At 39.0% G+C, this 41,380-nt stretch carries 39 protein-coding genes, 1 tRNA gene and 4 pseudogenes; 16 read left to right on the forward strand and 28 right to left on the reverse strand.

The window, feature by feature from the left end; translation table 11 throughout:
- A pseudogene (locus B4U84_RS31105) lies at positions 1-197 on the forward strand (hypothetical protein); the annotation flags it as partial.
- On the opposite strand, the gene B4U84_RS04435 reads toward B4U84_RS31105, so the two are convergent.
- Positions 151-996 (reverse strand): prephenate/arogenate dehydrogenase, encoded by an 846-nt coding sequence (locus tag B4U84_RS04435; RefSeq protein ID WP_131115759.1) that lies wholly within the window; start codon positions 994-996, stop codon positions 151-153. The pseudogene B4U84_RS31105 and the gene B4U84_RS04435 overlap by 47 nt on opposite strands.
- 237 nt (positions 997-1,233) lie before the next feature.
- On the opposite strand from B4U84_RS04435, the gene B4U84_RS04440 reads away from it, so the two are divergent.
- The 4 genes and pseudogenes from B4U84_RS04440 to B4U84_RS30335 all read left to right on the forward strand — a co-directional run bounded on the left by B4U84_RS04440 (position 1,234) and on the right by B4U84_RS30335 (position 4,264).
- A complete protein-coding gene (locus B4U84_RS04440) occupies positions 1,234-1,827 on the forward strand; it encodes a DUF1517 domain-containing protein (RefSeq protein ID WP_017309573.1) in 594 nt (197 codons plus the stop codon).
- Between the two features lie 106 nt (positions 1,828-1,933).
- Positions 1,934-2,773: a DUF1190 domain-containing protein gene (locus tag B4U84_RS04445; RefSeq protein WP_131115761.1), complete on the forward strand. Its 840-nt coding sequence runs from the start codon at positions 1,934-1,936 to the stop codon at positions 2,771-2,773.
- Positions 2,774-3,169: 396 nt separating this feature from the next.
- A pseudogene (locus B4U84_RS04450) lies at positions 3,170-3,751 on the forward strand (DUF1517 domain-containing protein); the annotation flags it as partial.
- Between the two features lie 75 nt (positions 3,752-3,826).
- Entirely contained in the window at positions 3,827-4,264 is a 438-nt protein-coding gene (locus B4U84_RS30335) for a toll/interleukin-1 receptor domain-containing protein (protein WP_165490286.1), read from the forward strand.
- A 59-nt stretch (positions 4,265-4,323) separates the two neighbouring features.
- Here B4U84_RS30335 and aroF read toward each other — a convergent pair whose 3' ends face one another.
- The 11 genes from aroF to B4U84_RS04505 form a co-directional block, all read right to left on the reverse strand.
- Positions 4,324-5,382: a 3-deoxy-7-phosphoheptulonate synthase gene (gene aroF / locus B4U84_RS04455; RefSeq protein WP_131115764.1), complete on the reverse strand. Its 1,059-nt coding sequence runs from the start codon at positions 5,380-5,382 to the stop codon at positions 4,324-4,326.
- 543 nt (positions 5,383-5,925) lie between these two features.
- Complete coding sequence (locus B4U84_RS04460; RefSeq protein WP_131115766.1) at positions 5,926-6,390, reverse strand: PAM68 family protein; 465 nt, start codon at positions 6,388-6,390, stop codon at positions 5,926-5,928.
- 12 nt (positions 6,391-6,402) lie between these two features.
- Complete coding sequence (rpsO, locus tag B4U84_RS04465; protein WP_017309568.1) at positions 6,403-6,672, reverse strand: 30S ribosomal protein S15; 270 nt, start codon at positions 6,670-6,672, stop codon at positions 6,403-6,405.
- Between the two features lie 517 nt (positions 6,673-7,189).
- Positions 7,190-8,377, reverse strand: coding sequence for an esterase-like activity of phytase family protein (locus B4U84_RS04470; protein WP_131115768.1), 1,188 nt, complete (start codon positions 8,375-8,377; stop codon positions 7,190-7,192).
- Positions 8,378-8,423: 46 nt separating this feature from the next.
- A complete protein-coding gene (locus B4U84_RS04475) occupies positions 8,424-10,118 on the reverse strand; it encodes a TM0106 family RecB-like putative nuclease (RefSeq protein ID WP_131115770.1) in 1,695 nt (564 codons plus the stop codon).
- 417 nt (positions 10,119-10,535) lie between these two features.
- Complete coding sequence (locus B4U84_RS04480; RefSeq protein ID WP_131115772.1) at positions 10,536-11,912, reverse strand: O-antigen ligase family protein; 1,377 nt, start codon at positions 11,910-11,912, stop codon at positions 10,536-10,538.
- Positions 11,913-12,170: 258 nt separating this feature from the next.
- Positions 12,171-13,013, reverse strand: coding sequence for a YaaW family protein (locus B4U84_RS04485; protein WP_017309564.1), 843 nt, complete (start codon positions 13,011-13,013; stop codon positions 12,171-12,173).
- A 307-nt stretch (positions 13,014-13,320) separates the two neighbouring features.
- A complete protein-coding gene (locus B4U84_RS04490) occupies positions 13,321-13,662 on the reverse strand; it encodes a DUF3140 domain-containing protein (RefSeq protein WP_044446420.1) in 342 nt (113 codons plus the stop codon).
- A gap of 9 nt (positions 13,663-13,671) precedes the next feature.
- Complete coding sequence (locus B4U84_RS04495; protein ID WP_017309562.1) at positions 13,672-13,887, reverse strand: hypervirulence associated TUDOR domain-containing protein; 216 nt, start codon at positions 13,885-13,887, stop codon at positions 13,672-13,674.
- A 57-nt stretch (positions 13,888-13,944) separates the two neighbouring features.
- On the reverse strand, positions 13,945-14,511 hold the full coding sequence (locus B4U84_RS04500; RefSeq protein ID WP_165490244.1) for an IS630 family transposase: 567 nt from the start codon (positions 14,509-14,511) through the stop codon (positions 13,945-13,947).
- Positions 14,496-15,017 carry a helix-turn-helix domain-containing protein gene (locus B4U84_RS04505; protein ID WP_131115777.1) on the reverse strand — a complete coding sequence of 174 codons (522 nt, stop codon included), beginning with the start codon at positions 15,015-15,017 and terminating at the stop codon, positions 14,496-14,498. Before B4U84_RS04505 ends, B4U84_RS04500 begins: the two co-directional genes overlap by 16 nt.
- 392 nt (positions 15,018-15,409) lie before the next feature.
- Here B4U84_RS04505 and B4U84_RS04510 point away from each other — a divergent pair, with 392 nt between their 5' ends.
- The 4 genes and pseudogenes from B4U84_RS04510 (at position 15,410) to B4U84_RS04530 (ending at position 19,180) form a co-directional block, all read left to right on the forward strand.
- On the forward strand, positions 15,410-15,949 hold the full coding sequence (locus B4U84_RS04510; protein WP_131115779.1) for a COP23 domain-containing protein: 540 nt from the start codon (positions 15,410-15,412) through the stop codon (positions 15,947-15,949).
- A gap of 433 nt (positions 15,950-16,382) precedes the next feature.
- Positions 16,383-16,919 carry a COP23 domain-containing protein gene (locus B4U84_RS04515; protein WP_131115781.1) on the forward strand — a complete coding sequence of 179 codons (537 nt, stop codon included), beginning with the start codon at positions 16,383-16,385 and terminating at the stop codon, positions 16,917-16,919.
- 3 nt (positions 16,920-16,922) lie between these two features.
- Positions 16,923-18,855, forward strand: a pseudogene (locus B4U84_RS04520) (tetratricopeptide repeat protein); the annotation flags it as partial.
- Between the two features lie 22 nt (positions 18,856-18,877).
- On the forward strand, positions 18,878-19,180 hold the full coding sequence (locus B4U84_RS04530; RefSeq protein ID WP_131115787.1) for a tetratricopeptide repeat protein: 303 nt from the start codon (positions 18,878-18,880) through the stop codon (positions 19,178-19,180).
- Positions 19,181-19,469: 289 nt separating this feature from the next.
- Here B4U84_RS04530 and B4U84_RS04535 read toward each other — a convergent pair whose 3' ends face one another.
- Both B4U84_RS04535 and B4U84_RS04540 read right to left on the reverse strand, forming a co-directional pair.
- Positions 19,470-19,694 carry a hypothetical protein gene (locus B4U84_RS04535; protein ID WP_242677530.1) on the reverse strand — a complete coding sequence of 75 codons (225 nt, stop codon included), beginning with the start codon at positions 19,692-19,694 and terminating at the stop codon, positions 19,470-19,472.
- 254 nt (positions 19,695-19,948) lie between these two features.
- On the reverse strand, positions 19,949-20,653 hold the full coding sequence (locus B4U84_RS04540; protein WP_131115791.1) for a diacylglycerol/polyprenol kinase family protein: 705 nt from the start codon (positions 20,651-20,653) through the stop codon (positions 19,949-19,951).
- Between the two features lie 149 nt (positions 20,654-20,802).
- Between B4U84_RS04540 and B4U84_RS04545 the strand changes: the two genes are divergently transcribed.
- Positions 20,803-22,167: a lipid-A-disaccharide synthase-related protein gene (locus B4U84_RS04545; RefSeq protein WP_131115793.1), complete on the forward strand. Its 1,365-nt coding sequence runs from the start codon at positions 20,803-20,805 to the stop codon at positions 22,165-22,167.
- A 164-nt stretch (positions 22,168-22,331) separates the two neighbouring features.
- On the opposite strand, the gene B4U84_RS31460 is transcribed toward B4U84_RS04545, so the two are convergent.
- A complete protein-coding gene (locus B4U84_RS31460; protein WP_242677531.1) occupies positions 22,332-22,838 on the reverse strand; it encodes a hypothetical protein in 507 nt (168 codons plus the stop codon).
- Between the two features lie 251 nt (positions 22,839-23,089).
- On the opposite strand from B4U84_RS31460, the gene B4U84_RS04555 reads away from it, so the two are divergent.
- The gene (locus B4U84_RS04555; protein WP_017309553.1) at positions 23,090-23,626 is read left to right on the forward strand and encodes a PadR family transcriptional regulator; all 537 of its coding nucleotides are present in this window, start codon (positions 23,090-23,092) and stop codon (positions 23,624-23,626) included.
- A 253-nt stretch (positions 23,627-23,879) separates the two neighbouring features.
- On the opposite strand, the pseudogene B4U84_RS04560 reads toward B4U84_RS04555, so the two are convergent.
- The 5 genes and pseudogenes from B4U84_RS04560 to B4U84_RS04580 form a co-directional block, all read right to left on the reverse strand.
- Positions 23,880-24,077, reverse strand: a pseudogene (locus B4U84_RS04560) (RNA 2'-phosphotransferase); the annotation flags it as partial.
- A complete protein-coding gene (locus B4U84_RS04565) occupies positions 24,074-25,039 on the reverse strand; it encodes a threo-3-hydroxy-L-aspartate ammonia-lyase (protein ID WP_131118716.1) in 966 nt (321 codons plus the stop codon). The gene B4U84_RS04565 and the pseudogene B4U84_RS04560, both read right to left, overlap by 4 nt.
- Positions 25,040-25,112: 73 nt before the next feature.
- Entirely contained in the window at positions 25,113-26,336 is a 1,224-nt protein-coding gene (locus B4U84_RS04570) for an AAA family ATPase (RefSeq protein ID WP_017309550.1), read from the reverse strand.
- 204 nt (positions 26,337-26,540) lie between these two features.
- Positions 26,541-26,963 carry a bis(5'-nucleosyl)-tetraphosphatase gene (locus tag B4U84_RS04575; RefSeq protein ID WP_017309549.1) on the reverse strand — a complete coding sequence of 141 codons (423 nt, stop codon included), beginning with the start codon at positions 26,961-26,963 and terminating at the stop codon, positions 26,541-26,543.
- Positions 26,964-26,972: 9 nt separating this feature from the next.
- The gene (locus B4U84_RS04580; RefSeq protein ID WP_131115795.1) at positions 26,973-28,175 is read right to left on the reverse strand and encodes an AAA family ATPase; all 1,203 of its coding nucleotides are present in this window, start codon (positions 28,173-28,175) and stop codon (positions 26,973-26,975) included.
- 853 nt (positions 28,176-29,028) lie between these two features.
- Here B4U84_RS04580 and minD point away from each other — a divergent pair.
- Together minD and B4U84_RS04595 are read left to right on the forward strand one after the other, a co-directional pair.
- A complete protein-coding gene (gene minD, locus B4U84_RS04585) occupies positions 29,029-29,859 on the forward strand; it encodes a septum site-determining protein MinD (protein ID WP_017309547.1) in 831 nt (276 codons plus the stop codon).
- Between the two features lie 258 nt (positions 29,860-30,117).
- Positions 30,118-31,053 carry a hypothetical protein gene (locus B4U84_RS04595; protein WP_044451563.1) on the forward strand — a complete coding sequence of 312 codons (936 nt, stop codon included), beginning with the start codon at positions 30,118-30,120 and terminating at the stop codon, positions 31,051-31,053.
- Here the strand turns inward: B4U84_RS04595 and B4U84_RS04600 are convergent.
- Complete coding sequence (locus B4U84_RS04600) at positions 31,031-31,858, reverse strand: vWA domain-containing protein (RefSeq protein ID WP_017309545.1); 828 nt, start codon at positions 31,856-31,858, stop codon at positions 31,031-31,033. The two genes, B4U84_RS04595 and B4U84_RS04600, sit on opposite strands and share 23 nt — an antisense overlap.
- Positions 31,859-32,017: 159 nt before the next feature.
- On the opposite strand from B4U84_RS04600, the gene rbp reads away from it, so the two are divergent.
- Positions 32,018-32,335, forward strand: a complete 318-nt coding sequence (rbp, locus tag B4U84_RS04605; protein WP_016859921.1) for an RNA-binding regulator — start codon at positions 32,018-32,020, stop codon at positions 32,333-32,335.
- Between the two features lie 238 nt (positions 32,336-32,573).
- Positions 32,574-32,768 carry a 30S ribosomal protein S21 gene (gene rpsU, locus B4U84_RS04610; RefSeq protein ID WP_016859922.1) on the forward strand — a complete coding sequence of 65 codons (195 nt, stop codon included), beginning with the start codon at positions 32,574-32,576 and terminating at the stop codon, positions 32,766-32,768.
- 55 nt (positions 32,769-32,823) lie between these two features.
- On the opposite strand, the gene B4U84_RS04615 is transcribed toward rpsU, so the two are convergent.
- The 3 genes from B4U84_RS04615 to B4U84_RS04630 form a co-directional block, all read right to left on the reverse strand.
- Complete coding sequence (locus tag B4U84_RS04615; RefSeq protein WP_131115799.1) at positions 32,824-34,257, reverse strand: vWA domain-containing protein; 1,434 nt, start codon at positions 34,255-34,257, stop codon at positions 32,824-32,826.
- 138 nt (positions 34,258-34,395) lie between these two features.
- Positions 34,396-34,464: transfer RNA gene (locus B4U84_RS04620), tRNA-Asn, on the reverse strand.
- Positions 34,465-35,138: 674 nt separating this feature from the next.
- A complete protein-coding gene (locus B4U84_RS04630; RefSeq protein WP_017309543.1) occupies positions 35,139-35,339 on the reverse strand; it encodes a hypothetical protein in 201 nt (66 codons plus the stop codon).
- 634 nt (positions 35,340-35,973) lie between these two features.
- Between B4U84_RS04630 and B4U84_RS04635 the strand changes: the two genes are divergently transcribed.
- Positions 35,974-36,450 (forward strand): response regulator, encoded by a 477-nt coding sequence (locus tag B4U84_RS04635; protein WP_017309542.1) that lies wholly within the window; start codon positions 35,974-35,976, stop codon positions 36,448-36,450.
- A gap of 39 nt (positions 36,451-36,489) precedes the next feature.
- On the opposite strand, the gene B4U84_RS04640 is transcribed toward B4U84_RS04635, so the two are convergent.
- The 4 genes from B4U84_RS04640 to B4U84_RS04655 form a co-directional block, all read right to left on the reverse strand.
- Positions 36,490-36,894, reverse strand: a complete 405-nt coding sequence (locus tag B4U84_RS04640; RefSeq protein ID WP_017309541.1) for a Na-translocating system protein MpsC family protein — start codon at positions 36,892-36,894, stop codon at positions 36,490-36,492.
- 597 nt (positions 36,895-37,491) lie between these two features.
- Positions 37,492-38,613 carry a sensor histidine kinase gene (locus B4U84_RS04645; RefSeq protein ID WP_131115801.1) on the reverse strand — a complete coding sequence of 374 codons (1,122 nt, stop codon included), beginning with the start codon at positions 38,611-38,613 and terminating at the stop codon, positions 37,492-37,494.
- Between the two features lie 168 nt (positions 38,614-38,781).
- Positions 38,782-40,134, reverse strand: coding sequence for an ATP-binding response regulator (locus B4U84_RS04650; RefSeq protein ID WP_131115803.1), 1,353 nt, complete (start codon positions 40,132-40,134; stop codon positions 38,782-38,784).
- Positions 40,135-40,305: 171 nt separating this feature from the next.
- Positions 40,306-40,737, reverse strand: a complete 432-nt coding sequence (locus B4U84_RS04655) for a response regulator (protein ID WP_131118718.1) — start codon at positions 40,735-40,737, stop codon at positions 40,306-40,308.
- Positions 40,738-41,380 lie beyond the last annotated feature (643 nt).

A 41,380-nucleotide genomic window follows, 5' to 3' on the forward strand; every position in this document is an offset into this window, starting at 1 on the left:
AAAGACTCGATGACGAGTATCAAAGACTCGTTAATGAGTATAAAAGACTCGATGACGAGTATCAAAGACTCGTTAATGAGTATAAAAGACTCGATGACGGAGATCAAAGTTTTTTTCCTGTTCCCTGTTCCCTGTCTCTACTCATAACCACTAACAATCTTCAACAAATTCAGGACGGTTTGATTGAGTTAACTTGAGCTTTGCTTCTAAATCTGTCCAATTTTCTTGCTCAATCAGGTGAATTAATTCGTCAAGATGATGGCGATATTGTTGGAGCGATCGCAATACCTCTTGTTGATTATACTGTGCCATCATCATTCCTAACTCTGGATTTCCGCCGCCGACGCGACTAGTATCTCTAAAGCCAGAACTAGCTAAGTTTTTTGCTAATTGCAACACTTGGGGATCACTTTCACCCAGACAAGCGGTAATTAAAGCAGCGCTCACCATGACTGGTAAATGAGAAATCCAACTCACTGCTCGGTCATGATCTTCGGGAGGACAATAATAAAGTTTAGATCCCAGTTGTTTGACTATTTTTTCTACAGTAGATATTGCTTCTGGGGGTGTTGTAGGAGTTGGTGTCAACACATAAGGTCTATCCACAAATAGATGTCTTTGTGCAGCTTCAATACCACTTTCGGCTGTACCCGCCATGGGGTGTCCACCGATAAAATTTGTCCACAGGGGAGAAATTGTCTTAACTATCGGTGTTTTGACTGAACCAACATCGGTGATCACAACATTAGCAGGTAAATGAGTGATTAATTGCTCAATTGTGGGAATAATCAGTCCAATCGGTGTACAAATGAATACAACCTCTACGGCAGTGAGCAAACCCATGTTAACAGATGCTTCATCTACACTACCAAGAGCGATCGCCTTGGTACAGGTAGATTCCTGACGACTAACTCCAAATACATAATGTCCATGCGATCGCAAATCTAAACCCAAAGAACCACCAATTAGTCCAAGTCCTAAAATACCAATATTCATTGTGATTGTGACCGAAATTCAATTACCAGTTAAGATATCCAACTTTACCCACTATTCAAATTGACATCCGGTGAGGTAAACCAATGACTTTTACTCGACCTCCAGATTTGGTTTAAAAACCGAGGGTATGATTTGTGAATAGGTTGATTTTAGTCGTAATGGCGATCGCTCTATCATCCAACATTGATTTAGTAGTCAGAAACCCTACCTAACCATTGACCAAATATAGGAGTAAAAATGCGCGATTCCTTTAATCGAATGATGGGTAAAACTCGCTATGTAGTTTGTCGATTCTTTCTTCATCTACAAGGACAAGAAGTAGCACCGCTTTTGGGACTTTACAATCGTAATGCTCGCCAAGCCATAGACGCTGATGGCGACCTGGAAATTTTAGGAGAAGGACTGCTTGAAATCTGCCAGACCCTTTTGCAATACGAAGAATATTGGCGATCGTCCCACTATGAAGGGGGCTTCTTTTGGGACGAGGGTGAAGCTGGTGACTATTACAATGATTTATTTACTGACTCTGCTGAACGCTATCTGAGCGAACTGGATCTCAACAATCCCTACTCTGAAGATGAACCTTTGACTTTACCAGTGACACGTAATGTGGTTTTCATGATTACTGTAGCCTTTGAAGGTGAAGCACCAGACTTGGAAACTGACCTTTATGATATCAATTCAATTAAAGCTGGTCTCAAAGCTCTAATTGATTTGCATAATCAAGGGAAATTGCGAGACGTTCAGATACATTGCTCCCCAGCGCGATTAGGTGATGAGCTTACCAGCGATCAACTATTGCAATTCTACCCAGAGTTGGTACCTTTATAACTTGTAGGAAAATAAGTGATCGGTTTTCACTAATCAGAAATTACCAATTACCAATTACCAGTTCGATCAATCAATTGTTAAGCTCAAAAAATGAGAAAACAGTATAATGCTGATGAAACTTTTGCGTAAACTTACAGTAACTTTTTTAATTTTCAGCTTATGTTTAACCACAGTTGCCTGTGGTAGTGGAGCAAATCAAAATCAGCCGCAAGCAAACAATGCTAGCCAAACAACAAACATAAGTAAATTGAAAGATGGTCAGTATCCAGTCCAGCAAGCTACTTATAACGACGCTGATGGGGAATATACTCTATTTTTGCTCAATGCTACGCCCCCAACGGTTAGAACGGAAAATTTGCAAATGGCACGGCTGACCGATGATGACATTAAACAGGGTAAAAAAACTTACCTGAAAGTAGAGAATGGACAGCCAGCGATGTACTTAACAGAAGATTTTAAAATCGAGTACGTCCACAATGTCACCCAAGCTCAGACAAATCCTCAAACCGGACAGCAGGAGACAGTAGTCGTTCGTCAAGAAAGTAGTTTTTGGACACCTTTTGCTGGTGCTTTAGCTGGTCAAGCCCTTGGTAGTCTGTTGTTTAGACCTCAGTACTACGTACCACCTGTGTATCAGCCAGGAGTACCCTTAAGTGGTTACGGCGGTTATGGCAGAAGCTACAATGATGCAGTTTCCAGCTATCAGAGTCGTTATAATCAGCCACCAGCAGCAGTCAGAAATCGCACTGTTTTCCGCACAACAGGAAATCTTCGCAGAAATACCTCTACTGTACGCACAACACCACCTACCGCAACTGGTAATCGTGCTACTGGTTCTGGCTATGGCTCTAGAAATCTGCGTCAATCTGGTAAGGGTTCTGGTACAATCAGACGTCCACCGCCATCCAGAAGTTTTGGTGGTAGAACCTCACCCAGACGCCGCTAAAAAGTTTTGAATTCTGATTTTATATTAAAGGCAAAAGGAACAACCTTTTGCCTTTTTCTATTATGTACTGAAAGTTAAAATTGCTTTAAATAATATCAAGTTCGGATAATTGTTATACCACAGTCATTGCATCCCACCCCTTATACCATTTCACGTTAATAGCGATACATATGAATCTTGTAGAGACGTAGCATTGCTACGTCTCTACACACCTGTATTTGTATCAAGATTTTTGTGAAATGGTATTAATCCCCTCCCCTCACGCGGGCAGGGGCGGTTTTGGCGTTAGACAAAACCGGGGTGGGGTTCAGAGGGAATCATAAGTAATCAAGCGAACCTGATAATAAGTCGGCGCAAATCAATAAAAATTTTCTACAAAAATAACGGAATCAACAAATGCGTGATACTTTTTATAAAATGATGGGCCGTACTCGCTATGTCGTCTGTCGCTTATTTCTCCATTTGAGCGGGCGAGAGTTAGCACCACTTTTAAAATTTTTAAATCGCACTGTCCAAGAAGCTATTGATTCTGAAGGCGACATGCAAATCTTAGGGGAAGGATTAGTAGAAATTTGCCAAACTCTACTACAATACGATGAATACTGGCTTTCTGCTGCTAATGAAGGTGATGTATTTTGGAATGAAGGCGAAGCGGGAGATTATGTGAATGAATTATTTACAGACTCAGCCGCACGTTATTTAAGTGGATCAGATTTTAGTTCTACATCTGAATTTGTTTCTGAAGCTTTAACGCCCAACTTAATTGTGATGATTACAGTAGCTTATGAAGGGGAAGTAGCAGATTTAGAAACTGACCTTTCTAATATTTCTGCACTGCGAGCAGGCTTTAAAACTTTAATAAATTTATATTACAAACATACTTTAAGGGCAATTCAGGTGCATTTCTCACCAGCCAAGTTAGGCGATAAACTGACTAACGAGCAGGTATTGAAATATTATCCAGAATTAATTCCTTTACTGCCAAATTCAAATCAACCTGTAGAAATATCGCAGCCTTCTACATTTACTCCAGCAGCCACTGACAATATCACTCTGACAAGCGATACTCAACCAAAATATGATGTTTTTCTCGCGCACAATAGTCTAGATAAGCCTCTAGTTAGGGAAATTGCCAAACAACTCAAGCAACGCGGCTTGAAACCGTGGTTAGATGAGGAAGCAATTTTAGCAGGACAAATTATTCAAGAAGAGATTCAAAAAATAATTCCGCAAATCAAAGCTGCTGCTTTCTTCATTGGTCAACATGGATTAGGAAAATGGCAGAAAGTAGAATTAAGAAGTTTGTATACTCAATGTGTTGAAAAAGGTATTACAGTAATTCCTGTTTTGCTACCAGATGTTCGTGAATTTCCTCCAGAATTGGTTTTTCTGAAAGAACACAAATGGGTAAGTTTTTCTGAGGAAATTATTTATAATCCTTTGGATTCGTTATACTGGGGCATTATACAAAGTAAGCCTGAAGACAAGTAAACCAGATAAAACCCCTGTTAAAGATTACTTAAACAGAGGTACTCATAATTACTAAATTTTCATGTGAATACAGGAGCTGGTTGTGGCCAACGTCCTACAGCCTTACCAATGACTGCTAGTTCTTGCATTAACTGGTCGAAAGCTTCTGGTGTCAGAGATTGAGGCCCATCTGACAAAGCTTTCTTCGGGTTGGGGTGAACCTCAATCATTAAAGAATCACACCCAGCAGCAATAGAGGCCATTGCCATCGAAGGTACATAAGCAGCCCAACCAGTACCATGACTAGGATCAATCATAATTGGTAGATGAGTCAGGTTTCGCAACACTGGTATAGCTGATATATCCAAAGCATTGCGCGTATATTGGCGGTCAAAGGTACGAATTCCTCGCTCGCACAAAATCACATTTGGATTTCCCGCTGCCAAAATATATTCAGCAGCCATCAACCATTCTTCAATAGTTGCTGACATTCCCCGCTTCAGTAAAACTGGCTTTGGTTGCGCCCCTACTTTTTTAAGTAGAGAGAAATTTTGCATGTTTCTTGCTCCTACTTGGACAACATCAGCAATTTCTGCAATTTTGTCCAAGTCAGCAGCGTCCATAACTTCTGTAATAATACCCAGCCCGCTAGCTGACCGCGCTGCTGCTAGTAATTCTAAAGCGCTTTCACCATGACCTTGGAAGGCGTAAGGCGAAGTTCGGGGTTTGTAAGCACCACCACGGAGAAATCTAGCTCCCGCAGCTTTGACACGTTGCGCTGTCTCAATAATCATTTCTTTATTTTCGACAGAGCAGGGTCCAGCCACAACAACTAAGGGATGGTGTTCGCCAAAGGTAACAGGCCCATCAGGAGTATTGACAACTACTTCAGACGCTTCTCCATGGCGGTATTCACGGCTAGTGCGTTTGTAAGGCTTTTCTACCCGCAATACTTCCTCAATCCAAGGACTAACTTCCTGAATTTGCAGGGGATCTAAGTCGGCTGTTTCACCAACTAGACCGATTACGACTTTGTGTTTACCAACAATTTTTTCTGGTGTCAGCCCCCAAGTGGTGAGTTCCTCGCTAATGCGGTTAACTTCCGCTTCAGGGGAACCAATTTTCATGACTACAATCATGTTCAGTTGCTAATTGCTAGTTGCTATTAATTATTATCTAATATCTAATATCTAAATATCTAAGAAATTCAGTTAGAAGTCATTTATAAAGTAAAAATAAAATCACGGTAGGGTGTGTTAGGCGCAGACTTAAATATGATTTGTAATAAAAAATACTTGAAAAGCGCCTAACGCACCGCTATCTAAATGGTGCGTTAGCCTACGGCATAACACACCCTACTGGCGTGGCAAGCTTAAGATTTACTTTATAAATGATCTCTTAGGGTTTGTGGTTTCTAGTTTTTTCTTTAGGTTTTAGTACAAATCTCTTTTAATTTTTACGAATCTATAGTAATTATTTAATAAATTACTTTGAGAAAACAAATAAAAAATAGAGCGCTCAGAAGTTTTGCTACTTGTATTGGGTTAAAAAAATATTAATTTTTGCTGAGTTTAGCAATATTGAAGTTTAAGAACTTCAACACTTTTCTCAAATCTACCCAATACTCTGAAAAAATCTTTATTTCCAGATCAGCAATTATCTGAGTCTCTGAGCGCTAGCAATTATGTATTCTTTTTTTGCCGAGATTCACGCCAAGCTGACACCATCCGTCCAAAGTTGGTAATAAAGTCATTCCAACCCAACAGAGTTCCGGTTCTATCTTCATCCCAAGAGGCAGAAAGAACACCGTAAGATATTCCTAATACACCTAAACCAAAAAATCCCATATTCACTAATAAAACAGCGACGGGAGGTAGTTTGATGTCAGTGTTGGTGAGAAGGAAATAGCTAACAACCAAGGTCATAATTCCCAAAGAAGTTGGCACTCCAGCAAAACCAGCCACACGACGCATCATTCGTTGGCTGACTACTTGGGGAATAGCAACTTCTTCTTTGCTATAACGTGGTTTTTTCTTTTCCTTTTTTACAGGCTCTTGTTTAACAGTTGGGGGTTTACTTTCTGCCTTGGCAGGTTTTTGACGCTTTTTATTCGGTTCAAATGGCAAGCGATCAGATTCAGCAGGCATAACAAAGAGTTCCTATCCACGAATGCCGAGACGAGCAATCAAAGCTTGATAATGTTCTCGACTATCTTTCTGTATATAGGATAAAAGACGTTTACGCTGACCGATCAACTTTAACAATCCCCGACGGGATGAAAAGTCTTTCTTGTTGGCTTGCAGATGTTCACTAAGACGGTTAATACGTTCCGTCAGCATGGCAATTTGAACATCGGCAGAGCCTGTGTCGGTTTCGTGTACTTGGTATTGGGAGATGATCTCCAGTTTGCGCTGTTGCGTCAGAGCCATGATTGAGTTAGTTGTCTATTTCTATAATTTATGCAGCAGTCTCCCATATTATCACAAACCTCTATGAATCTTTGAGGATAGTGATTACCGAAACTGCAACATTGTTTGGCTCATCTCATCCGTAAAGCGATCGCTCTGATCGAAGCTGTAGATGTAGATTAGGAAACAAGGGATTTGGGAGTGAAGTAGGTTGGCACAAATGTACCAGACTTGCCTTAGCGAAGCCATGCGCGATAGCGCTATTGGCACGTCTGGTACTCGTTGGGATCGTCATTTGTCATTAGTAAGCGTTTGGGCAATTTTATATTTCTTAACATAGTTATGTTTATTTTCGCCTACTGGCGTGTCTAGACTAGAATAGTGCATTAATAAACCGCAGAGGCGCAGAGAACGCAGAGAAGGAAGAAAAGATTTATTGCATCATTTTAGGCTTGACACGCCACTACTTACTTATTTGCGCTGTTTTACTTTAGTCATTGGTAGTAGTTCATTTTTATTTTATGATTTGGGTATTTTCCTAGCGCTGAAAATTAATATTTCTCAGGCGACGTAATAACCTAATCAAAGGTGATTCGATCTTGAATTCAAAAGCTAAAAATTGGGTACGTTGCAGAGAATTAAAATTGTTATCGCTGACAAGAATTAATGAACGCTGTCCGTTTGGTAATTTGGGACCAAGAGTTATACCTTCAATATTGTCTAAATATACGTCAAGTTTTCTTAAATCTAATAGTAGTTTTTTCTGGACTGGTTTAATATTTGGGGAGCTAGATGCTAAAAGATTGTTAATATTATGAATATCTGTCGCTCCTTCTAGAGAAACTTGAAACAGCGCAATATCAAATCCTAAGCCAGTAAAACTCCGTTCTAGACTCAGAAAATGTCCTTGATTATCAAGAGCAATTAAATCAGGTATCCCACTAGCAAATTTGCGAGAAATATTAAAAAATGGTGCGATCGCTTCAGTCTGATAAAGATATTCTTTTTCGGGTTGATTTGTCAATAAATTATATTGCAATATCCGACATGGACTACTAGTATTTGGCTTGGCTTCCGAACCATCTTGAATGAGAGCATTTTCCGTGGCTGTGAATAAATTATTTTCATTAGGTGTAATTGTGAGACTTTCAAAAGCTAAATTGTTGCGGATACCTGTTTTTCCACTTTTATCTGGCAAAAATTTGTTTGGTATGGGTAGTGTTATTAATTCTTTGCCAGAAAATAGAGAAAACTCTTTAATAAAAGGATTGATTACTTGATTAGCATCACCTTCAGAAGAAATAAATACTGTTGATTTGCTGGTTAAGGCGATTCCTTCTGTATCTATACTACCTGCGCCAAAATTTTTATCGGCTTCGTTAATTAGTGGAGTAACGCCAACAATAGTCACGTCACTATCTTTAAGGGAACCTTGGCTCAGGTTGATTTTGAGAGTATAAAAACGAGCCGCAGCTTTGTTACTACGGTCATCAGATATGGCATAGTACAGGTCATTTTTAGTATCATAGGTAATTCCTGATAAACCTCCGACTTCAGTTTTTTGAAAGAATAAACCTTTGGGTAAGGTAGCAGAACCAATAAATTTTATATCTGCAATTTCAACAGCTGATGTTCTGAAATTACTTAATAAAATACTGATAATGAAAATGGCAATAAAAAATAAAATAAATTTGGGAAATTTGAAGATTTTTTTGATGAAGTGCATAGGGAAGTGTTGCTAATCATAAAATTCAACAACACGATATCATAACTCAGTTGGCAAAAAAGTTAACGAGCCAGTCTTTCACACTGCGTGTAGCACGACAATCATCTTCATTATAGGATTGAATTTTTTTTAATATAGTGCGATCGCCTGTTTTTAACCACTGGTCATACCAGTATATACACTTAGCACCGCTAGCTTCAGGATGACGCCACTCAAAACCTAACCAACGTGCGATCGCTTTTAAAGCGTAACTTTCCACAGGCAATGCTACACTTTGGGTTAGTTTTTCATACACATCTACAAACCGATTCAGTATGGGCTGTACAACAGCATGGGGAGTATGGTAAAGTTTAGCTAGTCGCTTCACTGTGTCAGATTCGTAGACGCAAAAATGATAAATTGGTGCGTTAGGATATTGCCAGACTAAATTCAAAAATTGTTGCCATATTAGTCCTTCGTCTTCTAAGTTTTCTGCTAATAGAGAATAAAATTGTTCTGTGTTGGTTTGTCTATCAACAACCAAAACACCCAATAAATAATCTAAATTTAAGTCTGGTTGAGCTTCAATATCAAAGTAAAGCTCAATTGGTGCTGTAGATATATCTGGAGACAAATTAGTAAAACTTAGGGGATTAATTTGCTGTGCAGAATTTAGCAGTAAATCCTGCTGTTGACCAATACCATTGGCTAGAGTAGATCCATTTGTCGCGACGTTATCCTCAGCAAGAGTTAAAATTTTGTCACAAACAGGTAGGATAAGTGGGCGATTTTCGATGACAGATTGAGCTTGGACTATAACTTTACAAGCAACTTGGCTATCAAAACCAGGTAGATTTTCTAGTAAAGTTGGACTTGTTTGAGCTAAAGATTCTAATGTGGTGATCTCTAGTGCTTGTAGTTGAGTGTAGCGAACGGGTGTGATCCCTGGGAGTAGAGACAGGTGTTTTTGAGATTGAGCGATCGCATAACAACTACTATACCAATGACAAAGATTGCATTTTTGACGACTAATAAATATCTCTGGTGCTTTATTTGTTTCTAAAGTTTGAATCAATTCCCACAAAATACGATGCATTTGTGGCATTGCTTTGATTAAATCTACTGGATATCTAGTCTCTTTACCACGTAAAATTAGCCATGGCACTTCTGGTTCTGCTTGCTGCACCATTGCCAAAACTTGGGTATGAAATGCTGCTACAGTTTGATACTCTTGCTTAGGACGTTTTCCTAGTTCGATATTCACCGGAACATACATCCAATCTCCAAAGCAAGATTGTCCTGGCTTTTTAACCAGTAAATCTGGACGACTTAATAGGGTATATCTTTCTAAATCAGGGTAAACAGGTGAAGCTGAAGAAGACACAGGGAAACCCAAACTAGGGGACACCGAGAAATCTTCAGTTTCTGTGTCTGTTACTTCCTGTGTATCTATTAAATTAGATGAGTGTAAGTTTATATCAGAGTACTGAGTTAATAGCACACCATGATAAATACACTCTACGCCCTGCTGCATTAACTCAATAGTCGCAGTTTGACCTCTGTACCAGTCACCTTGGGGATAACTGGGTCGGTAAGAATTCCATTCTCTGAGGACTGATTTTTGATATACAATTTTGTCTCGCTGCAACTTAATCAGCAAATCATTTGCACTATCTATTTCCCTGAAGTCACCGTGGATATCTAAATAGGGTCGGCGCTTACAGCGATGGTATTGCAGCAGTAGTTCAGCACTAATTAGCATTTAATATATTATAACTCCCAAAGGCTGATTACCCTGGGGTTTAGGGTTTGAAGCTACCAGTTTCGGTTTTCCTACTCCTGGTATTACACTTTTGTATTGTTTGACTTTGGTAGATTACCAAAGAGCGTGAATTTTTGTATAGTCTATTTTATTTTAAGATACTTTTTAGTTGGTGGATATCGAATATAGAAAAGGACATCTTTTTACAGATGCCCATTTTTGCAAGATAACACCCGTAAAGAGTGTACCTACTACCTTCCCAACAATCAGCAACAGTGACTAATGTGTGATTAGCCACACTCACAGTCAAAGACGTGATACTAGTAATTTTATTAACTTTATATTTAAGTACCAACTGTGTATACACTTAAGTCAAGGTAGATAATTTTGAAAATAGCTTTTTAGCTTTTTACTATACTAAGTATGCTTGGCGATGAATTTATCATAATGAGTATAGCGATAAACGACACCAGAAATACCAGCAATAATCAACCACGAAAGGGTATTAAGTCGCAAATCAAAGAGGGTAACATCTGCTGTGTTAAATAATACCCAAACTCCGAATACAACTTGATAACTAAAAAATATTAATCTATCTTCGGTTTTAAGAGCTTTTGAATTTAATAATAGTTGCATACCTGCAATGAATATCCAACTTAGCAAAGCGCAAAATAAAAAAGTTGCGGGTAATCCAGTTTCAGCAGAAAGCATCAAAAAAAAGTTGTGGGGATGACCTAACCAAATATGCATTTCTGCTTTGTAAAGTTGTGTAAAATTGCGTAAACCCCAACCAGTCCAAGGACGTTCTTGAGCTAATGACCAAGCAAATTCCCACTGAGTTTTGCGAAGGAGGGCGAGTGGTCTATCGGGATACATTTGGTCATTTAACCGCGCCCAAAAGTAAGCAGGTACTAATTTACGAAACAATTGAGCAATGGGTGGAGGAGCAAAAGCAGCTACAAGTATACTCGTGGTGATAGCAGTAACGCCAGCGACCAAAAAGTGCCAACCTTGATAAATTGCATAAATTAAACAAGCAAAAACAGCGATCGCCCATGCATTACGCGAATTGGTTAAAATTAACCCAACAAAATCAATCATTACGATGAAAGTCAGCCAAACAACTGACGTAGTGGGAGAAGGGAGACGCAGAAGTACGGGAATACGAAAATCCAGGGAATAATTGACTCTTAACTTCCGATATGCATCTAGCCACAAACCCAACCCAAGCACAAACACGATCACCAGATAACCAGCCAAAGTGTTAGCGTACATGAAACTAGAAGCCATGCGACCGGGTGGGTTTCCTCCGGATGCGATCGCCCAACCAAAAATACTTTTCCAAGCTGGTGGTGTAGTCCAACCCCAAAACAATTGTCCTAAACCAATGATGACTACTGGTACAGAAGTAATTACCAAAATCCAAGATATTTGACGCAGTTGTTGTGGTGTTTCAATTAAGACACTAAAAGCAGCAAAAAATAAAATAAATGGTAAGAAATTCCATAGACCGAGAATAGCCTCCTTTTGATCAAAAGCAAAAACAGTACTAATGACGAGCAATATACTTAAAACCGCAAACCCTAAATTTTGGGGTTGACGAATAATTCTGCGGTATTTTACTAACCACGTTCCTAACAACGCCACACATAGAAGCACACACCCCAATAATGGAAATAATGGTAAGACTAACAATCCTAACTGGGCGCAACACCACGAAAATTGCAGCTTTGGGTGAGGATGGCGTGAAAATGGTAATTTATACTTGGTCATTTGTTCTTTGTCATTTGTCATTTGTCATTTGTTATTTGTCACTTGTCTGTGGTTTATTGTTAGTTGTTTCTTATATTCCACTAATCAATCGACCTCTTGCAAAAATAACCAACAATCGTTCCCTTACCCTCCTCAAAACGCTGAGAGATTTATTCCACCGTTTCGGGGAGACACAGGGAGGTTAGTTCGACTTTTGCAAGAGGTCTAGTAACTAATGACCAATGACAATTGCACAGACGCGATTTATCGCGTCTCTACCAATGACCAATGATTATTCCATCAGGCTAATTCCCAGCATTCCATACGAGTGAGCCGAATTTGAGCTAGGGCGAAGATAGTGGGAATAATTCGACCATAGTTAACAGCGATCGTTCTCCATCCTAAATCTGCAAAAAACCAAGCCCACATCATCGGCCCTACAAATGCAAAGACACTCCTGACAGTACCATAACGAGCTGCATTTACAGCCATACCCCGTTTTGCCATCTGCAATGTTACGTAGTTTTGAAACTGTACTGTAGCAGCTGTCCCACCTTGAAGCGCAGCTTGTTTGGTGACTTGATAGGTAGCAAAGTGCATTGCAAATTGACGGGCTATTTGCTTAAGTAATAATGGCTGGATCACAGAAGTGACAGCCAAAGCGCTACCTCCTTTGAAAAGTAAACCCAAGGGATCACGCTGCAAAGAAAGCGGTAGTGGTTCATTCAGTTGTGATTTTGCCAACTGCTGCTGAACTTTTACAGTTAACTTTTGTTTATCTTTCTCTGGCAATTTTTTCCACACCCGTCCTAGCAGGTGTAAAAACACTTCTGCTTCTAAATCGATAGTTGATAAATCATCAGAATAAGGTATTTTTAAATACTTACAGACTTGAATTAGTGCTTGCCGATATGTTACTTGGTTTGTACGTCCTCGCAATACCGTCACACCATCGGCTGCTAAAAAGCGAAAGCGTTCCTCCAGTGCATCTAGCCAAGCTTCACGACCCTGGCTCTGTATTTCTATCGGTTCAGGTGTCTGAATATAATCTAGGGGATTGAACTTACGGCTAAACATAATTGCCGTTAAGTCTTGCAATTCATCTTCAGTAGCAAGTTCGAGTACCGCCCTCAGTTCATCCAATTTCCCTGCCTCCCTTCCATGCAGCTTTATCCTGTACCTTATTCTACTATTAGCTATTCGCAGTCATTTGTCTGTTATGGGGCAATATCGTACTTGAAAATAGCTGGAACAAAGCACAAAAGCTGATTGGTAGTGTGTTTGAACTTACTCTTTGACCCTTTACGACTTGTCAAAGTTTCTGTAGCAGTGATCTAAATCAAAAAACGTTCAGTTGCAAGGGGGACAAGAAAGACAAGGGAGACAGGGAGGACAAGGTGGAATAAATTGTGTTTAGTGCAGGGATTGGATCATTTATTTTTTGAGTTCCCTAAGAATTCGTGTCTTTTAATGGATCATGTCCCCAATTCATTAATGAGTAACGCCAGTGTGTATTTTTTATGTCTCCACTGGGTTTTTGCGCTAAGTGACGATGGATATAACTGATGACTTTTTTCATGTGGGATATTTCATCATGATTATATTCATCTTTTTTGTTTTCTAATAATTGAACAATTTGTTTTCCTGATTTATGTCCTATGGATTCTGAATCTCCATCTTTTTGACCAACAGATTGAGATTCTTCTGTTTGCAACCAAGATTGTAGTTCTTTGACTGTCATATTAACTGAGCTACGAAACTCATCAATTACTGATTTAGTGTCTTTACTCATAAAACTATTTTATTCCTCTATTTTCTCCAGAGCATCTGGTTTGTGAGCAGCTTGTTTACCTGTTTTTTCACTTTCAACTAAGTATTCTGGGTTCTCTTTAGAAGCTGCTACGTGGTGTCCTTTTATTTCTGTGGATGAGGTGAGTTTTTCTTTAATTTCACCAGTAGTTTCACCTTGAGAAGTGTTCCACTTAACTTGATCTCCCTTTTTGAATTCTTCAGTCATAATTTATGTTTTTGTTAAGGTTTTGCACTTGCTAATTATGTTCGTAATACCAATTCTCTATGAAGATGCATAGAATAAAGCTTCATGAAAGAGAGCTTCGAGGATGAAATCATAACTTGTCAAAGAGGAGATTAACTCAGAAGATATTTGAGCTAATTCGTGTTGAATTCGTTGGCGCAGTTGTTGTAGATTAGAAAAGTTTTCCCCCTTGAACTGGCGTTTAATAAACTGCCATAATCGCTCAATTGGGTTGAGTTGAGGGCTATGAGCAGGTTGAAAGATAGGGATGAGATTTTCTGGCCAAGACAGTGCCAAGGCTTGATGTGCAGATGGTTGATCCATTTGCATCAGTGCCATATCATCACCCAGTTCTTGGGATAGGATATCCAAGAATTTCTGAAAATTCTCACTGTCCAGATGAGGATATTCCTGACAAAAATGCCATCCTGTTAATGGTTCAACGACTCCATACAGCCAGAATGCCTCTCTTGGCCACTGTACGCTAGCTATGGGTTTGGTACCACGAGCAGTGATCACTCGCCCAGTTTCCGTTTTCAACCCTAGCCTGGTCTCATCCTGACACAGATAACGCAGTCGCTTTCCTTGACCTAAAAGCTTTTGCAAGGTGACAAAGGCGTGGGGAATGTTTTTTTAAACAGGCTCACAGCCTGTTCATCCTGTTGTTTACTCACAGGCCGAGGTATTTTCAGTTTCGCCTGGAGTTGATAGCGTACCAGACGATAGACTGTCTTATATTTGACTTCTACATGAAATTCCTGCTTTAACCACTCTACGATTTCCCCATAGCTGCCGAACCCCTCAGGACATTTCAGTTTCTCCTCCAGCCGCGATCGCATTTCTGGTGTGATCTTGGGAGTTGCCCCAGGTGATGTTTTCACCTCTAATAATTTCCCTAGCCCCCCTTGCCGATACTTTTGTAACCATCGTGTTACTGTTGAGCCATCTCTACCTAGTCTCTGGCTCAATTGTTGATGCTGTGTCACTTGTCCTGTTTTGATCCACCACAGAAGAAGCAATCGTTCTTTTTCCACAGATGTCCGAGCCTTGCTGAGACTTTTGGACAAATACTCAGCACTCTCTGATATTTCTAGATTGAAACCGCGTGCCATTGTTTACTTCTGGTCTTGAATCTTTGGCACTCTCTATTCTACTATTCTATGCAGCCTCACATAGAATTGGTATAACATGTAGAGCAATTAATCAGCCTATTGATAGAAAAAATATAAATGATGTGGGTGAGCATCAATAAATTTTCTCTAGTTAAAGTCTTTGATATTCACCTGAGCGATCCCATTTCACAACTAATATAATCAGTATAATTGAATACGTGTATTTTCCAAAAGGAAAATAACACACTTCTTTAACTATTACTACACTTAAATTAATGTTATTTTTACTGATATATCTAATTATGATTCCGAAATGCTACAAAATTTATTTGTAGCTGTTTATATCCCCACGACAGTGGGATTTACGCTTTTTTGTTATTCACGCACTTTTTATGAGCAGTAGTAGTTCCACATTGACAAAAGTTGCGAGAGTTTCTGGTATTGCTTTGCTGACTATATCTACGATAGCTGCAATTGCTAATCAGCCTAGTTACGCCAGTGGTACAACCTTCTTTTGCGCTAATCGCAAAGGTAATCCTACAACCTTTGCCAAAACTCACAATGGCCAAAAAATACCAATGATTACTTGGGTTCCAAATAATTACTTTGCCTCTAAGTTGTCTCCTGCACAACGTTGTCGGGAAGTATCGGATAGATTTCAAAGAAGCTACGATAACGGCACTCTGAAAACCATTATTTCTGGTACGCTCAACAAACAACCTGTTGTATGCGCTGCTGCTACCACATATGATACTTGTAACAACAATAATCTCTTATTTACTCTCAAGCGTGGTACTAATGCTAAACAGGCTGTGGAAAGGCTCTTAGACCGTCGTGGTTTGGCAGCGGGGAGAATACTTAATCAAAATAGCGATAATACGCAAATTTATGTAGATTTTGATACGTATCTCAATAGTATCAAGCCTGAATAATAAGCTAATAACTCTTTCTTACCTAGTAGTAATATGGGCTTTGCTTTCTGGATTTACTAGAAGCAAAGCTTTTTATATAAAGGGAGCATCCCAATTTTTCAATATACAGCTAAGGGTTTAAACCCTTAGCTAACAGCACAACTCGTCTGAAGACGACTCAAATAAATTAAGTAGTTTCTGTGACCGCGCATAGAAACTTGTAGAGACGTGTCATGGCACGTCTCTACATGCCCAAAATTATCTCAAACTCACTACAGAAGAAAGAAAAGTACTACCCAAATCTCTGGGCTAGGTGAAAAATGTGGGGTAGACATGGTAATTTTACTGATAAATCTCAAATATCATCTGAAATACTACAATTTACCTTTGTAGCTTGTTCTATTCCATACAAGTGTGCTTGATCCTTTTTTACTTTGCATTTATGAAACTAGACATGTCTAATCAATTGTTGACATTGGGTGTAAAAGTTTTCAGCATAGCTGCACTGACTACATTGGCTACAACAGCTATTCTCAATCAGCCAAGTTACGCTGGAGACACAAGCTTTTACTGTGATCAAAGCAACGGTGTACCGACAACATTTGTTCGTACCCAAAATGGCAAGAGACTACCAATAATTCGTTGGGTTTCCCAGCATTTTAGTGGTAAGGTGTTGACACCCCAGCAACGCTGTCAACAAGTTTCTAACAGATTTCAAAGAAGTTATGACAACGGTATGCTGAGATATATCAAGACGGGTATTCTCAACAAACAGCCTGTTGTGTGCGCCGCTATTCAAAAAAATGCTGCTTGTACAGATACGACTTTATTATTTACTCTCAAACCTGGTAGCGATCCTGACGCTACTCTACGCCAAATAATGGATCGTCGTGCTTTGGCTGCTGGAAAAGCTGTAAATCAAACTGGGGGCGACACCAGCAATGATCCAGTGAATATTGATGTCGAAGCGTATCTGTATTTCGGAAAATAAATCATGAAATTTTATGATCAACTTGCACCAGCGCTAATGGGGGTAACAATTGTCCTTGTGCAAACGCAAGTGACTATGGCGCTGTCACCAAGTGAAGTTAATAATATTGCCAAACAAATTACAGTACTGATTCAAAGTAAAAAGCCAAAGTATGGTTCTGGGGTAATTATCAAAAAAGAAGGCAATACTTACACCGTCCTCACGGCTGCTCATGTGGTAGAAGTCACAGATAATTATGAAATTGTTACTCCTGATGGAAAAAGTTATACACTCAACTACAGCAGTGTGAAACAATTACCAGGAGTAGACTTAGCTGTGGTGCAGTTTACTAGCAGTCAAAATTACACCGTGGCAAAGATAGGTAACTCTGACGCTAGCACAGAAGGTACAAACGCTTATGTGACTGGGTTCCCTGCACCAACATTTGCGATTAATCAGTCAATTTATACTTTCAGTGATGGGAAGATTACGGCGAATGCCTCAAAACCATTGCGTGATGGATATGGATTAGTCTACAGCAATAATACATCAGAGGGGATGAGCGGTGGTGCAGTCTTAAATGAAAAAGCTGAACTTATTGGAGTTCACGGTAGAGCAGACAAAGATACGAAAGAAATTAAAACAGGCTTTAATTTAGGCATTTCCATTAATACGTTTTTGCGACTGTCAGCAAAAGCTGAGGTAAATGTGGGAGTTTCTGCTCCTAACACTTCTGTAGCTATAGCACCTAAAGCAGATGACTTTTACATTCAAGGTGGAGATAAGTATGAAAAGGGAGACTATAAAGGAGCCATTGAGGATTACAACCAAGCGCTACGGATTAATCCCAAATATGCTGCTGCTTATTATCAACGAGGTCGTATCCGAATCAATGATATAAAAGATGAGACAAATGCAGCTAAAGATTTCCAGAAAGCCGCAGACCTTTATTTTGAACAAGGTAAGAAAGCTGATGGTTACAGAAGTCAGGGAATTGCTCGTGGAATCCTAAAAGATTATAAAGGAGCGATCGCAGCTCTGACCCAAAGCATCAAACTCAATCCGAAAGATTTCCAAGCCTACCTCAATCGGGGTATAACCCGCGATGATTTGGGAGACAAGCAAGGAGCGATTGCTGATTTCAATCAGGCACTCAAAATTAATCCCAACTATACCCAAGCCTACAACAACCGGGGTAATGCACGCTCGGATTTAGGAGACAAGCAAGGGGCGATTGCTGATTACAACCAGGCACTCAAAGTTAACCCCAACGATGCCAAAGCTTACAACAACCGGGGTAATGCACGCTCGGATTTAGGAGACAAGCAAGGGGCGATTGCTGATTACAATCAGGCAATCAAAATTGATTCCAACGATGCTGATGCTTACTACAACCGGGGTATAGCCCGCTCAGATTCGGGAGATAAGCAAGGGGCGATTGCTGATTACAATCAGGCAATCAAAATTGATTCCAAACATGCCTATGCTTACAACAACCGGGGTAAAACCCGCTATGAGTTGGGAGACAAGCAAGGAGCTATTGATGATTACAACCAAGCCATCAAAATTGCTCCCAAACTAACCCAAGCCTACAGCGGACGGGGTATAGTCCGCTCAGATTTGGGAGACAAGCAAGGAGCGATTGCTGATTACAACCAAGCCATCAAAATTAATCCCAACTATGCCTAAGCTTACATCGGACGGGGTACAGTTCGCTCAGAATTGGGAGACAAGCAAGGTGCGATTGCTGATTACAATCAAGCCATCAAAATTAATCCCAACTATGCTGATGCCTATGCCAGACGAGGTGCAGTTCGCTCAGAATTGGGAGACAAGCAAGGAGCAATTGCTGATTACAATCAAGCCATCAAAATTAATCCCAACTTTGCCAATGCTTACAATAACCGAGGAAATCGTCGCTTTGAGTTAGGAGACAAGCAAGGAGCGATTGCTGATTNTTAGGAGACAAGCAAGGAGCGATTGCTGATTACAACCAAGCCATCAGAATTAACCCCAACTTTGCCCAAGCCTATTTCAACCGGGGTAATCGTCGCTCAGAATTGGGAGACAAGCAAGAGGCGATTGCTGATTACAATCAGGCAATCAAAATTAATCTCAACTATGCTGAAGCTTACTTCCAGCGGGGTGTAGCACACGTTGAATTGGGAGATAGGCAAGGGGCGATTGCTGATTTGCAAAAAGCAGCCGATCTGTTTCGACAACAAGGAAATACGCAACTATACCAAAAAATTATGGAGGTGATTAAAAAGCTTCAGCAGTAGCAGAGTTTATCAGGAATTACGCAAAAATCGCCAAAAAGCTTTACTTATTGTAGGGCTTGACCGCCAAGAATTGGTAGAGTGTGCGTCAGTCCTGACTGATTGAGCATGATCCGTAGACGCATAAGAAATAAGATCCCCGACTTCTTGAAGGATGCAGCTGGCGAATCAGGGGTGACAATAGCTCTGTTGCTCATGTCGTAGATTACCTTCACCCCCTCACGGGGATTAAAATTCTTCATCTACGTGGCTTTTTAAAAGTTTATTCAACCAAGAACCGCGATAAATTTAATCATTTATTTGCGATCGCGTAGCGCCTACTTTGCATCATCGCTTTGACGTTTGTGACGAATGTCGTTTCATTCATAAAGAACGTCGCGACGTTAGCCACAAATGTCGTGATGTTCTTTATGAATGGCGCGACGTTACCCACAAACGTCGCGATGTTACCCACAAACGTCGCGATGTTACCCACAAACGTCGCGATGTTACCCACAAACGTCGCGATGTTACCCACAAACGTCGCGATGTTCTTTAGACCTCTGGTGAAAAAGAATGTAAGTAGAACAGGTTAAATAATTAAAGGCTCGTAGTGAGAACTTTAGTTCTCAAAAAAGGACTAAAGTCCTTACTACGAACTGAATCCGACTTTTTTACATTACTTAACATAGTTTGGTTTTTTCAAGTCGTTCTACTTAGTACTTCGCCACCCAAATTTTGACAGGTTGCGAGGGGATCTATTTAATACTTTTCAAACATCCTCTGAGTGAGTTAAACAAAACTACTTACTGCAATTGCTGTGATTGGAATTAAGATATTGTCTATTTCTTTGGGGCTGAATCCCTCTACAATCATCGCTGCAAGAGCAATGATTAAAATCCGGTTAATATTCAAAGTGCTGGGAATAATTAGCCATACGAAAAATATACTAGCGACAAAGGCAAAAATAAACATTGTCAAGCTGCCTTCGATTGATTTGTCGCTGAATATTTTATATTTCCATTTGCCATATCTTGAGCCAATAATTGGTGCAAAACCATCACCCCAAGCCAGACATATCATAGCGACAATTCCAGGAAAAGTTTTATAAAATAAAGTTCCACAAATAATACTGATAATCACAAAATAAAGTGGTCCTTTGAGTAATTCACGCCTGTCTCCTGTACGAGTCATGGTTTTGACTGCTTCATCATCAGGATTGGCAAAAAAACCTTTTTGAATTAAAAGAATTAGCCACACTACCATAATCAAAATATTTAGGTATTTTGACCAATGTAAATCGTTATAAAGTGGTAAAAAAACTATGATTGAACCAGCACCAATATGTGTTATTTTGCGGCTAATATCTTGGGGTAGACCGAAACTAGTGACAAAAAAATTCATGAGGGCTACTAACCCAAAGACATAAATAAAAGTCAGCACAGTGGCGAGTAAATTTCCAACCAACGGACTGACTCCTAAAAAATTAGATAGCATACTCAGCAGTTGGGATTTAGATTTGGTATGTACTTTATCTTCCCAAAAAGCCTAGTCTTGCTCAAGATACTAAGTTAATATTGTGTATTTCTTAACCTGATCAAATAACATGTAAAATAATCTAGCTTTTGCCTGCTGCTTTGTAAATTATGAGTGATGTCTCTGCTTTATCCACCAACTCTAAAAATCAGAAAATAAGTTCCCATCTGCGGCTGTTAGTTTTAAGTAATGGTCATGGAGAAGATGCGATCGCAGTCAGGATCTTAGAGGAACTCCAGCAACAATACCACCCACCAGAAATTTTTGCTCTACCTTTAGTAGGAGAAGGATACGCCTACCAAAAGTTGAATATTCCCGTCATTGGTTCAGTACGTACTATGCCTTCTGGTGGTTTTATTTACATGGACGGACGGCAATTCCTACGTGATTTGGGTGGGGGATTAATACAACTGACTTTTAACCAAATTCAAACTATCCGCAGTTGGGTCAATTCTCAACAAAAATTTGGCAAAAATCACGCCATTTTAGCTGTCGGGGACATCATACCATTATTGTTTGCTTGGATGAGTGGTACTAAATACGCTTTTGTAGGTACGGCGAAATCAGAGTACCATGTACGAGATGAAAACGGATTATTGCCACGCAGCAGTCCACTAGCACGGTTAGAGAATTTTTCTGGTTCAGTTTACCATCCTTGGGAACGTTGGTTAATGAGCCATCGTAATTGTAAGGCGGTGTTCCCCAGAGATTCGTTAACAACACAGATCTTAGAAAAATGGCCTATTCCGGCTTTTGATGTTGGTAATCCCATGATGGATGGTTTAGAACCAACTTTTCCGACGGCGCGATTTTATAGTAGTAACAGCGAAAATCCGGGATTGGCTCGACCATTAATTATCACTGTTCTACCAGGTTCCCGTCCTCCAGAAGCTTACGCTAACTGGCAAAAAATTTTGATGGCGGTGTCTGCATTAATCACCCTTCCTCAAGAACTTAGTGTACAAGCCTACACTGGAGGAAAACTGGTATTTTTAGGTGCGATCGCTCCGAGTTTACATTTTGCCAGTATGCACCAAATTCTTCAATCCCACGGTTGGCACCCTTACCCAGATTCGCCTGTGACAATTCCTGATACTGAAGCCTTGACATTTAAACAAAAAAATGCATACTTTATCTTGACACAAAAAGCTTATAATGATTGCCTGCATATGGCAGATATGGCGATCGCCATGGCGGGAACAGCAACCGAACAATTTGTGGGTTTGGGTAAACCAGCTGTTACTATTGTTGGAAAAGGGCCACAGTTTAATCCCAAATTTGCCAAAACACAGAGTCGGCTTTTGGGGCCAAGTGTAATTTTAGTAGAACAACCAAATGAAGTTCCTCAAGCAGTGCGATCGCTTTTTGCTAACCCTGATAAATTGCATGTGATAGCTGAAAATGGTTTGCGACGGATGGGGAAAGCGGGTGCAGCGAGGCGGATTGCAGAATGTCTGATCGAGAGAATGTTTTGAGGGAAGGGGGAACGGGGATCGGGGACAAGGGAAGGAGGACAAGGGAAGGAGGACAAGGGAGACAAGGGAGACAAGGGAGACAACTAATCAGTGAACAGTGAACAGTTTAATTTGATAACTGATAACTGATAACTGATAACTGATTCATCCCCGTTCCCTTTTCTTCACTTCGATGCAAGCAGTTGTGATACCTCTGCATGTGCTAGGACAACACCAGCTTCACGTTGCAAAGCTGCGTAGTATTTTCTGGCAAATGCGTTACCTTCTTCTTGTGGTGTTAGCAATATGCGAACATCAGTAATCATATTTTCGACGTCTTCTAGTGACATCGGTTGATCTGCTTGCAGCATTTCATCGATTTGCACAACTACTTCTGATATGCGATGTAACCAAGCAAATTGTTCATGTTCGATGACAAGTCGTAGTAGTTCTCCGTTCGATACTCGTCCACGCACCTGTTCGTAAGTGATGCGTTCTGTCTCCAGCAAGATTCGATGAAGGTTGAGCAATTTATTTCGCAAATCGCGTAGATATTGATGTTGATGTATTCGCTGTAAAAGTGTGTTAGAAGTCAATGGAACCCATCCTCCCGTTACAATGGTTTTAAGGTTGGAATGATTTCTGCTTAAGAGTTGGTTGAGTGGTACGCCAGCAATGAGCAACAAAGTCAATAGTTATTTCGCATGTGATAAATCGTCTTTGGCGATCGCCACTTCCTCACTTTTCAATTCAATTCGTAAATCCTCAACGGCCAAAACTGGTAGTCTGATCAATCTAAGACCAGGTAGTTAGGGTTTTGTCAAGTACGCCGTCATCAAGTTTACTGTGCTGGATGATTCTCATATATGATTAGTCTTATATTAACATCTATATCAAAAATGACATATAGAGCTTAAACTACTTTACATTCGGAAAACCGTCTATGTCGCTAGCATATGCAATTATGGGTCTGCTTCAAGAAGAACAGAGGACAGGCTACGAGTTGAAAACAAGTTGTTTCGATCAATGCATTGCTCACTTGTGGCCAGCAGACCAAGCACAGATTTACAGAACTCTTGATAAACTGCTTGAGCAGGGTTGGATTAAGTGTAGCGTTGAAATTCAGTGCGATCGCCCTAATCGTAAAATTTACAGTGTGACGGAGACGGGAAAAGCGGAATTAATTAGATGGTTACAATCTCCTCAGCCTTTACCAACATTAAGAGAACCATTGCTAATTCAATTATTTTTCGCTACACAGTTATCTAATGAAGCGATCGTTCAACTTTTAGAATATCAGTTGGCTGCACATATTGAAAAACTAACTAAGTGTGAAAAGATTAATTTACCAGTGCTTGGGGATCAATATGCAACTCGTGAGCAGATTATGCAAAGGCTTGCATTAGAGTTGGTGTTACGCAGAGAACAAACTTATATTGATTGGCTGAAGACGGCTATTGAAATTATTGATCATCAGTAGACTATAGGACTTACGCACTATACAAATTGGCTATTAAGTAGTCGCACAAAATTAAATTCATTCGTGGAGGTCAGGGAACTCTTAACGGGGAACGGAACGGAGAACAGATTGAAGAATGTGTAATTAAACCACGTCTACGTTGAGAACCGTAGTTTTTTTGTAATTAGGGTAAAGCGTATAACTCAGGCTAGAAGCAAATTATAAGCCCTTATATAAAACTCCAGCTTTCAAAGTGGACGAGGTTTAATTTTGAGCGTTTTTTGTCGTTGTTAGCGACAACTTCATTGAGTTCTACACGGGTAATAGGAAATTGATTTTTTTGACACGCTGCTAATAATTCATCAACAGCAACCCAACCACCAGGAGCAAGTTTAATACCAATGCGATCCGGTTGGTGTCGCAGATATTTGCTGAGATATTTGCTGATTTTGACAAGGCGAGAATCGTTCATGAATTCAATTGTACTAATTGTGTCAAATCCACATTTCCACCGCTAATAATCACACCAATTCTCGCGTTTGAAGCTTTCACAACACCTTCTAGTAAAGCAGAAGCAGCTAACACTCCAGTGGGTTCCACAACTATTTTTAAGCGTTCCCATAAAAAGAACATAGTGCGAACAATTGCTTCCTCAGATACCGTCACCATATCATCAACGTAGTTTAATACCAAAGGGAACGTGATTTTACCTAAACTAGGAGTCCGCGCACCGTCAGCGATGGTATCAGGATTATTAACAGTGTGAAGAGTTTTACTGTGAAAAGAACGGGTAGCATCATCGGCGCGTTCTGGTTCTACACCTATAATTTTACAGTTAGATGCAAGTGTTTTAGTGGCGATCGCACTCCCGGAAAGTAACCCACCACCACCACAACAGACTAACAGTAAATCTAGTCCACCGACTTCCTCTATGAGTTCTTTCGCTGCTGTTCCCTGTCCCGCAATTATATGAGGATGGTCGTAGGGAGGAATAATTGATAAACCCCGGTTTTCTGCCAAACTTTGGGTTAGTTCTTCCCTATTTGTTGTCTTACGGTTATATAAAATTAACTCTGCACCATAACCACGAGTTGCTAACTGTTTGACAGTGGGAGCATCATCTGGCATGACTATAGTTGTGGGGATGTTGAGCAATTTTCCAGCCAAGGCGATCGCTTGAGCGTGATTCCCTGATGAAAATGTGATTACACCTTTTTGTTTTTGGTCTGTTGATAACTGTAAGAGTGCGTTGTATGCGCCACGAAATTTAAAAGAACCTGTGCGTTGAAAGTTTTCACATTTGAAGAAAACTTGGCTATTGGTGCGTTGATTAATAGTTGTTGAAGTCATCACCGGGGTACGATGACCAACACCAGTAAGATGCTTGGCTGCTATTTCAATATCGGCAAAAGTAACAGAATTAAACTGTGACATGCTAATAAACAAATGACCATTTGCTTGGGAAATCGTCTGCACCTGTTATTCAAACCGTTGGAGTTTCATGAGATTATTCTGATTTTGTGCTATTATCAAAACTTTCCATTTGTTCTCGCAAAGCAGCAACTTGTGAAATAATGCTTTGCTCCATACCCCCAATTTTCATCTGTGTAATCCATTGCATCATGGCAGAAACAAATAGTTCTTTCAGATAAGCAAAGGAAAAACCTTCAGTTATTTCCGCAATTTGAGTAATACTTGCATCTGACAAATGCATAGCAGAATTAAATTTTTCGTTCCACAAGTTAATGTAAGCAATACGTTCTGCTAAACCTGGTAATTCAAAATAATATTTGCGATCAAACCGACTCGGACGATCTAAAATTGCTGGGTCAATTTTTTCTGGATGGTTTGTTGAGGCTAAAATCACTATCCCTGTATTAGCAGCAAAACCATCAATTTCATTCAAAAAGAAGGAGCGATTTTCACCTTCAACGAGAGAATCAAGGTCTTCTAAAACAAGAATGCAGGGGGCTGATTGTCGCGCTCGTTTGAAGACTTGCTGAATATTATGATGGGGATTATCGTACTGAGACTTGAGGCTTTTAACGTATAAGCATGGCACTTGCATTTGATTAATTAAAGCTTTAATCGTGTGAGTTTTGCCATTTCCAGGAGAACCAATAAATAAAATTCCCCGTTTCCAAGGAACACCGTAAGCTTCGTAAGTCTCTCGCGCAGCCAAAAAATGTGCTAGATCATTTTGAATGTCTTGCTTGATAGTTCCACTCAAAATTAGATTCTCAAAATTGGCGTTTTGAATAGACTCAAATAAATCGGTATCTTTTGACCAAAAACCATCTTCAAAAACTAAAATTTCACTTTGAATTTCTGAGTTCCACTCGCACACAGTTGCAAAAAAGTCTTCAGCCAGTTCTAAATTTTTGGCTAAAATCCAATAGTATCTTTCTTTACAATAACCTTGCTGCCAACTGAGCAATATTACTTCGAGTTTATCTCCTTGCCATCTGACCTCAAAGCAGGCGTTTTCTGTAAAATTATAAATCGTATTTTCCATACCATCCCAAGCAGAAATAATCTGATTATGGATTGATAGATCATATTCAATTGTGCAAAGGTCAGCGTTAGCATATTTTTCGATATCAAAGCTAGAGTCATTACCTTCTAGGATGGCTTTGCTAGGATATAGTGCTGCTAATTCCTGACTTACATGATAAGCGATCGCATTATTCGGAAGTCTCAGTGATTCTGATATTAGTTGTTGTATGTTCACTGGAATGTCAATCCCTGATATGATTTTGGATTTTAGATTTTAGATTTTGGATGGGAGATTTTTGTCAATCCATCTATCCTATGCTTTTTTAATATGGCTATCATTGTTAATATTTTTTCATCGTAAATATTAATAACATCCTTGAGAGAGACGTAATTTTATTAATCACTAATACAACACCTTTAGGTTCAATTCCCGAAAAATTTACGGCTGAAACAGATATTTTTCCAACTCTTGTAGCAAAGGGTCAATGGTTTTTTGCTGAATCGTATGTGGTGGGTTCCATTCTACCCACATAAAACCACTGTGTTCAGTGGTTTTAATCAGAACTTCATTTTTTAGCCATGCTAAAAATATGACAACTTTTTTCTGTGCTTTTTGGTTTTGAGTTCGTTTAGATTTGACTAGATAATTAACATGAAATCGGAACTGTTGATCTAACTCAATATCATTAGATCTAATTCCAGTTTCTTCAAATAATTCACGTAAAGCGCAACCGATGTCATCCTCACCTGTTTCTATATGACCTTTGGGTAAGTCATAACGATTAGGTTTTAACAAAAGTAAAAAACTCATTTGTGGTTGCGATCGCATGACAAGCACACCACAAGATTTGATTTCACGCATTGTCTAATTTTAAACAAATAAATGAGTAAATTCATACATCAAATCTACCCTACCTCGACGCAACATTGCAGGATCTAGTCTTTCTGTGGTGTTACAAGTCATCAGTACTACCAACCTTTGCTGTATTTGAATTCCAGAGTCGTCAGCAACACTTTGGTATAAAGTGCCATCTAGCAAGCTTAAAATATGCTCAGTTTTGTTACTTTGTTGTGCGATTTCACTAGCACGGTCTTGAGCTAAATTGTCTGCCTCATTAATAATAATACAAATTCGCTCTAAGTATGTAGGTGGTACAAAGTTGGCGATCGCGTCATGATCTAAAATAAAAATTACAAAGCCAAGTGACACCAAAATTTCTTTGGCAAATGCTTGTGTCCATGCAGTTTTACCTGTTCCTGGTTTACCATGTACTAAAACTGCTAATTGATTTTGATTCAAAACCGTCTGCTGAACTATGTCAGTAAAGTTTTGAATATCTTCTGGAAAACTGCGAATCTGAAATTGGCTTTGTACCTTCCCGACACGACTTTGATATCCACTCAACATGATTGCTAAATCATAAGTGGCTTTGTTAATTAATGGAGATAAGTTTTTTCCCATTAAACTATAGTGTCGTCGTCCCCGATCATAAGGATCAATTTGTAACCAGACATCATCTTTTGACCAGTATGCATAAACAGTATTAATGATATCCAGTCGTTCCCAATTCAAAAATTTTTCTACAGGATAATAAAAGTTTCTTTCTAAATAATATTGGGTGATAATATCAGGTTTTCCTAATATTTTTAAAACCCGCATCACCGTAATTTCTTGCAGTCGATTGAGAACATAATCAATGGGAATACTGTTACGATTGACAAACTGAGTAATGGGTGTGTCTGTATTTAAAACATCCTGGTAACGGTAATCAGGTGTTAGTGGATCTGGTGTGATATAGTTCCAATATTTTTCAACTTCGTAACGTGTATTTTCAGAAACAATATTTAATAAATTTGCCCACCAAGTATAATTATTTCGTCCCAATGTCTCCGCAATGCTACTCGCTAAATTCAGACTTTTTTGAGTTAACTCTTGTGTGTCATGAAACATGAGTTGACCTAAAAACTCCCAGTCAAATTCCCGTTGCAAAGGTCGCCAACCACTGGAGAGTAAACTTTGACGGTTGTTGTTTGCAGGAGAACCTTGATTGTGTCTGAAGTAATCAAATTCCATATTTTCTATAATGAGATTTTAATGGAGTTCTATTTAACAGATGCACGTCTTGAAATTATACTTTTTAATAAAATAAACTACTTGCGTGTAAGTCGCCAGAGCAAAGCGTCTATCGCATGAGAAAAACTCCACTGGTGAGTTATTACACACTCTTTTAAGGATAGCTACTTTTAAGCCAACTTCCCAGATTCTCAGTAAATTCCTTGCGTCTACGCACCCGCTGGTTTTGAATAACGGTACATTTCCTCTCGTACTATGTATGTAAGCTCTGAACTGTTGAGACACGCAAGCGGTAAATTTAAGATAATTTTTCTAAATTACTAAAAATAAATTTGAATTTAGTAGTCAGTACAGAGAGGTTTTACCAACATGAATAATGATTGAAACTGCAATTAATTATGACTCTGCCTCAAAATACAAATTCATAATGAATTACACTGTATTACAAAAATAATAATTGTGTCAAGTTACTCAATTTTGAAGTTACGATTAGAACTGATTGCGCTGGATTAATGTCAAAAATTGTAACTTTATGTGAGGATGGTAATTAATACTACAGTTGAAACATTTATAGGTATGCGATCGCTTTGGCTAAAGCCTGATGTAGAATAACTTAGAAGTTAAATTTAACTTTTAATCATTGGCAAAATTGAAATGTCGTTATTTTTACATAAAATCAGGTGCAATAATGAATTTTTCTTTATTTAACACAAGCTCATAAGTAATTACACGTCAGCAATACTTCCTTACAAAGTTTTACAAGTAACATATTTTGCTCCGGTTAGTCTTTAAGTTCTTGGTAGAGATTATAAACAGGGTGCTAGCCCTATGTCCTAAATAGAGCTTTTCTATCATGACTCGCATTATTGTCATTACATCTGGAAAAGGCGGTGTGGGTAAAACCACCATAACAGCCAACTTGGGCATAGCTTTAGCCAAGATGGGTCATCAGGTTGCATTGGTTGATGCTGATTTTGAATTGAGAAATTTGGATTTGCTGCTGGGACTAGAAAAACGAATAATATACACATTATTTGATGTTCTGGCTGGGGAATGTCGCTTAGAACAAGCCTTGGTAAAAGACAAACGCCAACCAGGTTTAACACTTTTACCAGCAGCTAAAAAACGTACCAAAGAATTAGTAACACCTGAACAGATCAAACCATTATTAAACGACTTGTCACAGAAATATGAATACGTACTAATAGATAGTCCAGCAGGTATTGATGGAGGGTTTCAAACTGCGATCGCAGCTGCAAATGAAGCGTTAGTGATCGCTACACCAGAAATTTCCTCAGTACGTGATGCTAACCGTGTAATTAGTTTACTACAAGCAGAGAAAATTAGACCCATTCAATTAATTGTTAACCGTGTTAGACCGGGAATGGTACGCGATTTAAATATGATGTCCCCAGAAGATGTCCAAGAACTTCTGGGAATTTCGCTTATAGGATCAATTTGTGAAGATGATCGTGTGATTGTTTCTACTAATAATGGTCAGCCTTTAGTATTAGGAAAAAACAAATCCCCTGCTGCAATTGCTATTGGGAAAATTGCTCATAATCTTGGAGGAAAAAAGAACAACAAATCTCTTGAATTTGATTTATCGAATGACAGAATCTTGAATAAAGGTTCTACCATCGATCCAACTACTGAATTTATAAGTTTATATCCTTATTTTTAGGGATTGGGGATTCTCCAGAGGAGACGCTTCGCGAACGGGGATTGGGGATTCTCCAGAGGAGACGCTTCGCGAACGGGGATTGGGGATTCTCCAGAGGAGACGCTTCGCGTAGACGCGTCAGCGGCTTCTCATAGAGTACGGGGATTGGGGAGACAAGGACGAAAAGCCTTTGAGGTTCTGTATTTGTATAAGGAACAAGATTCTTGATTTTAACGACTTCAAATTAAGAATACTGATGTTTATTCTTTGTCAAAAACAATGAAGTCTGCAAATCTTCGCCAAGTTACAGAACCAGACAAGGCAATACAAAAGCTATCAAAACGCCAAAAACATGCTTTAACTATGGCTTTGTGGATGGGAAACAAAAGCGATCGCACAAATCATATTTTTGTTCGCCGGATGAAACAGTTACTGTTGCGTGCATTTGTGATTTATCAGCGTCGTCAACAGTTATCTTCAGAGCAATTAAACAAATATCACCTTGATTATAAAAACCGATTAAAGCAGTGTTTAGCTATCATGCCAGAAAGCAAGATTTGTTGGCAAGGAAATAGATTCAATATTAAAATTCCGTTTTATTTGTTTTTAATTATAGAAGAAATATTTACTGTTGATACTAATCTGGAAAGGAACAAATGTTTAGAACACAACAAAAATTATCAATTATTTAAATCTGGTGTTTGCCAATCAAATCATAGAATATTTTTGTTTGATTATTACAGTGTTTGGTGTAATTTTGTCGAGTGGTTTATTGATATTTCTGGGAAAAAGTCCGCTATAGTAAAATTAAAGAAAAGTCTTGGTTATATCAGCTTAATTCCAATTACTATAGCTGGTGAAAATATCAAGGTGCGTGGTATTAGTATTGATTACCATGATTTATATCATCTGGAAGTTGCCCAACTAGATAGAATTCAGATGGGTAAAAATTGGGTAAGTGGGATACATGGAATTAATGCAGGAGTTTTCCATGATTTCCCAATTGTGGAAGAATATAATGCTTATTTAGATGAGGCTAGGATTGCAATTCATGAGGGTTTAACCAGACCTACAGCTTTTAGTGTTTTGAAGACATTCTGCTGGTTGATTTTGTTAAGTCTGCATGGTATCAATTCTTTAGCAGTTTTCATCCGTCATTTCCAAAGTTTGAAACAAAAGCAGGAAGATTTGATTAATGCGATCGCACTGGGATGAAATCATCCAAGAAACCCCGCTTACCCAATCGAGCGATCGCACCTGCAACTGGTAATCTTGGCATATCTAAAATTTCAGCAGTTTTACTGCTATCTAAATGTCCTATTTGCTGCACAGTTTGTAAGACTTTTTGATCAAATTCCAAATTAGAGAATTCATTTTGCAATACACCCACGATTTTCTCAATGACATCTTTGGCGTTGCTAACTGCTACACATTGACCACCTGTAATTTGAGCGATTGCCTTAAATGCTTGTTGTGCCAGCATATCACCACTCATACATAATCCATGAATAATAACTTGGTGATTTTCTGCCGTCGCAGTTACTGACTGGACATCCAATCCACTAGGACAAGCATCAGGCCAAGCATCACCATTATGATACCTGCGCCGATCAAACATTTTTTCTTCTAGCCATTTACCAAAACCATGAGGTGGTGCATCACCTACGAGTAAAATGAAACGACAACTATGCTGACGCCACTTCATTTTTGTACAGGCGTCGTAAACACCGCGATACACAGCTTCTGGTCCATCACCACCACCATCAGCCCTAAGTTGATTGATGACTTTCTGCATTGGCTGCAATTTAGCCGTCAGCGGATAAACACGGGTAACAAAAGAGTGATCTTGTGGGGGATGGTCGCGGTATTCTACCAAACCAATCTGCAAATCAATATTATTATTAGTTGACAGTACTTTGATAGCATTTAGTAATTGTTGCTGTGCTGAGTGAATAAAACTACTCATACTGCCAGTTGTATCTACAACAAAGCATAAGTCAACGTAATTAAGAGGTTTCATCGAATTTTAAATATTAATTAATTTGCGTGAATCTTACAAATTTGTGATAAACTATGAACGGAAGTTTAAATTCGGTTGTGCGGTTTGTTTTTATTTGTACTTATATTACAGACTTCTCCGGATCTAAAACTCTACGCCATGTGATTCTGGAGATGTTTTATGTCGATTTACGTTGGTAACCTTTCCTATGAGGTTGAACAAGATGACCTCAAGCAGGTGTTCTCAGAGTATGGAACGGTTAAAAGCGTTCAATTACCTGTAGACCGTGAAACTGGCCGTGTACGCGGATTCGCCTTTGTAGAAATGGGATCAGAGGCTGAAGAAGCTGCGGCAATTGAAGCGCTTGACACTGCTGAATGGATGGGTCGTAGTTTGAAAGTTAATAAAGCAAGACCAAAATCAGAGGGAGGCTCCTTTGGTGGTGGTGGTGGTAGACGTGGCGGAAACAATGGCGGAGGATACTCCCGTCGTTACTAAGCTTTGAAAACAAAGTTTAACTTTCAGGTCTCTTGGGCAGGCAAGGAGTCTGCCCATTTTTGTTCTCAGTTGACTGGATTGACGAAGCGAAAGTGCATTTGAGTGGCACATTTTCGGTTTTGAGGTAAACAAGGAAACATTAGTTGACTATTCCCTTACTTTTCTCCTCACCAAAAAAGCAAATTAAATGTTTATGGACTGACCGCTATCCAGTACTAATATCTAAGTAGGAGATAGAATGACCCAAATAGTAGTGGGCGAAAACGAAGCACTTGAGTCAGCTTTACGTAGATTTAAACGTCAAGTTTCCAAGGCGGGAATTATGCCTGACTTAAAGAAACATCGTCACTTTGAAACTCCTCTTGAGAAAAACAAGCGGAAAGCTAAAGCGGTTGCTAATTCTCGGCGATATAAGAAACGTTTCCGCTCCTAAATCTAGTATAAACATACTTAATTAACATCTAGCGGCTATGCCGCTAGACATTGATTTACTTGTCATCCCGTACAGGTAGTACTGTATCCAAAATCTCCATCAGCAATTCTAGTCGGGATGGACGAGACAAAAACGGTACCAAATTTGGCAAAGAGTAGTAGTCTCCCGCGAAAGTGAAGGTGTCCACAGGTATTTGCTTCTCCTTCAAATTGCGTTCAATGTAATCACACCAGCCTCCAACCCTGACAATAATCACATTCGGCATAACTCCCAAATCGCGCTGATAAGCTTGATAAGTAGCAGCAAAATATGGTTGAGTATTTTCGCCTTCGTCGGTGACGATGATAATTTGTTCTACCACCTGCTTTTTCAGGCGCATGGTTTCTAAACCTGCACCAATACTAGTTCCACCGTTGGGGAAAATATGCTGAAATGCTTTTTCCCAATCTGATAGTTGAGTACCACTGGCTTTGACTGGATAAGCAATGGTGTCAAAAGCATAAACAAACAAGTTTGCTTCCGTAATACCAGAAATCAACGCAGCTATTTGCTTACCGACTTCTAGCGCAACATCCATACTTCCAGACTTATCAACCAACAAAGCTGTTGGTTTGGCAATTTTACCGCGCTTTTTAACTTGTTCGTTGGCAACTTTTTCCAGTCGTGCAGTAGTTTCTGTGTCCAGTTGGGTAACATCAGCAGCGACTGTCGCTTTGAACGCAGATATCCTGTCACTCTTAGCCGCTTGTTCTAACTTCTCATCAATCAACGCCTTGACTTCAGGGTGATCCATCGCACCGCGTTGCTTCAGAGATTTGAGATTGTTAATTACCTCCTGCGGTGACATGGAGTTAATCAACGCCACCAAAACGGTTGGGGTAAGTTGCTTAACTGCACCAATGGCAATAGTGTAAGGGATGTTATGCTCAACAATTAAAGCTGCTTGTGCAGATGTTGTTTCTGCTTTTGCCAACTGTTTGAGAATATAAGCCAAGCTATCTTCTGGCGGTGCATCTTTGAACAACACCGCATCTGCACGCATACTTGGTTTAATATGCAAAGTTGCATATAGGTGCTTCATCGCCTTACGTCCCCGTAAAGCAGCGCGATCAAAAAAGTGGTGATTGAGTTCTCGCGATCGCAAATAACGTTGCACAGCAGTACGCGCAGAACGGGGAACTTTACCGCGTTGCTGCTTCATAAAGTCCACAATCCGCGCCACTTGATAAGGTGGAAACTCTTGCAGTAACATAAAACCAGCATCACGGTGGGCAGTTACATTACTTGTCAGCAGATGTCCCAAAAAGACTTCCTTGTGATCGCGGACATCACCGTTGCGTTGATACCATACAGCCAGATGCCCGTAAAAAATGGGGTCAAGTTCTATGATTAACTTGTGGAATTCTGCTACCTTCTCCAACTCGCGGTGAGGCGTAGTTAGCAAGCTGTTGAGAAGTTCTAAACGCAAGTCGCGTTCTGCTGTATTCATGGGTACTACCTCCATTAGGAATTTTGGATTTTAGATTTGGGATTTTTTAATTGCAACCAAAATCTAAAACCGTGGAGTGTAGTTGTCACACACTACGGGGTGAATAAAATCACCGCGCAAGTTGAAAAAGCTGTTGGTTTATACACAGGAATTGAACCTGTTACCCATCGGTTAATAGCCGACTGCTCTACCAATTGAGCTAGTATGTAAGCTTTTTCTGTGAGGGCGCGGTGACAACTACTGTTATAATTGCAAGAAACCTAGATGTCAAATTATACATTGAGATTTAGTATTTAAATTGCCGTACAAGTAGAGGAAGCATAAGCCTGAAGACGGCTTCAGACGTAGACTCTGTTTTTTTGCTTAAATAGGAGTATGTAAGCTTCCGCGATTAGGGTACGGCAACAATTACTAAAGAATGTCAAATGTGCAATATGATTCCACTGACATCGTGGTAAGCTGCTATTTTGGAATGCAGTTACAATATTTTTGATTTCATGAACTGTCTGGTATTTGCCGTTTTCATGACTCATTATTGATTACTTATAGGTCACTCCGCGCAAGTTGAAAAAGCTGTTTGTTCATACGTAGGATTTGAACCTACATTATCCTGAGCTTCAATCAAGCGCCTGTACCTATTTGGCTAGTATGTAAGCTTTTTCTGTTAGGGCGCGGAGTGAATTATTTGGTTGTTCCACATAAGTTAGCAAAGCCATTCACATGTTTTTGCCTATACCTATTCGGCTACACCTCCACTAAATGGAGGTGGTAGGGATCGTAGACGCCTTAAGCGGCTTCCCGTAGGGTACCTACAAGCTTCTTGCGAAGTTGATTGTATGTAAGCTTTACTTGTTAGGATGCAGAACAAAAATTTGTTTTTTTTATCCGTAAACTGCTTCTGGTCTTACTATTAAATCTCCGCTTGGTCTACGATCAATTACGTAAGATTCAAAGCGGTTTAGTTGTACATCAAAATGTTGAGCCAGTCGCTGCTTAATAGCTGTGTCATTCATTTTAGCTGTTAAGCCTAGTTGCGATTCGCTCACATCATAGGAATGACCTTCAAAGCGAATGTGAACCATACTACAACCTCCTTTATATATATTTGTGGGAGGTAAAACTCTTTTTGTTTGTTTAACTTGTTTGTTGTTATCTATATACTACTTACGTGCTACAAAAAATGTCAAGGGGTAAAAGAAAGTTTTTTGAGATTTGAAATTTGATGTTTTGTACTCAGCCCAAAAATCAGTAGAGACGCTATGGTTATCAAGTCTCTACAAAATTTTCTTATATGTTATGCTAATTTATCTTTGCATCTGAGCGATCGCCACATCAATAGACAGACAAAGTATTTATACTTATCTCTTTAGTTTGATTTATATAAGAAAAGTGTTGTAAATCTATTGACAATTCTTATTTTGTAAATGTGAGATCTGAGATATAACTAAGATTTGCCCAACATTAGAGAAGTTTTATTAAAAAAAACTTAAATATATTAAGTACTTATAATTTATTTGCTAAATATTTTCTTTATTTTGTTTATAATCGTAGGGTATAGCTACATTCTTTCAGCTTGATATACTTTTTCCTCTATATAGTTTGTTGCGTAGAGCAAAGAGTATCGACTTGATAAGGTTGATAAACGAGCCAGTCTTGAATGAGCGTTGTTCAACCGCTCTGGGAATGCCTCGTCAGTTCGTTCAGGAGGAACGACGAATGCACATGATATTGCCTGGAGAAAGAATGAAACTGGCAAAAGTGTTTATGGCTGACGAAAACAAACAAATCTTCCAACCACCATTGATACTGGTAGTGGAAGACAATGATGATAACATGCTGTTGATGAGCTATGCTTTGGAGTCATTCGGCTGTAGGCTTATCTGTCAGACCGATAGTTCAACAACAGTATTAGTAGCTAAAGAGTATCAGCCAGATTTGATACTACTAGATATTCTGTTACCTACAATTAATGGTATCGATGTAGTACAGAGCTTAAAACGAGAACCGTTAACGCATGATATAAATGTTGTTGCGGTAACTGCTTTAGCTAGTATGGAGGATCGAGAACGTATTCTCAGGGCTGGCTTTGACGATTACATAAGTAAGCCTTACATGATTGAAGATCTAGAAAACATGGTTTCCCATCATCTTAGAGGCAAATTAAAACAGAATTCAGCTGTAGACTTGTGTTGACACCAGAGTCTACGAAGGCTAAGTTGATTAATTTATTTTTTATGAGGCCTTCTTTTTGATTTTAGAACTAGAAACAGAACTACGAAAATCAGGTACTTCGGATAAAATCACAATAATTCCTGAACGACCAGTTTCTAGAGTAGCGTCACTGAGTATCTCTACTACAGACACATGCAAAATTTCCTCAATTAATTCTTTTAATTGGGGTTGAATAGCTTCATCTAAATCTGAACGAACTTGTTCAGCTAGTTGTTGTCTACCAGTTTGAGCCAACAACTGTTCTGGTGGTGTAATAGAATCCTCAATTACAATCACTAGATTTTGCTCTGAAAGGCGAGAGGTTACTTTGCTTGGCTGATGTCCCAGTTGTTCGCGATACACAGCCTGTATACGTTGTGCTAAAGTGCGTTCTACTTGACCACGAGTTGGAATTGATTCTGCCATATATTTTTAATCAGTTAAAGATATAGACCACTAGTAATAAGTCAACAAGTGCAGCAATTAATCAAGTGTCAAGAGTCATTAGTCATTAGTCATTAGTCATTTGTTATTTGTGAGTAATTAAAAACTAAAAAATAACAAGCAAATAACTAGTAAAAACAGACTCTTGGTGATGAATTAATACCTCATTTTTTGAGTTATCACCAGCAGTGTAACCTAAAAAAATCATTGACGTAAATTGACTTAGAGATCATTCATGAGATTGCTGTATTAAAGAATATAGGGAAATTTTTTTTAGATCACCATCCTAATGAAGTATTTTCGCTATTTGTCATTTGTCATTAGTAAGGGTTTTAGGTGTGTTTACTTTTTGTAATATAGTTAGCTTTATGCCCGTAGACTTAGTGATATTAGGACTCCGGTTTTATTTGTGAAAATCTAGATATCCTGAACCGGGTTCTTGTTGTTCACGAATGATTTAGAAATACTATAGCAACCCTATATAATTTGTGGGAATCGCAGAGCTTAGATCCCCGATTTTTTGCAAAAGTCGGGGATCTTGTATCTCACGAATGATTTAGGATTGCTATATATATCTATTTATTTTTTTGGTAAATGTACTGTAAAAACACTACCTTTACCTAATTGGGAAGCAGCTTCGATTGTTCCTCCGTGCAAATCAACAATACAACGTGATAGATGTAATCCCAAACCACTACCAGCGCGTTTGTTTTTACCTTGGCGAAATCGTTCAAATAGTGTTGGTAGATCATCCGCAGAAATTCCATATCCGGTGTCTTCTACTTCGATCTTGATTTGTCCTTTGTTGAGAGAAGATGGAGGTGTGCTGGAAATCCGAACGTTTATACTACCTGTATCTGTAAATTTAATTGCATTTCCAACTAAATTACTGATGACTCGTCGTAGTTCTAAGCGATCGCCCAAAACAATACAATCATTTTGATTCTGTTGATCTAATTGGCTAACATCTACCTGAAGGAGTACTTCTTTTTCATCTGCGAGTGGATTTAATTCTTGAACCACTTCTGTTGCGATTTCACAAACATCACATCTTTCAAATTGCATTGTCTTTTTACCTGCTTCCAGACGATGGACTTCTAGCAATGTGTTAACCATGTCCAACAAGTTTTGGTTACTGCGAATCATTGCTGTGATCGCCTGTTTCATATCTAGCGAAATCTTGCAGAATCTTTCCTGTTGAAATAAATTTAGCATTCTGTCAGCAGCAACTAAAGGAGTCCGTAAGTCATGAGTCAAACGTGAGACAAAGTCTTCCTGCTGGCTAAATAATTTTTTTTGTTCATCAAGACTATGCTTGAGTCGTAGTAGCGATCGCACTCTTGCTAATAGTTCATCTTGATCAAATGGTTTGCGGATAAAGTCGTCTGCACCTGCATCCAAACCTTCCACTACACTAACATCATGGAATGCTGTTAGTAAAAGTATGGGAATATAATCTAGAAAAGGGTGATTACGGATACGTCGTGTGACTTCGTAGCCATCTAATCCTGGCATCATCACATCTAGTAAAATCAAATCTGGAGGAGATTCTTCAACTTGCTTTAAAGCAGTTGCACCATCTGACACTAAATCAACTTCATACCCCTCAATTTCTAAGATTGTCTGTAATAAGAATAGGTTGTCAGGAGTGTCATCAACAGCAAGAATTTTTTCTACTTTCTTATCTATATTTAAATACATATTATATTTATAAATAATATATTATTGTTGTCCTTTGTCATTTGTTGTTTGTCATTCGTTGTTTGTCATTCGTCATTTGTTGTTTGAACAAAGCAAATATATACTAACTACTAACTCCTAATCAATGACCAATGACCAATGACCAATGACTAATGACCAATGACAAAATTACATTCCTCTTTCTCTTGGTAATTGTTGCACTTGATCCTGTGGCAAATGGAATAGATCTGAGTGTTTACTTAAAGTCTTTTTTGATGGTAATACCTGAGACATTTTCGATGAAGTTTTTGATGATCCATCTTGATTTTGTTGCTTAGATGATGAAACTTGACGTGGTATTGTGACCCGAAACACGGAACCTTGATTCAATTGGCTTTCGATACTGATTTTGCCCCCCATCATTTGGACTAGTGCATCTACTATTGGTAAGCCTAGACCTGTGCCAGGATATTTACGAGTTATACTCTGGTCAAGTTGTCGGAAAGCTTCAAAAATATATTTTAAATCTGAGGGAGCAATACCAATACCTGTATCCCAAACTGCAATTTCTATTTGATGATCTGGCAGTTCTTTTACATCTACGCCAATACTACCGGATTCTGTAAATTTAATCGCATTCGAGAGCAGATTCATTAAAATTTGTCGCAAACGAACAGGGTCATTAAATACCATACTATTTTGTAAGTTATTTTGAACCTGTACAGAAAGTTTTTTTCCCTCTGCTAAAGAAAACGTTTCAGCGACAGTTGTTTTAACTACCTGTGATAGGTCGAATATTTCTGGTTTGAGGCTTAATCGACCAGTTTCCAGTTTAGAAAAGTCAAGAACTTCATTTAATAACATTAACAAATGCTTGCCATTATTAAGGATGCGTTCCACCATATCCCTTTGTTGAGGTGACAAATCGCCGCACTTGGGGCGTAATAATAGTTGTGAGAAGCCAATAATAGCATTCATCGGTGTCCGTAGTTCATGGGATATGGTCGCCAAAAACTGGGATTTGAGCAGTGATGCTTCTTTTAACTTGAGATTTTGTAGTTCTATTTGTTGTTGTTGTGTTTTCAATTCTTGATTTTTACGAATTAGCAACTCATTACTTTCTCGAAGTTGCTGGTTTACCAAAGCTACTTGCATTTCTGCTCGGTAGACTCGAATAGCATTTCGTAAAACTTGCGTTAATGTTACTGGTGAGACTCTTGACTTGGAGAGATAGTCTACAGCACCAGCTTTCATCAACTCGACGGCTATTTGTTCGTCTCCTTGTGCAGTCAGGACTACCAAAGGCACTTTTATGTTACGAGAACGTATATCGTTGATCAAGGTCAAACCATCTTGATCTGGCAAGCGATAATCAAGAAAAACGCAGTCAAAAGAATTATCCTGCAAATGAGCGATCGCACTTTTAGCATTATCGGCTTCAAACAGTTGTACACTTATTCCAGCTGTTTTCAAAGCCCGCCGGACTGACATGCGGTCTACTTCATCATCATCTACGACTAATACTTTCAGCGTTTCTTCCATCGCTTTTCATTATTGCTCTTATATACAGCTTCTCGTATAACATTGAACTTTTCTAGTTATTTTGATAGTTTTTAAGTTAGTGGTTAAGCTGTTCGCCCCTACATTAGTTAGGAGTTAGTTGTTAGTTGTTAACTATTTTCAATTGACCCTTGACACTTGAGTCTTGATTAGTTAAGGCATTTCGCATATGCTCCAATATTTATTGAGTGTTGTCATGAGTTCAATAAAATTATTAAATGTTACAGGCTTAACCAGATAACCAACGACATTCAAATTATAAGCTTCTACTCTGTCCTTATCTTGATTAGAAGTCGTCATTACAATCACAGGGGTTAGTCTCAGTTGTGGATCAGAGCGTAATTTTTGGAGAAATTCAATCCCACCCATTTTTGGCATATTCAGATCTAGCAATATCAAACGTCGCTCATAAGGAACTTCAGGAGGTTCGCCATTCTGACTACGTAACATTGCTAGGGCTTCTATACCATTAGTGGCAACGTGTAAAGGATTAGTAATATTGACTTTTTTGAATGCCCGTTTGACATTCATGACATCAACCTCATCATCCTCCACTAGCAGTATGTTAATCACTCTTGGCGCCATCACTTGGTTAAAATTGAATTATTTGTATCCTAAATTCACTCTTTTGACTAGAGTAACAGAGTCAGACTGAGAGATAGTTCATAAAAATGTTAATACTTCTTAATTTTTCTCAGTCAGCGAAAAAATAAATTTCAAAATACATCTTCACCCATAGAAAAGTAAGCTGTTATGCTTTGATTTTTCACACCATTCCTAGCTACAATGCTTACTATCAATAGGTTTAGAAATTTTGAATTGCTTATCTGCCTTTACCTCCAGTTATCACTTAAAGTAGAAAAAATCTTAACCAAAACTATTAGTAAAAAAATACTCCACAGACTATTTCAACCCAATTGTAGATTGACTGATTGAATAACGTCTTCAGCCATTGGTCAGAGTTGCGATAAAATTTTGCGATGAAACAAACGGACTTCTTCAAAATCGTTATTCTTTCGCTCGCTTAGACCGAGGAATGTAGAGACGCGATATATCGCGTCTCTACAGGTTTAAATGTCAATCGATTTGTATTATCCGAGCAGTATTGCGTGTTGAGGTACTTCAAACTCGTGTTGAGGTACTTCAAACTCGTATTGAGGTACTTCAAACTCGTATTGAGGTACTTCAAACTCGTATTGAGGTACTTCAAACTCGTATTGAGGTACTT

Origin of the sequence: Westiellopsis prolifica IICB1 (assembly GCF_004323185.1) — a bacterium.
Taxonomy (GTDB): domain Bacteria; phylum Cyanobacteriota; class Cyanobacteriia; order Cyanobacteriales; family Nostocaceae; genus Pelatocladus; species Pelatocladus prolificus_A.

Excerpts from the sequence above, each read along its gene's own strand:
- B4U84_RS04435 (WP_131115759.1), bottom strand. The coding sequence starts at position 996 with ATGAATATTGGTATTTTAGGACTTGGACTAATTGGTGGTTCTTTGGGT.
- B4U84_RS04440 (WP_017309573.1), top strand. The coding sequence starts at position 1,234 with ATGCGCGATTCCTTTAATCGAATGATGGGTAAAACTCGCTATGTAGTT.
- B4U84_RS04445 (WP_131115761.1), top strand. The coding sequence starts at position 1,934 with ATGCTGATGAAACTTTTGCGTAAACTTACAGTAACTTTTTTAATTTTC.
- aroF (WP_131115764.1), bottom strand. The coding sequence starts at position 5,382 with ATGATTGTAGTCATGAAAATTGGTTCCCCTGAAGCGGAAGTTAACCGC.
- B4U84_RS04460 (WP_131115766.1), bottom strand. The coding sequence starts at position 6,390 with ATGCCTGCTGAATCTGATCGCTTGCCATTTGAACCGAATAAAAAGCGT.
- rpsO (WP_017309568.1), bottom strand. The coding sequence starts at position 6,672 with ATGGCTCTGACGCAACAGCGCAAACTGGAGATCATCTCCCAATACCAA.
- B4U84_RS04470 (WP_131115768.1), bottom strand. The coding sequence starts at position 8,377 with ATGCACTTCATCAAAAAAATCTTCAAATTTCCCAAATTTATTTTATTT.
- B4U84_RS04475 (WP_131115770.1), bottom strand. The coding sequence starts at position 10,118 with ATGCTAATTAGTGCTGAACTACTGCTGCAATACCATCGCTGTAAGCGC.
- B4U84_RS04480 (WP_131115772.1), bottom strand. The coding sequence starts at position 11,912 with ATGACAAATGACAAAGAACAAATGACCAAGTATAAATTACCATTTTCA.
- B4U84_RS04490 (WP_044446420.1), bottom strand. The coding sequence starts at position 13,662 with ATGAGTAAAGACACTAAATCAGTAATTGATGAGTTTCGTAGCTCAGTT.
- B4U84_RS04495 (WP_017309562.1), bottom strand. The coding sequence starts at position 13,887 with ATGACTGAAGAATTCAAAAAGGGAGATCAAGTTAAGTGGAACACTTCT.
- B4U84_RS04505 (WP_131115777.1), bottom strand. The coding sequence starts at position 15,017 with ATGGCACGCGGTTTCAATCTAGAAATATCAGAGAGTGCTGAGTATTTG.
- B4U84_RS04510 (WP_131115779.1), top strand. The coding sequence starts at position 15,410 with ATGAGCAGTAGTAGTTCCACATTGACAAAAGTTGCGAGAGTTTCTGGT.
- B4U84_RS04515 (WP_131115781.1), top strand. The coding sequence starts at position 16,383 with ATGTCTAATCAATTGTTGACATTGGGTGTAAAAGTTTTCAGCATAGCT.
- B4U84_RS04540 (WP_131115791.1), bottom strand. The coding sequence starts at position 20,653 with ATGCTATCTAATTTTTTAGGAGTCAGTCCGTTGGTTGGAAATTTACTC.
- B4U84_RS04545 (WP_131115793.1), top strand. The coding sequence starts at position 20,803 with ATGAGTGATGTCTCTGCTTTATCCACCAACTCTAAAAATCAGAAAATA.
- B4U84_RS04555 (WP_017309553.1), top strand. The coding sequence starts at position 23,090 with ATGTCGCTAGCATATGCAATTATGGGTCTGCTTCAAGAAGAACAGAGG.
- B4U84_RS04565 (WP_131118716.1), bottom strand. The coding sequence starts at position 25,039 with ATGTCACAGTTTAATTCTGTTACTTTTGCCGATATTGAAATAGCAGCC.
- B4U84_RS04575 (WP_017309549.1), bottom strand. The coding sequence starts at position 26,963 with ATGCGTGAAATCAAATCTTGTGGTGTGCTTGTCATGCGATCGCAACCA.
- B4U84_RS04580 (WP_131115795.1), bottom strand. The coding sequence starts at position 28,175 with ATGGAATTTGATTACTTCAGACACAATCAAGGTTCTCCTGCAAACAAC.
- minD (WP_017309547.1), top strand. The coding sequence starts at position 29,029 with ATGACTCGCATTATTGTCATTACATCTGGAAAAGGCGGTGTGGGTAAA.
- B4U84_RS04595 (WP_044451563.1), top strand. The coding sequence starts at position 30,118 with ATGAAGTCTGCAAATCTTCGCCAAGTTACAGAACCAGACAAGGCAATA.
- B4U84_RS04600 (WP_017309545.1), bottom strand. The coding sequence starts at position 31,858 with ATGAAACCTCTTAATTACGTTGACTTATGCTTTGTTGTAGATACAACT.
- rbp (WP_016859921.1), top strand. The coding sequence starts at position 32,018 with ATGTCGATTTACGTTGGTAACCTTTCCTATGAGGTTGAACAAGATGAC.
- rpsU (WP_016859922.1), top strand. The coding sequence starts at position 32,574 with ATGACCCAAATAGTAGTGGGCGAAAACGAAGCACTTGAGTCAGCTTTA.
- B4U84_RS04615 (WP_131115799.1), bottom strand. The coding sequence starts at position 34,257 with ATGAATACAGCAGAACGCGACTTGCGTTTAGAACTTCTCAACAGCTTG.
- B4U84_RS04630 (WP_017309543.1), bottom strand. The coding sequence starts at position 35,339 with ATGGTTCACATTCGCTTTGAAGGTCATTCCTATGATGTGAGCGAATCG.
- B4U84_RS04635 (WP_017309542.1), top strand. The coding sequence starts at position 35,974 with ATGCACATGATATTGCCTGGAGAAAGAATGAAACTGGCAAAAGTGTTT.
- B4U84_RS04640 (WP_017309541.1), bottom strand. The coding sequence starts at position 36,894 with ATGGCAGAATCAATTCCAACTCGTGGTCAAGTAGAACGCACTTTAGCA.
- B4U84_RS04645 (WP_131115801.1), bottom strand. The coding sequence starts at position 38,613 with ATGTATTTAAATATAGATAAGAAAGTAGAAAAAATTCTTGCTGTTGAT.
- B4U84_RS04650 (WP_131115803.1), bottom strand. The coding sequence starts at position 40,134 with ATGGAAGAAACGCTGAAAGTATTAGTCGTAGATGATGATGAAGTAGAC.
- B4U84_RS04655 (WP_131118718.1), bottom strand. The coding sequence starts at position 40,737 with ATGGCGCCAAGAGTGATTAACATACTGCTAGTGGAGGATGATGAGGTT.